General features: G+C 73.4%; 52 protein-coding genes (1 of these 52 only partly in view). 18 read left to right on the top strand and 34 right to left on the bottom strand.

Features of this window, described 5'->3' with window-relative positions; translation table 11 throughout:
* Both cbiE and PV342_RS05790 read right to left on the bottom strand, forming a co-directional pair.
* On the bottom strand, positions 1 to 564 hold the start of the coding sequence (cbiE, locus tag PV342_RS05795) for a precorrin-6y C5,15-methyltransferase (decarboxylating) subunit CbiE (RefSeq protein WP_018564260.1). Its footprint begins 657 nt before the window's first position; the window shows 564 of its 1221 coding nt (coding positions 1-564); its start codon is at positions 562 to 564; its stop codon lies beyond the left edge, outside the window.
* A gap of 99 nt (positions 565 to 663) precedes the next feature.
* On the bottom strand, positions 664 to 1308 hold the full coding sequence (locus tag PV342_RS05790) for a GNAT family N-acetyltransferase (protein ID WP_361012953.1): 645 nt from the start codon (positions 1306 to 1308) through the stop codon (positions 664 to 666).
* Between the two features lie 212 nt (positions 1309 to 1520).
* On the opposite strand from PV342_RS05790, the gene PV342_RS05785 reads away from it, so the two are divergent.
* Both PV342_RS05785 and PV342_RS05780 read left to right on the top strand, forming a co-directional pair.
* Complete coding sequence (locus PV342_RS05785) at positions 1521 to 2288, top strand: class I SAM-dependent methyltransferase (RefSeq protein WP_400800628.1); 768 nt, start codon at positions 1521 to 1523, stop codon at positions 2286 to 2288.
* A 43-nt stretch (positions 2289 to 2331) separates the two neighbouring features.
* Complete coding sequence (locus PV342_RS05780) at positions 2332 to 2718, top strand: MmcQ/YjbR family DNA-binding protein (RefSeq protein ID WP_018564263.1); 387 nt, start codon at positions 2332 to 2334, stop codon at positions 2716 to 2718.
* Positions 2719 to 2751: 33 nt separating this feature from the next.
* Here the strand turns inward: PV342_RS05780 and PV342_RS05775 are convergent, their stop codons facing one another.
* From PV342_RS05775 to PV342_RS05765, 3 genes are read right to left on the bottom strand one after another with little or no spacing between them, the layout of a single operon-like run.
* Positions 2752 to 3582, bottom strand: coding sequence for a MetQ/NlpA family ABC transporter substrate-binding protein (locus PV342_RS05775; RefSeq protein ID WP_386990313.1), 831 nt, complete (start codon positions 3580 to 3582; stop codon positions 2752 to 2754).
* Positions 3583 to 3619: 37 nt separating this feature from the next.
* Positions 3620 to 4339: a methionine ABC transporter permease gene (locus PV342_RS05770; protein ID WP_400800633.1), complete on the bottom strand. Its 720-nt coding sequence runs from the start codon at positions 4337 to 4339 to the stop codon at positions 3620 to 3622.
* The gene (locus PV342_RS05765) at positions 4336 to 5373 is read right to left on the bottom strand and encodes a methionine ABC transporter ATP-binding protein (protein ID WP_329188883.1); all 1038 of its coding nucleotides are present in this window, start codon (positions 5371 to 5373) and stop codon (positions 4336 to 4338) included. The genes PV342_RS05770 and PV342_RS05765 overlap by 4 nt, the downstream gene beginning before the upstream one ends.
* A 451-nt stretch (positions 5374 to 5824) precedes the next feature.
* On the opposite strand from PV342_RS05765, the gene PV342_RS05760 reads away from it, so the two are divergent.
* Both PV342_RS05760 and PV342_RS05755 read left to right on the top strand, forming a co-directional pair.
* Positions 5825 to 6193: a hypothetical protein gene (locus PV342_RS05760; protein WP_018564267.1), complete on the top strand. Its 369-nt coding sequence runs from the start codon at positions 5825 to 5827 to the stop codon at positions 6191 to 6193.
* The gene (locus PV342_RS05755) at positions 6186 to 6635 is read left to right on the top strand and encodes a hypothetical protein (protein ID WP_329188882.1); all 450 of its coding nucleotides are present in this window, start codon (positions 6186 to 6188) and stop codon (positions 6633 to 6635) included. The genes PV342_RS05760 and PV342_RS05755 overlap by 8 nt, the downstream gene beginning before the upstream one ends.
* A 7-nt stretch (positions 6636 to 6642) precedes the next feature.
* Here the strand turns inward: PV342_RS05755 and PV342_RS05750 are convergent, their stop codons facing one another.
* The 3 genes from PV342_RS05750 to PV342_RS05740 form a co-directional block, all read right to left on the bottom strand.
* A complete protein-coding gene (locus tag PV342_RS05750; RefSeq protein WP_018564269.1) occupies positions 6643 to 7152 on the bottom strand; it encodes a GNAT family N-acetyltransferase in 510 nt (169 codons plus the stop codon).
* 124 nt (positions 7153 to 7276) lie between these two features.
* Positions 7277 to 7801 (bottom strand): sigma-70 RNA polymerase sigma factor region 4 domain-containing protein, encoded by a 525-nt coding sequence (locus PV342_RS05745; RefSeq protein WP_500316030.1) that lies wholly within the window; start codon positions 7799 to 7801, stop codon positions 7277 to 7279.
* 89 nt (positions 7802 to 7890) lie between these two features.
* Positions 7891 to 9072, bottom strand: a complete 1182-nt coding sequence (locus PV342_RS05740; protein WP_386990310.1) for a glycerophosphodiester phosphodiesterase — start codon at positions 9070 to 9072, stop codon at positions 7891 to 7893.
* 300 nt (positions 9073 to 9372) lie between these two features.
* Between PV342_RS05740 and PV342_RS05735 the strand changes: the two genes are divergently transcribed.
* Positions 9373 to 10029, top strand: a complete 657-nt coding sequence (locus tag PV342_RS05735; RefSeq protein WP_086020787.1) for a lysophospholipid acyltransferase family protein — start codon at positions 9373 to 9375, stop codon at positions 10027 to 10029.
* A 24-nt stretch (positions 10030 to 10053) separates the two neighbouring features.
* On the opposite strand, the gene PV342_RS05730 is transcribed toward PV342_RS05735, so the two are convergent.
* On the bottom strand, positions 10054 to 14472 hold the full coding sequence (locus PV342_RS05730; RefSeq protein ID WP_500316028.1) for a tetratricopeptide repeat protein: 4419 nt from the start codon (positions 14470 to 14472) through the stop codon (positions 10054 to 10056).
* 156 nt (positions 14473 to 14628) lie between these two features.
* Here PV342_RS05730 and PV342_RS05725 point away from each other — a divergent pair, with 156 nt between their 5' ends.
* The gene (locus PV342_RS05725) at positions 14629 to 15339 is read left to right on the top strand and encodes a hypothetical protein (RefSeq protein ID WP_500316027.1); all 711 of its coding nucleotides are present in this window, start codon (positions 14629 to 14631) and stop codon (positions 15337 to 15339) included.
* A 100-nt stretch (positions 15340 to 15439) separates the two neighbouring features.
* On the opposite strand, the gene PV342_RS05720 is transcribed toward PV342_RS05725, so the two are convergent.
* From PV342_RS05720 to PV342_RS05705, 4 genes are all read right to left on the bottom strand, one after another.
* Positions 15440 to 16888, bottom strand: coding sequence for an MFS transporter (locus PV342_RS05720; protein WP_500316025.1), 1449 nt, complete (start codon positions 16886 to 16888; stop codon positions 15440 to 15442).
* Positions 16885 to 17442 carry a TetR/AcrR family transcriptional regulator gene (locus tag PV342_RS05715; protein ID WP_400800648.1) on the bottom strand — a complete coding sequence of 186 codons (558 nt, stop codon included), beginning with the start codon at positions 17440 to 17442 and terminating at the stop codon, positions 16885 to 16887. The genes PV342_RS05720 and PV342_RS05715 overlap by 4 nt, the downstream gene beginning before the upstream one ends.
* Before the next feature lie 99 nt (positions 17443 to 17541).
* Positions 17542 to 18969 (bottom strand): argininosuccinate lyase, encoded by a 1428-nt coding sequence (gene argH / locus PV342_RS05710; RefSeq protein WP_018564277.1) that lies wholly within the window; start codon positions 18967 to 18969, stop codon positions 17542 to 17544.
* 159 nt (positions 18970 to 19128) lie between these two features.
* On the bottom strand, positions 19129 to 20322 hold the full coding sequence (locus tag PV342_RS05705) for an argininosuccinate synthase (RefSeq protein WP_018564278.1): 1194 nt from the start codon (positions 20320 to 20322) through the stop codon (positions 19129 to 19131).
* A 280-nt stretch (positions 20323 to 20602) separates the two neighbouring features.
* On the opposite strand from PV342_RS05705, the gene PV342_RS05700 reads away from it, so the two are divergent.
* From PV342_RS05700 to PV342_RS05685, 4 genes are read left to right on the top strand one after another with little or no spacing between them, the layout of a single operon-like run.
* Positions 20603 to 21988 (top strand): ferredoxin reductase family protein, encoded by a 1386-nt coding sequence (locus tag PV342_RS05700; RefSeq protein ID WP_037733385.1) that lies wholly within the window; start codon positions 20603 to 20605, stop codon positions 21986 to 21988.
* A 7-nt stretch (positions 21989 to 21995) separates the two neighbouring features.
* On the top strand, positions 21996 to 22547 hold the full coding sequence (locus tag PV342_RS05695) for an FMN-binding protein (protein ID WP_386990299.1): 552 nt from the start codon (positions 21996 to 21998) through the stop codon (positions 22545 to 22547).
* A gap of 2 nt (positions 22548 to 22549) precedes the next feature.
* Positions 22550 to 23326, top strand: a complete 777-nt coding sequence (locus tag PV342_RS05690) for an FAD:protein FMN transferase (protein WP_386990296.1) — start codon at positions 22550 to 22552, stop codon at positions 23324 to 23326.
* A 34-nt stretch (positions 23327 to 23360) separates the two neighbouring features.
* Positions 23361 to 24140 carry an SDR family oxidoreductase gene (locus PV342_RS05685; RefSeq protein WP_361002719.1) on the top strand — a complete coding sequence of 260 codons (780 nt, stop codon included), beginning with the start codon at positions 23361 to 23363 and terminating at the stop codon, positions 24138 to 24140.
* A 55-nt stretch (positions 24141 to 24195) separates the two neighbouring features.
* On the opposite strand, the gene PV342_RS05680 is transcribed toward PV342_RS05685, so the two are convergent.
* Genes PV342_RS05680 through argC form a run of 6 tightly spaced genes read right to left on the bottom strand, consistent with a single transcriptional unit; the run spans position 24196 to position 29256 of the window.
* Positions 24196 to 24732 carry an arginine repressor gene (locus PV342_RS05680; RefSeq protein ID WP_018564284.1) on the bottom strand — a complete coding sequence of 179 codons (537 nt, stop codon included), beginning with the start codon at positions 24730 to 24732 and terminating at the stop codon, positions 24196 to 24198.
* A 7-nt stretch (positions 24733 to 24739) separates the two neighbouring features.
* Positions 24740 to 25957, bottom strand: a complete 1218-nt coding sequence (locus PV342_RS05675; RefSeq protein ID WP_361002716.1) for an acetylornithine transaminase — start codon at positions 25955 to 25957, stop codon at positions 24740 to 24742.
* Positions 25954 to 26898 (bottom strand): acetylglutamate kinase, encoded by a 945-nt coding sequence (gene argB, locus PV342_RS05670; protein WP_400800656.1) that lies wholly within the window; start codon positions 26896 to 26898, stop codon positions 25954 to 25956. Before argB ends, PV342_RS05675 begins: the two co-directional genes overlap by 4 nt.
* The gene (gene argJ, locus PV342_RS05665) at positions 26895 to 28046 is read right to left on the bottom strand and encodes a bifunctional glutamate N-acetyltransferase/amino-acid acetyltransferase ArgJ (protein WP_361002712.1); all 1152 of its coding nucleotides are present in this window, start codon (positions 28044 to 28046) and stop codon (positions 26895 to 26897) included. The genes argB and argJ overlap by 4 nt, the downstream gene beginning before the upstream one ends.
* Positions 28043 to 28231: a hypothetical protein gene (locus tag PV342_RS05660; protein ID WP_361002710.1), complete on the bottom strand. Its 189-nt coding sequence runs from the start codon at positions 28229 to 28231 to the stop codon at positions 28043 to 28045. The genes argJ and PV342_RS05660 overlap by 4 nt, the downstream gene beginning before the upstream one ends.
* Complete coding sequence (gene argC, locus PV342_RS05655; RefSeq protein WP_329188861.1) at positions 28228 to 29256, bottom strand: N-acetyl-gamma-glutamyl-phosphate reductase; 1029 nt, start codon at positions 29254 to 29256, stop codon at positions 28228 to 28230. The genes PV342_RS05660 and argC overlap by 4 nt, the downstream gene beginning before the upstream one ends.
* 458 nt (positions 29257 to 29714) lie before the next feature.
* On the opposite strand from argC, the gene PV342_RS05650 reads away from it, so the two are divergent.
* Positions 29715 to 31382, top strand: coding sequence for an FG-GAP repeat domain-containing protein (locus PV342_RS05650; RefSeq protein WP_500316189.1), 1668 nt, complete (start codon positions 29715 to 29717; stop codon positions 31380 to 31382).
* Positions 31383 to 31496: 114 nt separating this feature from the next.
* Here the strand turns inward: PV342_RS05650 and PV342_RS05645 are convergent, their stop codons facing one another.
* A complete protein-coding gene (locus tag PV342_RS05645; RefSeq protein WP_400800665.1) occupies positions 31497 to 32249 on the bottom strand; it encodes a LysR family substrate-binding domain-containing protein in 753 nt (250 codons plus the stop codon).
* Positions 32250 to 32308: 59 nt separating this feature from the next.
* On the opposite strand from PV342_RS05645, the gene PV342_RS05640 reads away from it, so the two are divergent.
* From PV342_RS05640 to PV342_RS05625, 4 genes are all read left to right on the top strand, one after another.
* The gene (locus PV342_RS05640) at positions 32309 to 32704 is read left to right on the top strand and encodes a DUF5997 family protein (RefSeq protein ID WP_018564292.1); all 396 of its coding nucleotides are present in this window, start codon (positions 32309 to 32311) and stop codon (positions 32702 to 32704) included.
* A 629-nt stretch (positions 32705 to 33333) separates the two neighbouring features.
* Complete coding sequence (locus PV342_RS05635; protein ID WP_500316021.1) at positions 33334 to 34794, top strand: aldehyde dehydrogenase family protein; 1461 nt, start codon at positions 33334 to 33336, stop codon at positions 34792 to 34794.
* Positions 34795 to 34823: 29 nt separating this feature from the next.
* The gene (locus tag PV342_RS05630) at positions 34824 to 35567 is read left to right on the top strand and encodes a nucleotidyltransferase domain-containing protein (protein WP_361002696.1); all 744 of its coding nucleotides are present in this window, start codon (positions 34824 to 34826) and stop codon (positions 35565 to 35567) included.
* 94 nt (positions 35568 to 35661) lie between these two features.
* On the top strand, positions 35662 to 35865 hold the full coding sequence (locus tag PV342_RS05625) for a DUF1918 domain-containing protein (RefSeq protein ID WP_018564295.1): 204 nt from the start codon (positions 35662 to 35664) through the stop codon (positions 35863 to 35865).
* A 67-nt stretch (positions 35866 to 35932) separates the two neighbouring features.
* On the opposite strand, the gene PV342_RS05620 is transcribed toward PV342_RS05625, so the two are convergent.
* A complete protein-coding gene (locus PV342_RS05620; RefSeq protein ID WP_500316018.1) occupies positions 35933 to 37243 on the bottom strand; it encodes a glycoside hydrolase family 10-like protein in 1311 nt (436 codons plus the stop codon).
* A gap of 315 nt (positions 37244 to 37558) precedes the next feature.
* Between PV342_RS05620 and PV342_RS05615 the strand changes: the two genes are divergently transcribed.
* A complete protein-coding gene (locus PV342_RS05615; RefSeq protein ID WP_037733364.1) occupies positions 37559 to 38422 on the top strand; it encodes a 3-hydroxybutyryl-CoA dehydrogenase in 864 nt (287 codons plus the stop codon).
* Here the strand turns inward: PV342_RS05615 and PV342_RS05610 are convergent.
* The 10 genes from PV342_RS05610 to infC form a co-directional block, all read right to left on the bottom strand.
* Positions 38413 to 41004, bottom strand: a complete 2592-nt coding sequence (locus PV342_RS05610; RefSeq protein WP_500316015.1) for an AAA family ATPase — start codon at positions 41002 to 41004, stop codon at positions 38413 to 38415. The two genes, PV342_RS05615 and PV342_RS05610, sit on opposite strands and share 10 nt — an antisense overlap.
* A gap of 1237 nt (positions 41005 to 42241) precedes the next feature.
* Entirely contained in the window at positions 42242 to 42535 is a 294-nt protein-coding gene (locus tag PV342_RS05605) for a hypothetical protein (RefSeq protein ID WP_018564299.1), read from the bottom strand.
* Positions 42536 to 42623: 88 nt separating this feature from the next.
* On the bottom strand, positions 42624 to 43799 hold the full coding sequence (locus PV342_RS05600) for a PP2C family protein-serine/threonine phosphatase (RefSeq protein ID WP_400800686.1): 1176 nt from the start codon (positions 43797 to 43799) through the stop codon (positions 42624 to 42626).
* A 218-nt stretch (positions 43800 to 44017) separates the two neighbouring features.
* Positions 44018 to 46522, bottom strand: coding sequence for a phenylalanine--tRNA ligase subunit beta (pheT, locus tag PV342_RS05595; RefSeq protein WP_396348854.1), 2505 nt, complete (start codon positions 46520 to 46522; stop codon positions 44018 to 44020).
* Positions 46522 to 47655 carry a phenylalanine--tRNA ligase subunit alpha gene (gene pheS, locus PV342_RS05590; RefSeq protein WP_400800692.1) on the bottom strand — a complete coding sequence of 378 codons (1134 nt, stop codon included), beginning with the start codon at positions 47653 to 47655 and terminating at the stop codon, positions 46522 to 46524. The genes pheT and pheS overlap by 1 nt, the downstream gene beginning before the upstream one ends.
* A 135-nt stretch (positions 47656 to 47790) precedes the next feature.
* Entirely contained in the window at positions 47791 to 48903 is a 1113-nt protein-coding gene (locus tag PV342_RS05585) for a sensor histidine kinase (protein ID WP_086020788.1), read from the bottom strand.
* 56 nt (positions 48904 to 48959) lie between these two features.
* Positions 48960 to 49793: a TrmH family RNA methyltransferase gene (locus PV342_RS05580; protein WP_018564304.1), complete on the bottom strand. Its 834-nt coding sequence runs from the start codon at positions 49791 to 49793 to the stop codon at positions 48960 to 48962.
* A gap of 113 nt (positions 49794 to 49906) precedes the next feature.
* Entirely contained in the window at positions 49907 to 50290 is a 384-nt protein-coding gene (gene rplT, locus PV342_RS05575; RefSeq protein WP_018564305.1) for a 50S ribosomal protein L20, read from the bottom strand.
* A gap of 100 nt (positions 50291 to 50390) precedes the next feature.
* Positions 50391 to 50585, bottom strand: coding sequence for a 50S ribosomal protein L35 (rpmI, locus tag PV342_RS05570; protein WP_018564306.1), 195 nt, complete (start codon positions 50583 to 50585; stop codon positions 50391 to 50393).
* Between the two features lie 118 nt (positions 50586 to 50703).
* Positions 50704 to 51384, bottom strand: coding sequence for a translation initiation factor IF-3 (gene infC / locus PV342_RS05565; protein ID WP_400800813.1), 681 nt, complete (start codon positions 51382 to 51384; stop codon positions 50704 to 50706).
* Positions 51385 to 51722: 338 nt separating this feature from the next.
* Between infC and PV342_RS05560 the strand changes: the two genes are divergently transcribed.
* Positions 51723 to 52100, top strand: a complete 378-nt coding sequence (locus tag PV342_RS05560; RefSeq protein ID WP_018564308.1) for a DUF1844 domain-containing protein — start codon at positions 51723 to 51725, stop codon at positions 52098 to 52100.
* A gap of 54 nt (positions 52101 to 52154) precedes the next feature.
* On the opposite strand, the gene PV342_RS05555 is transcribed toward PV342_RS05560, so the two are convergent.
* Positions 52155 to 52889 carry an SseB family protein gene (locus PV342_RS05555; RefSeq protein WP_500316011.1) on the bottom strand — a complete coding sequence of 245 codons (735 nt, stop codon included), beginning with the start codon at positions 52887 to 52889 and terminating at the stop codon, positions 52155 to 52157.
* 162 nt (positions 52890 to 53051) lie between these two features.
* Between PV342_RS05555 and PV342_RS05550 the strand changes: the two genes are divergently transcribed.
* Positions 53052 to 53936 carry a serine hydrolase gene (locus PV342_RS05550; protein WP_400800702.1) on the top strand — a complete coding sequence of 295 codons (885 nt, stop codon included), beginning with the start codon at positions 53052 to 53054 and terminating at the stop codon, positions 53934 to 53936.
* On the opposite strand, the gene mycP is transcribed toward PV342_RS05550, so the two are convergent.
* Both mycP and PV342_RS05540 read right to left on the bottom strand, forming a co-directional pair.
* Entirely contained in the window at positions 53902 to 55095 is a 1194-nt protein-coding gene (gene mycP / locus PV342_RS05545) for a type VII secretion-associated serine protease mycosin (protein ID WP_400800705.1), read from the bottom strand. The two genes, PV342_RS05550 and mycP, sit on opposite strands and share 35 nt — an antisense overlap.
* Positions 55092 to 56079 (bottom strand): hypothetical protein (locus tag PV342_RS05540; RefSeq protein ID WP_500316008.1); only part of this gene is annotated, 988 nt, incomplete at its 5' end. The genes PV342_RS05540 and mycP, both read right to left, overlap by 4 nt.

Below are 56079 nucleotides of genomic sequence, written 5' to 3'. Positions count from 1 at the left end.
GGTGTGGTCGGCCACCTTGTCGGAGGTGAGGACGGTGACCTGCTCGTGCTCGGTGCCGAGGGCCTCGCAGATCACGAAGGTGCGGTGCTCGTCGCCGAGCAGCAGGGCGAGTTCGGCCGGACCGGCGCCTGGCGCGGTCAGCACGGCGACCTTGGGGTGGGCACGGCAGACGTTGACGGCCCGCCGCAGGGTGCGGGTGTGCGCGACGACCACCCGGGCGTCGTCCCAGGGCATGCCGGCCCGCGCGAAGGCCTGGGCGACCGAGGTGACGCCGGGGACGACCTCGACCTCCAGTCCGTACTCGGGGGTGCGCAGGGCGCGGACGACTCCGAAGAATCCGGGGTCGCCGTCGGCGAGGACCACCGCGGTGCCGCGGTGCCGCGCGATGCGGCGGGCGGCCAGGTCGATGCTGCCCAGAACGATCCGCTCGGCGTCCTCCGGCACGAAGGGCAGTGCCAGGTGGTGCCGGGTCCCGGCCACCAGCGTGGCGGCCGACAGCGCGGAACGCGCCGCCTCGCCGGGTGGTGAGCCGTCCCACCCGATCACCGTGACACGGTCGGCCATCGTCGTCCTGCCTCCTGGGCGCGTCGCGGTGTGGTGCCCGGGTGAGGTGATCCCGGGGTGTGCACAGTACCCCGGCCAGGATCTTGCGCTAGGGGGTGCTCACTGCCAGTCGGCGTACGCCGCGTAGTCGGAGCCGTCGGCGGACTCCTCCGCGAGGCCGTCGAGGTCCTCCGGGAGCAGGCTCCACACGATGAGATCGGTGCGGATCTCCTCCCAGCGGCCGTCGGTCTCGCCTTCGGGCCGGATGCGGACCAGGCCCGCGCCTCGCAGCACGCCCTCGCTGATGCAGCCGATCTTCTGCGCGACCTGTTGCGAGGCGGCGTTGTCGGCGGCGGTGCGCAGTTCCAGGCGCTCGAACTTCTGGTCGTCGAAGAGCCACTGGGCGGTGGCCTGCACGGCCTCGGCGGCGTAGCCCTCGCCGCGTGCCCAGGGGGCGATCATGTAGCCGGCCTCGCTGCTGCGGATGCGCCAGTCGGTGCGCTGCAGGTGGACGGTGCCGACCAGCCGCTGGGTGAGGAACTCGGTGACGGCGAGCACGATGCCGCGGCCCTCCGCGCGCTCGGCGGGGGCGAAATCGGCGACGAAGGAGCGGGCGTCCGCCTCGGTGTAGGGATACGGCACGGAGGTCCAGGCGATCACGGACTCGTCGTTCATCATCTCCACCATGGCGGGGATGTCGGACTCCTCGTACGGACGCAGCACCAGCCGCTCCGTACTGATGGAGATCTCCGGGAAGCTGGTCATTCGACGCTCCGTAGCCAGGGCATGTGTGAAGTGCACAGCATGCAGCATCCACCGGTTCACCCGCAGGACCGGGTCGCCGCGGGGCCTGCGCGGCCGTCGCTCCAGGGTACGTCCAACCATCCGCGCGACGGGAGCAGTTGGTGTGCTGTTCCCCGGCTTTTCCGCAGGTCCGCTACGCCCGTGGTCACAGGGTCCTGCTACCGTCTGCCCGCGTGACGGTGCACCACGCAGCAGGAGTCGGATATCAGCGGGCCGCGGGTGTGTACGAGCGGTCGCGGCCCTCGTACCCCATGGCGGCCCTGGCCGAGTTGGCGGACGCGCTGCCCCTGGAGGCCGGCCGCACGGTGGTCGACCTGGGCGCCGGCACCGGCAAGTTCACCCGCCTGCTGGCCCTGACGGGCGCGGAGGTGATCGCGGTCGAGCCGGTGACGGAGATGCGGGAGCGGCTCGCGGAGCTGCTGCCGGGGGTTCGGGTGACGGCCGGGACGGCCGAGGCCACCGGCCTGCCGGACGGGTGCGCGGACGCGGTGGTGGCGGCGCAGTCCTGGCACTGGTTCCAGGAGGAGGAGGCCCTGGCGGAGGTCGAGCGGCTGCTGCGGCCGGGCGGTTCGCTGGCGCTGGTGTGGAACACCTACGACACCTCGGTCCCGTGGGTGCGGGACTACCAGGACATCGTCTTCCGCCTGGCGCCGCGTGACCTGCCGAGCCCGCTGGACGACCGCTGGCGCAAGGCCTTCACCGACCGCGCCGGCTGGTCGCGGGTGCACGAGCGGCACTGGCCGAACCTGCACTCGACGACGGTCTCCGACGTGGTGGAGCGGATGACGTCCTCGAGCCACATCGCGGTGATGGACCCCGCGGAGCAGGAGCGGGTGCGGGCCGAGGTGGAGGCGGTGCTGGCCGGGCACGACGCCACGCGCGGCAACGCCGCGGTGGAGATGCCGTACACCACGGACGTGTACTGGGTGCGGCGCCGCTGAGCGGTCACCCCCCGCTGTCGGTGGGGCCCTGTTGAATGGGCGCATGGACGCGGACCGGCTCGGGGACCTCTGCCTCGGTTTCAACGGCGCTGTGGCGGAGAACCCCTTCCCGCGTGACCGGGAGGTGACCGTCTTCAAAGTCGGCGGGAAAATCTTCGCCATCAGCGCGCTGGGGGGCGAGCCGCTGAAGGTGAGCCTGAAGTGCGAACCCGACCTCGCGGTGCGGCTGCGGGCGGAGCACCCGGCGATCGTGCCGGGGTGGCACCTGAACAAGCGCCACTGGAACACGGTGACGCTGGACGGTTCGCTGCCCGACGCGATGGTGCGGGAGCTGGTGGAGGACTCGTACGACCTGGTGGTGGCGCGGCTGCCGCGCGCGGAGCGGCTGCGGCTGGACTGGCCGGGTGAGGCGGGGGACGGGGCGCGGTGAGCGCGCTGCCCGGCCCCCGCCGGGGCCCGTGGGTCAGAAGGAGGGGATGACGGAACCGGCGTACGTGTCCTCGATGAACTTCTTCACCTCGGGCGTGGTGAGCAGCTTCTTCAGCTTCAGCACGCGCGGGTCCTTCTCGTTGCCCTCCTTGACGGCGAGGAAGTTGCCGTAGGGGTTGTCGTCGGCGGACTCCAGCACCAGGGCGTCGTCGGCGGGCTTGAGCCCCGCGGAGATGGCGTAGTTGCCGTTGATGACGGCCGCGTCGACGTCCTGCAGGGAGCGCGGCAGCTGGGCGGCCTCGAGCTCCTTGAACTTCAGGTTCTTGGGGTTGCCGGTGATGTCGGCGGGGGTGGCCTCGTTGCCGACGCCGTCCTTGAGGGTGATCAGGCCGTTGGCGGCGAGCAGCTTGAGGCCGCGGGCCTCGTTCACCGCGTCGTTGGCGACGGCTATCGTCGCACCGTTCTTGATCGCGTCGGCCGACTTCAGCTTGTCGGAGTACAGGCCCAGCGGCTCCAGGTGCACCGTGACGACGGGCACGATGTGGGTGCCCTTCTTCTTGTTGAAGTCGTCCAGGTAGGGCTGGTTCTGGAAGTAGTTGGCGTCGACGGAGCCGTCCTCGGTGGCGGTGTTCGGCGTCACGTAGTCGCTGAACTCCTTCACCTCGAGCTTGAGCCCGGCCTTGGCCGCCAGGTTGTCCTTGACGAAGTTCAGGATCTCCGCGTGCGGGACGGGGCTCGCGGCGACGACGAGCGGGTCGCTCGCGCTGTCCTTCTTGGTGCCGGAGTCCCCGCCGCAGGCGGTCAGGCCGAGGGTGAGGCCGGCGGCGGCGAGGACGGCGGTCGTGATCTTGATGCTGGTACGCACGAAAAGTGCCTTTCTGGAACGGTGTTGCCTTGCGGTGTCAGGAGGCTTCGGTGGCCGCGGCCGGGCGCAGCAGGCGCAGCCGGGGCGTGGTGGAGGTGCGGCCGCGGTGCGAGGCGCTGCGGGCGGCGAGGTCGCCGGCGAGCTGGACGACGGTCACGATGACGATCAGGACGCCGATCGTGACGAGCATCAGCGAGGTCTCGAAACGCTGGTAGCCGTAGCGGATGGCGAGGTCGCCGAGGCCGCCGCCGCCAATGGTGCCGGCCATGGCGGAGTAGCCGATGAGCGCGATCACCGTGGTGGTGAGTCCGGCGATCAGGGAGGGCAGCGACTCGGGCAGCAGGGCCTTGCGGACGACGGTCCAGGTGCTGCCGCCCATGGCCTGGACGGCCTCGACGAGTCCGCCGTCGACCTCGCGGACGGCGGTCTCGACCAGCCGCGCGAGGAACGGGATGGCGCCGACGGACAGCGGTACGACCATGGCCTCGGCGCCGATGGTGGTGCCGATCACCCAGCGGGTGAAGGGCAGCACCGAGATCATCAGAATGAGGAAGGGAAGTGAGCGGCCGAGGTTCACGACCACGCCGACGGCCTTGTTGACCGTGGCGTTGCGCAGCAGTCCGCCGCGGTCGGTCAGTACCAGCAGGACGCCCAGCGGGAGTCCTCCGGCGACCGCGATCAGGGTGGACCAGCCGACCATGATCAGGGTTTCCCAACAGGCCTGCGACAGCAGCGGCTGCATCTGCGACCAGCTCACTTCGCGCCCTCCTTGACCGGCTCGTCGGCGCCGACCGGGGCGACGTCGACCTGCAGGCCCTTTTCGCGGAGGAAGCCGATCGGCACCACGTTGTCCTCGAAGGCGCCGGGCAGCTCGATGCGCATCCGGCCGACCTGGCGGCCGCCGATGGTCTCCAGCGCGGCGCCGAGCACGGAGATGTCGATGTTGTAGGTGCGGGAGAGCTGGGAGATGACGGGCTCGGTGGCGGCCTCGCCGTGGAAGGTCAGGTCGACCACGGTGCGGCCCTCGCCGGACGGCTCGCCGCCGACCGGGAAGAGTTCGTGGGCGAGTTCGGAGCCGGGCGTGGCGAGCAGGTCGGTGACCTTGCCGGATTCCACGATGCGGCCTCCCTTCATCAGAGCGGCGGAGTCGCAGATGGCCTTGACCACGTCCATCTCGTGGGTGATGAGCAGGATGGTCAGGCCGAGCTGCTGGTTGAGGTCGCGCAGCAGTTGCAGGATCGAGCGCGTGGTCTCGGGGTCGAGTGCCGAGGTGGCCTCGTCGGAGAGCAGCACCTTGGGGTCGCCGGCCAGGGAGCGGGCGATGCCGACCCGCTGCTTCTGGCCGCCGGACAGCTGCGCCGGGTAGGCGCGGGCCTTGTCGGCCAGGCCGACCAGGTCGAGCAGTTCGAGGGCCTTGCGGCGGCGCTCGCGTCCGGAGACGCCGAGGATCTCCAGGGGCAGTTCGACGTTGTCCCGGACGGTGCGCGAGGACAGCAGGTTGAAGTGCTGGAAGACCATGCCGATGCCGGTGCGGGCGGTCCGCAGGGCGGAGCCCGCGCGGTCGGAGCGTCCGGCGAGCGCGGTCAGGTCGCGGCCGGCCACCTCGACGGTGCCGGAGGTGGGTCGTTCCAGCAGGTTCACGCAGCGGATGAGCGTGCTCTTGCCCGCGCCGCTGCGTCCGACGACGCCGTACACCTCACCCTCGCGGACGTGCAGGTCGACGCCGTCGAGGGCCACCGTCTCCCGGTCGCGGGATCGGTAGACCTTGGTCAGGCCCGTTGTGGTGATCACTGGGTTTCCGTCACTGTCGAGTGCGCGGCGGACGAAAGCCGCACACGGGGTGTATGGACCGCGGGCAGGGCATGGCTGCGCCCCTCGGGGAGCGCGGGGGAAGGTCAGCAGTAGGTGCCGGGCGGCTGGGGGTCGTGCGCCAGCCGGCAGCGGCGGAAGGTCTGCTGCGGTTCCGTGTGCATGGGGTGTGCGATCCGTTGCAGGAGGGGTGGGTCTCGCTTCGGGGCGCGAGACTCAGATGGCGTGGGCCCTCAGCGTGCGCACATTCGACACATACGACGAACACCGGGCGTCATCGCCTCGGTCGCGCGGCAGCGGCGGTTCGTCGTGGTCATGTGCCCCAGTAAAGCAGACCCCCGCTCGGCGTTCCAATATCCGGTCTTCGAGTCCGGAATGTGGACAGGCCGGGGGGCCGGGAACCGGCGATTCCCGGCCGTAATAGAGTCGCGCCATGCTCGACGCGCTCACGATCGCGGTCTCGGCCACGGCGCTGCTCCTGGCGTCCTGGTGCGGTTTCGCGGCTTTCCGCGACCAGCCCACCAAGGACTGGCACTTCATCGGCATGGCCCTGGTGGCGGTGCTGGCGCTCGTCCAGCTGGTGACAGGTGTGGTCAAGCTCACCGGCGGCGAGAAGCCGGTGGACGGTACGACGATCTTCGTGGCGTACCTGATCGGCGCGGCCTGCACCGTCCCGGCGGCGGGCTTCATGTCGCTGACCGAGCGCACCCGCTGGGGCTCGGCGATCGTGGCCGCGGGCGGGGTGATCCTGGCCGTGCTGGAGGTGCGGCTCCACGACATCTGGGGAGGCGTCAGTGCCTGAGACCGCGAAGGACGCCGCCGCGCCGAACGCCGCCGGGCCCGGGATCGGCCGCGGGCCGGGCCGGCTGCTGCTCTCGCTCTACGGCGTCTTCACCGTCGCCGCGCTCTCCCGCGCGATCGTGCAGATCAGCATGCAGTTCGACCAGGCGCCGCTGGCGTACCTGCTCTCCCTGCTGGCGGGCATCGTCTACGCGGTGATCACGGTGGCCCTGTGGCGGGGCGGGGAGGGCGCGCGGAAGGTGGCGCTGGTCAGCTGCGCGCTGGAACTGGCCGGCGTGCTGACGGTGGGCACGCTGACGCTGGTCGACTCCGGGGCGTTCCCCGACCAGACCGTGTGGTCCGACTACGGCATGGGCTATCTGTTCCTGCCCGTCGTCGTGCCGGTGACCGGCCTGCTGTGGCTGCGCCGGCCGGCGCGGCCACAGCAGGACTCCGGATCCTGACGCGGGCTCAGGCGCTCGCGGCGTACGTCTCGGGCCGGGCGGCCGGCTTCTCCATGTGCACCAGGCTCAGGTGGCGCGTGACCGGCTCGACGTTGCCGATCTGCGCGTAGCCCAGCTTGCGGTACAGCTGCAGGTTGACCTCGCTGCGGTGCCCGGTGAAGAGCCGGTAGCGCTTGGCCTCGCTCTCCGCGGCGAGGCGCTCCTCGATGGCCCGCAGCAGCCGGCCGCCGAGTCCGTGCCGCTGCATGCGGGGGTGGACGATCAGCTTGGCGAGCCGCGCGGTGCCGTCCTCGTCCACGGAGCCGCGGACCGAACCCACCACCTCCTCGCCCAGCCGGGCCACCACCACGATCCCGCCCGCGAGTTCGGCGCGCAGCGCCTCGAGGGTCTGGGTCAGCGGTTCTATGCCGTAGTCCCCGTACAGTGCGGCTTCGTCCTGGTAGCAGAGGTACTGCAATTTGAGGATCTTCTCGGCGTCGTCGCCGGTAGCCGCAGAGATGGTCACGCTCATGCCCATGTGCGCTGGCCTCTCCTTCGAGTCCGCCCGGGCCGCGGGGGGTGAGGGTGCGGCGCGGGACGTTGCCCTGAATCGTTTCCGGAAGGCGGCGCGGCCCGTGCACAAGCGTCCGTACGCCGACTGTTTACGGTGCATTACCCCGTCGTACGGGTGATGCAACCCCGGTTGCGAGGATCGTACGCAGGCAACTCAGGCACCGGGAACGCATCGGTCCGAGGCTGCCCTGTGAGATTCCCAACTCCCGGGAGATTTCACGGTAAGAGGGATCGGAACGGGAGATCAGGGCGGATACCAGCTCCGGGCAGCGCCCGGGCAGCCGGCGCGCGGCGGTCAGCAGGGTGCGGCGCTGCTCGGCGGCGAGCACCTGCTGTTCGGTGCTCGGCAGGGCCTCGGCGGCGGGATGGCGGCCCGGGCCGTACGGCGTCTCCCGGCGGGCCCGGCGCACGGCGAGGCGCACCTCGGCCCGCACCGCCCGGCGCAGCCAGCGGGCGGGGTCGGGGGGCGGTTCGGGAAGCTCCAGCAACCGCAGCCACACGGACTGTTCGAGGTCCGCCGCCTCGACGCAGGCGGGGACGGACTCGGCGGCCGCCTCGGCCGCGAGCAGCGGGCGGATGGCGGTCAGCTCTTGGTGTCGCACGCGCGGGGTCATGCCCGCCGGGACATCCCCGGCGCGCCGGGTGGTTGCCCCTTGGCGGGGGAACCACCCGTGCGCGGGAGGGGATCACCTCGTGTTGACGATCACTTCCGGCCGACGAAGTCCGCGCGGGCCAGGAGCGCGGTGTCGCAGTTGTCCGAGAAGATGCCGTCGATGCCCTGCTCGAAGTAGACCTTGAAGGCGCCGAAGGCGTCGCCGTAGGCGTTGGGGTCCGTGCCGACCCGGAAGTCGGCGGGCAGGAAGCTGTTCTCGTTGCGCATCGTGTACGGGTGCAGGATCAGCCCGGCCTTGTGGGCGTCGCGCACCAGCGTGGTGGGCGTGCCGAGCTTGCCGGCCGCGTCGCGCGGGATGATCAGGTTCAGGGTGGGGCCGATGCCCTGCGCGAAACCGGCGATCCACTTCAGCCCGGCCGGGGTGACCAGGTCGGCGACGGTGCGCGGGTCACCGGCGGCGACGAAGTCGTACGGGCGGGTGGTCGCCGCGTCCAGCAGGACGACCTTGGGGTTGCGCAGGCCGAGAGCGCCGAGCCGCTGGATGCTGCCGGGCTCGAAGGACTGCAGGAACAGGGGCGAGTCGCGCTTGTCGCGGCCGTAGCGGCGCAGCAGCTTGGCGAGCCGCTCCTCCAGGCCGAGGCCGATGCCGCGGAAGTAGGTGGGGTGCTTGGTCTCGACGTGCAGCCACACCGCCTTGCCGCGGCGGCGGCCCTGCTCGTCGGCCCAGCGCAGCACCTCCTCGAAGGTGGGCACCTCCCAGTGGCCGTTGTAGACGGTGTTGTGCTGCCGCTGGGCGGGCAGCCGCTCGACCGCGCGCAGGGTCTTCAGCTCGGCGAGGGTGAAGTCCTCGGTGAACCAGCCGGTGGTGGCGACCCCGTCGAGGGTCTTGGTGGTCCGGCGGTTGGCGAACTCGGGGTGGTCGGCGACGTCCGTGGTGCCGCCGATCTCCGGCTCGTGGCGGCAGACGAGGTGCCCGTCCTTGGTGGGGACGACGTCCTGCTCTATGACGTCGGCGCCGAGGTCCAGGGCGAGCTGGTAGGAGCCCAGGGTGTGCTCGGGACGGTAGCCGCTCGCGCCGCGGTGGCCGACGACGGTCGGGACGGGCAGGGGGTGGACGGGCACGGAGCCGTGCGAGGAGCCCCGCTCGGCGGCCGCGGCGGTGCCCGCGCCGCCGAGCACGGTGACGCCGGCGCCGAGCGCGGCGGCCCCGATCAGTGCCCGGCGCCCGGGCCCCCTGCCCTGCTCCCGGCCGCCCTGCTGCTCGTGCGTCATGTGCGCTCCCTCGTGTCGGCCGAACGTCCGTCCGGCTCCTGCCAAGCGACGCGCGCATCGTAGGCGGGCCCGAGTTTCCTTCGAGCTGCGATCGACGGAACGTGGCGGAAACGCACGTCAACAATGCGTACCGGTCGTGTGAACCCGGTGTGCGTGTCGCGCCGTGGCGGAAGTATCGTCCTCGGCGGGAGAGGCGCACACTGGTGGGCGAACCCCGCGGGAGTCCGGCCGGACTCCCGCCGACCACGACCGGAGGACCCGTTGTTCCGCATCATCCTCAAGGCACTGCTCGGAGTACTGATGCGCGTCCTGTTCCGCCCCCGGGTCGAGGGCGCGGAGCACATCCCGGGCGACGGCCCCGTGATCCTCGCCGGCAACCACGTCACCTTCATCGACTCGATGTTCCTGTCACTGGTCGTGAAGCGTCAGGTCTTCTTCATCGGCAAGGACGAGTACGTCACCACCCCCGGGGTCAAGGGCCGGCTGATGGCGGCCTTCTTCACCTCCGTCGGCATGATCCCGGTGGACCGCGACGGCGGGCACGGCGGCGTCGCCGCCCTCATGACCGGTCGTCGCATCCTCGACGAGGGCCGGGTCTTCGGCATCTACCCCGAGGGCACCCGCTCCCCCGACGGCCGCCTGTACCGCGGCCGCACCGGCGTGTCGCGGCTGGCGCTGATGACCGGCGCACCGGTCGTCCCGTTCGCGATGGTCGACACCGACCGGATCCAGCCGGGCGGCGCCGGCGTCCCGCGGGTGCACCGCTTCACCGTCCGCTTCGGCAAGCCGCTGGAGTTCTCCCGCTACGAGGGCATGGACCGCGACCGCTATGTGCTGCGCGCCGTCACCGACGAGGTGATGAGCCATGTGATGCGGCTGTCCGGCCAGGAGTACGTCGACATCTACGCCACCAAGGCGAAGGCGTCCAAGGCCACGGACCACGCGACGGCGGCGTAGCCCCTCCCCCGCGGCGTCTCACCCTCACAGGCGCGGCATCCGGCCGACCGGCCCGTTGCCCGCGGGCGTCCGCGCCGGGGTGAGCGCGACCTCGCCGCGCGGGCCGCGGGAGATCTGGCCGATGCTCGCCGACAGGTCGGCCTCCATCCCCCCGGGCAGTTTGAGGCGGATCAGCACCGGCAGCAGGAACCCCACCGCGATGAGCCCGGCCAGCACCGGGGTGAGCGTCGTGAGCATCACGGCGGTGACATGGTGCTTCCACAGGAAGTCCACCCAGGCCGCGCCGAGCACGGCGGTGGCCACCAGCACCAGGACCGCGCTGCTCAGTCGGCTCCCGCGGGCGGCGCGTGCGTCCTCCTCCAGCAGCCGCAGCGCCCGCTCCGCGTCCTGGTGCGCCGGGTCGAGGCGGCGGCAGCGGGTGAGGAAGCGCTGGGCGCGTCGCCGGTGGAGCAGTTTCAGCCGGACGTCGACGGTCTGCGTGCCCAGCCGCTGCTCCACCACCCCTGCCACGAAGTGCGGTTCGGCCTCGCGCTCGGCCAGCCGGATCGCGGCCCGCGCCTCCTGGCCCGCGTCGCGGTGGCGGTCGGCGTTCTGCTCGGCGTCGCCGGCCTGCACCAGCAGGCGCGCGAGCGCGAGCCGCAACTGCCACTCCGGCTGGTCCCGCATCCCGCGCCGGCCCAGCACGCGGCGCAGTTCCTCCTCGGCGGCGCCGAGGTCCCCCGCGCCCTCCGCCAGCGCCACCGCGAGCCCGAGGGCCGCGCTGCCGCTGTCCGGGTCCACGGCGACCGCCCGGCGGAACTCGCCGGCCGCCTCCGCCGTCATGACGTCGCCCCCGCCCTCCCGGGCCCGGTGCAGCGCGAGGCTGCCCAGTTCGACGTGGGCCTGTACGTCGTACCAGTCCAGCTCGACGGCCCGGCGCAGCACGGCCTCGGCCTCCGTGTAGCGGCCGAGCTGCACATAGAGCGCGCCCAGTTCGGTGTGGGAGCGGCCGTACGGGTCCAGTTCCACGGCGCGGGCGAAGTGCCGCTCGGCGGCGGCGGGCTCCCCGCGCCGGTGCGCGATCAGCCCGAGGCAGGTGTGGGCGGCTGCGTTGCGCGGGTCCTCGCGGCCGACGGCCCGGCAGTGGGCGGCCGCCTCCGCGAGACGTCCGTCCGACTGCGGGCCGCCGGGGCCGAGGTCCGCGAGGCGCACCAGCGACCAGGCGCGGCCGAGCCGGAAGTCGTGGTCGTGCGGCCGGCCCCGCAGGACCTCCGCGAAGGCGTCCGCCGCGTCCAGCGGGCGCTGGTCCATCAGCGCGACCCAGCCGGTCGCGGCACGGGCCTCCGCGCGTCCGAGGGGTCCGGGCGCGGATTCCAGCAGTTCCTCCAGGACCTGCGCGGCCGGGATGTGGTCGCCGCGCTCCGCGTGCACCGCGGCCAGCTGGAAGCGGAGCGATGTCAGGTGCGGGCGGACGCGGGTGAACTCCTCGACGCGGCGCTCGGCCTCGTCCAGGCTGCCGCATTCGCGCAGCGTGGTGACCAGCTGGTCGTGGGCGGTCACGCTGTACGGGGCGTCGGCCACGGCGCGTTCGCACTGGGCCAGGGCCTCGTCGTACCGGTGCCGCTCGCGGAGCACGGCGGCGAGGCGGCAGCGCACCGACACCGCGTCCGGGACCCTGCCGAGCAGCGCCTCCGCGGCCTGCTCAGCCTCCTCGCAGCGGCCCAGTCCGGCGAGGGTGTCGATCAGCAGCCGGCACGCCCACTCGTGCTCCGGGTCGAGTTGCAGGGCCCGCCGCAGATGCGGCAGCGCCTCCTCCCGGCGGTAGGTGTCGGCGAGCACCTGCGCGGTCGCGACGTGCGCGGCGGCGATCCCGGGGTGGCCGCCGCGCGCCCGGCGGGCGACCGCCTCCGCCTCGTTCCACCGCCGCAGCGAGCACAGCACCTCCACCTTGAAGGTCAGGGTGCGGACCCGGTCCGGACGCAGGGTGAGGGCGCGGTCGACGCTCTCCAGGCACTCCGTGTCCTTGTCCTGGTCCCAGAGGCAGTAGGCCAGGTCCATGTGGGCGTCCGGCGCCGTGGGACGGCGCTCGGCGCCGCGCCGCAGCACCTGTTCGGCCTCGTCCCATTGCCGTGAGCGCCGCAGGAGCCAGCCGAGCAGGTCCACGGCGCCGGAGGCGTCGTCGGTGAGTTCCGCGGCGCGCCGGGCGAACGGCAGGCCATCGCCGGGGCGTTCCATCGCGGAGTACAGCCAGCCGACGGCGGTCAGCACCTCGGGGTCGTCGGACCGGAGACCCGCGGCGTCCTCGGCGGCCCGCTCGGCCTCGTCCCAGCGTCCGAGCCTGCGCAGGACGGCGAGCCTGCCGAGCAGCGCGTCGCGGTGGTCCGGTTCGCGCCGCAGCGCCTCCTCGTACGCCTCACACTCCTCGGTCCGGCGCTCCTGCTCGCCGAAGCACGCGGCGAGCAGACAGGGGCCCGCGGCCGAGCGCGGCGATGCGGCGGCGGCCCGGCGGGCGGCCGACTCGGCCGCCGGCAGGTCCCCGCGGCCGAGGTGCGCCGTGGCGAGCAGTTCCAGCGCCTCCAGGTCGTCCGGGCGCAGGCGCAGGCACTCCTCGGCCGCGGCGCGGGCCCTGTCGTGGTCGTCCCGCCCCAGGGCCGTCCTGGCCCGCTGGGCGGCCACGACGTCGGCGGGTACGCCCCGGTGCACGGCCTCCTCCAGGGCGGCCTCGGCCTCGCTCCACCGCTCCGCCGCACGCAGACCGTCGAGCCTGGCGACGTGTGCGTCCGCCGAGCGGGCGTCGAGGCGCAGGGCGCGGTCCACGGCCGCCAGCGCCTCCTCGGTGCGCTCCGCGGCGAACAGGACCGTCGCCAGGAGGGCATGGGCCTCGGGGTCGTCGGCGGCGGTCTCGGCGCCCTGCCGGGCGGCGGCCTCGGCGTCGGCGAGACGGCCCAGGCCGTACAGGGACCGCACGCGCAGGCGGGCCGCGAAGCCGCGTTCCGGTTCCGCGCGGAGTGCGGCCTCGCACTCCTCGACCGCCCGCGCGTACCTCTGCCGCGCGAAGGACAGGCAGGCCTGCTCCTCCAGGAGCAGGCCCTCCAGACGTCCGGTGCGGTCCGCCTCGCGCAGCGAGGCGATCATCTCCGCCGTGTCGTCCCAGCGGCGGGCGCCGCGCAGCAGGGCCAGCGAACGCTCCATCAGATAGGTGTCAGCGGGTGCGAGTTCCCTGGCGCGCGTCACGGCGGCGAGTGCCTCGTCGTACCGGCCGGCCGCGCCCAGGGCCCCGGACAGGCGCAGCAGTGCCTCCGGATCGGCGGGCCGCAGCGCGGCCGCGTGCCGGACGGCCTCGGTCGCCCCGTCGACGTCGCCGCCGCGTCTCAGCAGGTCGGCCCGGACGCCGAGCGCCCAGTCCGAGCACGGGTCCAGCGCCAGGGCCTCCTCGGTACGGGCCAGGGCGCGGTCGAGTGCTCCGCAGGCCAGTTCGGCGGCGGCGAGTTCCAGCCTGACACCGGGCGCGTACGGGCACTCCCGGGCGGCCCGCCGTCCCGTGGCGAGTGCCTCCGCCGGGTCGCCGCCGCGTCGTTGCGCCTCGGCCTTGCACTCCCAGGCGAGATCGCAGTGCGGTTCCAGCGCGAGCGCCCGGTCGCAGGCCGCGACCGCCTCGTCCGTACGTCCGAGGTCGATGAGGCAGCGGGCGTGTTCGACGTGCGCCTCGGGGCGCCGCCCGTAGCGCGCGGCGAGGCGCTCGGCCGCCTCCAGCGCGGCCCGGCCGTCCCCGCGGCGGCTCTCGTACCGGACCTCGGCGGTCAGCACGGCGACGTCGTCCCGGTCCAGGGAGCGGGCGGAGAGCAGTTTGGCGTGGGCCGGTTCGCCGCCGCCCCGGCTCGCCGCGATGCGTACGGCCGCGCAGCGGACCTCGACGGGGTCGGCGAGCGCGTGCTCGGCGTCCTCCAGGCCCCTCAGCGCGGCGGCGGTGTCACCGAGTTCGACGCGGGTCCACGCGGCCCCGATCCAGCCCTCCGCGTGGCGCGGTCCGACGGAGGTGGCCTGTTCGAAGGCCGCCAGCGCCTCGTCCCAGCGGCACGAGCCGTGGTGCAGCCAGCCCAGCGCCGTGTGGACGTCCGCGGACCGCGGGTGCCGCGCCGCGGCCGCCGTTCCCTCGGCCAGGGCCTCGTCGAGGCGGCCCATGCGGTCGAGGGCCGCCACGCGCCACCCCGCGGCGGGGCCGCATTCCGGGTCGTGGCGCAGGGCTGCGGCGAACTCCTCCAGGGCGGCCCGGTGTTCGTACTGCCGCAACCGCAACCGGCCGCGTGCGACGTGCAGTCGGGCCGTCCGCTCGGGATCGCCCTCCGCGCGGGCGAGCTCCGCGCCGATGAGGGCCTCGGTCTCCTCGTAGCGGCAGTCGAGGGTGTACTCCCTCAGGACAGCCAGGACGTCGGTGTCCTGACCGGGCTGTGCGTCCGTGCTCATGGCGCTCCCTCCCCCGCGGCGGGTACCGGCAGCATACGGAGTGCGATCCGGCCCCGTGCGGGCGGAGTCGGCGGCCGGCGGCCGGCGGCCGCCGCAACCCGCGGACCCGTACGGCGCGTCCCTTCCGGTGACGGATCCACCGGGGCGGGGGGACCTGTGCAGTACATAGAGGTGACGGAGCTGGCGGGGGTGCGGTCGGCGGTCGTCCGCTTCCGCAGCCGCGGGACGGCGCTGGCCTTCGAGCTGTACCCGATGATCCATCTGGCGGAGCCGGCCTTCTACGAGGAGGTGACGGCCCGTCTGCGCGCCTCCTGCGACCTGGTGATCGCCGAGGGCGTCCGGGGCAGTACGGCGACGCGGGCGCTCACCCGGTCGTACCGCAGCCTCGCGGGCCACCAGCGGCTGGGGCTCGTCGTCCAGGACATCGACTTCGCCACGCTGGGCGTGCCGGTGATGTGCCCGGACATGAGCGGTGCGGAGTTCGACGGCCGGTGGCGGCGGCTGCCGCTCAGGGAACGGGCGGCGCTGGCCGCGCTCGTCCCCGCCTACGTCGCGGGCATGCGGCTGCTCGGCACGCGCCGCTTCCTCGCCCGGCACATGCAGCTCGAGGACCTGCCGGATGACGACGAGGAGACGGAGCTCTGGACGGACGACCTGGTACTGCACCAGCGCGACCGCCTGCTGATCGACGCGCTGAGGCATCTGCACCACGCCCGGGCCGGCCGTACCGAGCCGTTCACGGCCGGGATCCTGTACGGCGCGGCACACATGCGCGCGGTGACGACGGCGCTGATGGACCTGGGTTACCGGCCGGCCGGCTCGCAGTGGCTCACGGTCTTCTCCCTCGACGACCCCGGCGCCGCCTGACCCGGTGCGGGGACGGAGACGAGGCCGGCGGCGGCGCGTCCCACCCGGAGCCGCCGAACGCCCGGGTGCGGCACGGCACTTCGCCTTGCGGCCGCAGTCCTCAGTGGCCCACCGCGGAGACCCGGCCCTCCGCGAGACGCCCGCCGCGCAGCAGGCGCCAGGCGGCGGTGGCGGCCAGCAGGAGGACGGCGCCGCCGGCGCCGGACGCGGCGCGCAGGCCGTCCGTGAAGGCGGCGGGGTCGGCCGAGGCGGGGCCGCCGGAGATCCCGGTGACGACGGAGCCCAGCAGGGCGATGCCGAGGGCGGCGCCGAGTTCGTACGCGGTCTCGGAGACGCCGGAGGCGGCACCGGCCTGCCGAGGGGGGACGCTGGAGAGGATGACGTCGGCGGTGACGGTGAACGACAGCCCGGCTCCGGCCCCGACGACCAGCAGGGCGGCGCCGAGGAAGAGATAGCCCGTGTCCGGGCGCAGGGCCAGCAGCGCGAGCAGGGCGAGTCCGGTGGCGCCGAGCCCGCCCGCGACGGCGACGCGGACCGACCAGCGGCGCGCGACGGCGCCGGCGGCGAGTCCGGTGGCGGCGGCGCCGAGGGTCGCGGGGAGTTCGCACAGGCCGGCCTGGAGCGGGGAGCGGCCCTGGACGAGCTGGAGGAACTGGGAGAGGAAGAAGACGCTCCCGGCGAGCCCGAGCACGGTGAGCAGGTCCGCCAGCACGGCGCCGGAGAAGCCCCGGTGCCGGAAGAGCCGCATGTCCAGCAGTGGCTTGGGCAGGGCGAGCTGCCTGCGGACGAAGGTGTGCAGGCAGGCCGCGCCGAGGAGGCCCGCACCGGCCGCGCCGGCGCCGGGGCCGTGCACGGCGAGCTGCTTGACGGCGTAGACGACGCCGAACATGCCGAACAGCGAGAGCAGGACGCTCAACGGGTCCCAGGGGCCGGGCTCGGGGTCGCGGGACTCGGGCAGCAGCCGGGCGCCGACGACCAGCAGCAGTGCCATGACGGGCAGGTTGATGAGGAAGACCGAGCCCCACCAGAAGTGCTCGAGGAGTATCCCTCCGGCGACCGGGCCGAGGGCCGCGCCCGCGGTCGAGACGGCGCCCCAGACGCCGATGGCGAAGCTCCGCTCGCGCGGATCGGGTGAGAGGGTGCGGATCAGCGCGAGTGTGGAGGGCATGAGGGTGGCGCCCGCGACGCCCATGAGGGCGCGGGCGGTGATGAGCATGCCGGGGCTCGTGGCGTACGCGGCGAGCACGGAGAGCGCGCCGAAGGCGGCGGTGCCGGTGAGCAGCAGCCGCTTGCGGCCGACGCGGTCGCCGAGACCGCCCATGGAGACGAGCAGGCCCGCGATGACGAAGGAGTAGACGTCGCCGATCCACAGCAGCTGGGTGGAGGTGGGCCGCAGGTCCGCGCTGAGGAAGGGCACGGCGAGGCCGAGCACGGTGGCGTCGACGGCGATGAGCAGCAGCGCGAGGGTGAGGACGCCGAGGGCGAGCCAGCGGGCGGGGTGGCCGCGGTCGTCGTGGCGGGGGGTCGTGACGGGTGCGGCGGTGGTCATGACCCGCCCCGGGGGGCGCGCAGCATGCCGCCGAGCAGCAGGTCCGTGACCATGCGGGCGGAGTCGAGGCGGGCCATGCGGCCGTCCTGGACGGACCAGGCCGAGGCGGCGATGAGCGCGTACAGCGCCTCGACGAGCCAGGCGGGGGTCAGGTCGTAGCGGAAGGCGCCGGTTTCCTGGCCGCGCCGGAAGAGCGCGGCGACCCGGGTGTCGATGCGCGCCCAGCCGTCGTTGATCTCGGCGAAGTCGTAGATCTGGTTCTCGCCGTAGAGGAAGGCCAGGAAGCCGGAGACGGGCACGGCCTCGTCGATGAGCCGGCGGACGGCCTCGACGGGGTCGCCCTCCTCGATGCGCGCCGCGTCCAGGCGCTCCTCGGTCTGCTCGATGCCGAGCACGCCGAGCGCCCGCACCAGCGCGTCCCTGCCGGGGAAGTGCCGGTGGAGCGTGGCGCGGCTGACGCCGGCGGCCTTGGCGATCTCCTCCATGGAGGCCGTGGCGCGCCGCGACAGCAGATCGGCCGCGTCCCGCAGGACCTGCTCACGATCGAAGCTCATGAGACAAGGCTAATGCATACGAGACGTTGATGTCTCAAACGCGAGGACGAAGAAGCCCGGCCGGGTGGACGGACCCGGCCGGGCTCCCCGCTCTCGGGATCAGCTCTTGGCCTGCGCCCACGCCAGTTGGACCGCGAGGTCCCGCTTGACCTCGGCGAGCTGGACGACCACCGCCGACGGCGCGGTCCCGCCGCGACCGTCACGGGCGGCCAGCGCGCCGTGGACGTCGAGCACGGTGCGCACCTGCGCGGTGAGGTGGGGCGAGATCTTCGTGAACTGCTCGTCGGTCAGCTGGTCCAGCTCGATGCCCTCGGCCTCGCAGACCTTGACGCACTCCCCCGCGACCTCGTGTGCGACGCGGAAGGGCACCCCCTGCTTCACCAGCCACTCGGCGATGTCCGTGGCGAGCGAGAAGCCGGCCGGGGCCAGCTCCTCCATGCGCTCCCGGTTGACGGTGAGCGTGGCCATCATGCCCGTGAAGGCGGGCAGCAGGACCTCGAGGGTGTCGCAGGAGTCGAAGACCGGCTCCTTGTCCTCCTGCAGGTCCCGGTTGTACGCCAGGGGCAGCGCCTTCAGCGTGGCCAGGAGGCCGGTCAGGTTGCCGATGAGCCGCCCGGACTTGCCGCGGGCGAGTTCGGCGATGTCCGGGTTCTTCTTCTGCGGCATGATCGACGAACCGGTGGAGAAGGCGTCGTGGAGGGTGACGAAGGAGAACTCCTTCGTGTTCCAGATGATGACCTCCTCCGCGATCCGCGAGAGGTCGACGCCGATCATGGCGGTGACGAAGGCGAACTCGGCGACGAAGTCGCGCGAGGCCGTGCCGTCGATGGAGTTGGCCACCGAGCCGTGCTCGAAGCCGAGGTCCCGGGCGACCGCCTCCGGGTCCAGCCCCAGCGAGGAACCGGCCAGCGCGCCGGAGCCGTACGGGGAGACGGCGGTGCGCACGTCCCACTGCCGCAGCCGCTCGGCGTCCCGGGACAGCGCCTGGACGTGGGCGAGCACATGGTGGGCGAAGAGCACCGGCTGCGCGTGCTGCAGATGGGTGCGGCCGGGCATGGCGACGTCGATGTGCGTCTCGGCGAGCCGGACCAGGGCGTGCTGCAGCTCGGCGATCAGGCCGCCGATGATCCGGGCGTGGTCGCGCAGGTACATCCGGAAGAGTGTGGCGACCTGGTCGTTGCGGGACCGGCCGGCGCGCAGCTTGCCGCCGAGGTCGGGACCGAGCCGCTCCAGCAGGCCGCGCTCCAGGGCGGTGTGGACGTCCTCGTCGGCGATGGTCCCGGTGAAGGAGCCGTCGGCGACGTCGGATTCCAGCTGGTCGAGCCCGGCGAGCATGCGGGTCAGCTCGACGTCGCTGAGCAGCCCCGCCTTGTGCAGCACGCGCGCGTGGGCGCGGGAGCCCGCGATGTCGTACGGCGCGAGCCGCCAGTCGAAGTGGACGGACGCGGAGAGTTTGGCAAGCGCCTCCGCGGGACCGTCGGCGAAACGCCCGCCCCAGAGCCGGACGTCGCCGCTGTTGGTGCTCACTGCTCTGCTCGCTTCCCTCGGGGGTGGATGTGCGCCCGCCTCCCCGCCCGGACGGGCGAGGAGGCGGGCTGCCGTGGTCGAGGCTACTGACCGGGCGCTGTCGTCAAAGTACCGCCGGCCGCCCGGAGGGCGTGGCAGGCGGGACCTTGACGACAGCGCCTAGGCCAGGTCGCGCTTGGCGGCGATCTTCGACGACATGCCGAAGATCTCGATGAAGCCCTTGGAGAGGGACTGGTCGAACGTGTCGCCGGTGTCGTACGTCGCCAGGTTGAAGTCGTACAGGGACTCGGCGGACTTGCGGCCGGTGACGACGGCGCGGCCGCCGTGCAGGGTCATCCGGATGTCGCCGGTGACGTGCTGGTTGGCCTCCTCGATGAAGCCGTCCAGGGCCCGCTTGAGCGGGGAGAACCACAGGCCGTCGTAGACCAGCTCGCCCCAGCGCTGCTCGACCTGCCGCTTGTAGCGGGCCAGTTCGCGCTCGACGGTGACGTTCTCCAGCTCCTGATGGGCGGTGATCAGGGCGATCGCGCCCGGAGCCTCGTACACCTCGCGGGACTTGATGCCGACCAGGCGGTCCTCGACCATGTCGATCCGGCCGACGCCCTGTGCCCCCGCGCGCTCGTTGAGCTGCTGGATGGCCTGCAGGACCGTGACCGGCTTGCCGTCGACGGCGACCGGGACGCCCTGCTCGAAGGTGATGATCACCTCGTCGGCCTCGCGGGCCGCGGCGGGGTTCTGGGTGTACTCGTAGACGTCCTCGATCGGGGCGTTCCAGATGTCCTCGAGGAATCCGGTCTCGACGGCGCGGCCGAAGACGTTCTGGTCGATCGAGTACGGGGACTTCTTGGTGGTGGCGATCGGGAGGTTCTTCTCCTCGCAGAACGCGATCGCCTTGTCCCGGGTCATCGCGTAGTCGCGGACCGGCGCGATGCAGGTCAGCTCGGGCGCGAGGGAGGAGATGCCGGCCTCGAAGCGGACCTGGTCGTTGCCCTTGCCGGTGCAGCCGTGGGCGACGATCGAGGCGCCGTGCTTCTTGGCGGCGGCCACGAGGTGCTTGACGATGGTCGGCCGGGAGAGCGCGGAGACCAGCGGGTAGCGGTCCATGTAGAGGGCGTTGGCCTTGATCGCCGGGAGGCAGTACTCGTCGGCGAACTCGTCCCTGGCGTCGGCGACCTCGGCCTCCACCGCGCCGCAGGCCAGCGCCCGCTTGCGGATGACGTCCAGGTCCTCGCCGCCCTGGCCGACGTCCACGGCCACGGCGATGACCTCGGCGCCGGTCTCCTCGGCGATCCATCCGATGGCGACGGAGGTGTCCAGTCCGCCCGAGTAGGCGAGTACGACGCGCTCGGTCACGGGTCTCTCCTTTGGTGCGCGAGGTCGAGTGCGTATGGCGGCGGTGATGATGCATACGCTGTTGGGTATAAGTATGCACTCCTCTGCATGCTTCGTCAATCGGCCGTGTCGGCGCAGGTCACAGGCGTGTCGGCGGCTCGCCGCGCCACCCGAGCCGAGGGCGCTCCGGCCGCCCCGCACGGCTGCTCCCCGCTCCGCGCGGCCATACCACAACGCCTCACGCCACGTAGCGAGAAACCGGGCTTTGAGCAGCGGCGCGAGCGCGCGCGTATCCATGGGCATGGCGGCCACGACCACGATGATCCACAACAGCAGGGCGGGCAGGCGGCAGGCCATGCGCCGGATCCGGCCCCGCCGTTCCCCCGCGATCCCGCTGCTCCTCCTGGCCTGGGCGGGCGCCGCCGGGGTCGTGTGGCTGTGGTGGGGCAACACCCCCTACGTCCAGCCCACCACGGCCGGCCGGCTGACCGCCGCGGGCCGGATCACCGGCCTGCTCGGCGGCTACGCCATCGCCCTGGTCGTCCTGCAGATGGCCCGTGTCCCCGCGCTGGAGCGGCGCGTGGGCAGCGACCGGGTGGCGCGCTGGCACGCGATGAGCGGCCGCTACGCCGTCTCCCTCGTCGTCGCGCACGTCGCGCTGATCCTGTGGGGCTACTCCGAGCAGTCCGGGCAGCCGGTGGTGCAGCAGTCGGTCGCCGTGGTCATGGACTACCCGCGGATGATCGAGGCGACCGCGGGCACCGTGCTGCTGCTGGTCGTCGGCTTCGTCTCGGCGGGCGTGCTGCGCCGACGGCTGCGCTACGAGACCTGGTACTACATCCACCTGCTGACCTACGCCGCGGTCTACCTGACCTTCTGGCACCAGCTCGCCACCGGCGCCGAGTTCGCGGGCAGCGCCACCGCGCGCGGCGTCTGGTACGCGCTGTACGGGTCGGTGACGGCGCTGGTGCTCTGGTACCGGGTGCTGGTGCCCGTCCGGCTGAACATGCGGCACCGCATGCGGGTCGCGGAGACCGTGGAGGAGGCGCCGGGCGTGGTCTCGGTGCTGATCACGGGACGCAGGCTGCACCGCCTCGGCGCCGAGCCCGGCCAGTTCTTCCGCTGGCGCTTCCTCGCCGAGGGGATGCGCTGGAGCGCCAACCCCTACTCCCTGTCCGCGCCGCCGCGGCCCGACCTGCTGCGGATCACCGTCAAGGCGGTGGGCGGCCACAGCTCCGCGCTGGCCACGCTCGAGCCCGGCACGCGGGTGTGGGCCGAGGGCCCGTACGGCGCCATGACGGCCTCCCGCCGCCGCGGCGGCAAGGTGCTGCTGCTGGCCGGCGGCGCGGGGATCACCCCGCTGCGCGCGCTGTTCGAGACGCTGCCGGCCGCGCCGGGCGACCTCACCCTGCTCTACCGGGCCCGCAGCAGGCAGGACCTCGCGCTGTGGGCCGAGCTGGAGGAGATCGCGGCCGAGCGCGGCGCGCGCCTGGTGTACGCGGTGAACGGACCCGACGGCGCCCGCCCGGAGATCACCGCGCAGGGACTGCGGCGGATGCTGCCGGACATCGACCGGCACGACGTGTACCTGTGCGGCCCCCCGGGGCTGGCCGAGGAGTCGTACTCCGCGCTGCGCGAGGCCGGAGTGCCGGAACGACGTATCCACCACGAGTCCTTCGAGATGTGAGGTCCGAGTGAAGAAGAAGCACCCGCTGCGCCGGATCCTCCTGAGCAGCGTGACGACCGTCTCCGGGGTCGTGCTGCTGCTCGCCCTGAAGCCGACGACGGCGCCGTTCACCTCGCAGGCCGGGGGCCCGGCACAGCAGGTGCCGCCGGCCTCCGCGGCCGCCTCGCCCGCGGCCCCCTCGCCCGCGGGCCCCGACCCCTCGGTGCCGGTGTCCTCGAACCCCGCGGACGGCGGCGGGTCCGGCGGTACGCGGGATTCCGGCGGGCAGGGCGGCGCACCCGCGCGGAAGACCGTCACCGGGGACGCCGCGCAGACCAGCTACGGCCCCGTCCAGGTCAAGATCACGGTCGAGGACGGGCGGATCGTCTCGGCGGCCGCCGTACAGGCCCCCGCCGGCACCCCCACCAGCGACCGGCTCACCGCCACCGCCGTCCCGGAGCTCAACCGGGCGGCGGTCACCGCGCAGAGCGCGCAGATCGACACCGTCTCCGGCGCCTCCTTCACCAGCGAGGGCTACCGGACGTCGCTGCAGAGCGCCCTGGACAAGGCCGGTGCCTGACGATGTCCGAGAACCCGCCGCGCCTGCGGCACGTGGAGCACTGCATGGGGACGGTGTTCTCCTTCGACGTGCGCGGCGCCCGCGACCCCCGTGTCCGGGACGCCCTGGACGAGGCGGTGGCGGGCCTGCACGAGGTCGACGCGGTGTTCTCCACCTTCCGCGCCGACAGTGAGATCAGCCGGCTGGGCCGCGGTGAACTCGCCCTCGCGGAGTGCTCACCCGAGGTGCGGGAGGTCCTCGGGCTGTGCGAGGACGCCGAGCGCCGCACCGACGGCTGGTTCACGCCGCGCTACGCGGGCCCCGGCACCGCGCTCGACCCCACCGGCCTGGTCAAGGGGTGGGCGGTGGAGCGGGCCGTCCGCACGATCGCGGCGGCGGGCGCCGGCAAGGTCTGCCTCAACGGCGGCGGCGACGTCCAGCTGACCGGCGGCCCCTGGCGGGTCGGCATCGCCGACCCGCTGCGGCCCGGAGGACTCGCCACCGTCGTCGAGGCCGACGGCGAACTGGCCGTCGCCACCTCCGGTCCCGCCGAGCGCGGCTGTCACATCCTCGACCCCCGCACGGGCGCCCCGCCCGCCGGGGGCGCCGCGTCGCTCACCGTGGTGTGCGCCTCCCTCACCGAGGCGGACACCTGGGCGACGGCCGGCTACGCCATGGGCGGCCGGGCCCGCGAGTGGCTGGAAGCACTCCCCGACGTGGAGGCCTTCGGCGTCGCCGCCGACGGCACGACCTGGCACACCAAGGGATTCGGGCGTTTCGTCGCCAAGTTGAGCGCTTGACGATCAGCTGTTGCAGGTGGCAAGAATGCGTCACATGGATCTGCAACTGAACGGCAAGGTCGTGCTGGTCACCGGAGGGTCCGACGGACTCGGCGCGGCCCTTGTCCGGCGGCTGGCCGCCGAGGGCGCCCGGGTGGCGCTGTGCGGACGTGACTCCGAGCGCATCGAGCACGTGGTGAAGGAGCTGGGCGCCACCGGTGCCGACGTGCTGGGCGTGCCCGCCGACGTCACCCGTCCCGAGGACCTCGAGCGCTTCGTCGCCGCCGCCGACGGGCGATGGGGACGGATCGACGCCGTGGTGAACAACGCCGGCCGCAGCGCGGCCGGGTTCTTCGAGCGCCAGGACGACTCGGTGTGGGAGGAGGACCTGCAGTTGAAGCTGCACGCCGCGGTACGGCTGACCCGGCTGGCCCTCCCCCACCTGCGCGCCGCGGGGGGCGGCGGCGTCGTCAACACCCTCGCCGTGTCGGCCAAGGCCGCCGGCGCGGGCAGCACCCCGACCTCGGTCTCCCGTGCGGCCGGCCTGGCCCTGACCAAGGCGCTGTCCAAGGAACTCGGGCCCGACAACATCCGGGTCAACGCCGTCCTCGTCGGCCTGGTCGAGAGCGGCCAGTGGACCCGGCAGGCCGAGCAGCGCGGGATCGCCGTCGAGGAGCTGTACGCCACGATGGGCCGCGACTCCGGCATCCCGCTGGGCCGGGTGGGCCGCGCCGAGGAGTTCGCGGACCTGGTGGCGTTCCTGCTGTCCGCCCGGGCCGGCTACGTGACCGGCACCGGCATCAACTTCGACGGCGGCCTGAGCCCCGTCGTCTGACGGGGACGGGGAAAGCAGAGGCAGAGGGGCCCGGGCTCGGCCCGGGCCCTCCGCTCTAGCCGCCCGCGGCCAGGCGCAGCAGGTGCTCGGCGACCGCCTGCCCGCCGGCCGGGTCGCGGCTGATCAGCATGACCGTGTCGTCGCCCGCGATCGTGCCGAGGATGTCGTACACCTCGGCCTGGTCGATCGCGGACGCGAAGAACTGCGCCGCGCCCGGCGGGGTGCGGACGACGACGAGGTTGGCCGAGGCCTCCGCCGAGATCAGCAGCTCACTGGCGAGGCGGCGCATCCGCTCCTCCTTCACCGACTCCCCGAGCGGTGCCATGGGGGTGCGGAAACCGCCCTCGCTGGGCACGGCGTAGATGAGTTCGCCGTTGTTGGTGCGGATCTTCACCGCGCCCAGTTCGTCGAGGTCGCGGGAGAGCGTCGCCTGGGTGACGCTCAGCCCGTCGTCGGAGAGCAGCTTGGCGAGCTGGCTCTGGGAACGCACCGGCAGCCGGTTCAGGATGTCCACGATCCGCCGGTGGCGTGCCATCCGGGTCTGCGGTACGGCCGCGGCTCCCCCGCCGGCCTGCTGCTGCGCCTCGCTCATCGTCGACTCATTCCCCGGATCGCGGTCCCTCTGCGGCGTGTACGGCGTCGAGGACGCCCGGCAGCGCCCCCAGGAAGGCGTCCACCTCGGCGTCACCGAGGATCAGCGGCGGGGCGAGCCGCACCGTGTCGGGTACGGCGGCGTTCACCAGGAGTCCGGCGTCCTGAGCCGCCTTCTGCACCTGCGCGGAGAGCGGCTCGGTGAGCACGATACCCAGCAGGAGGCCCGCACCGCGCACATGATCGACCAGAGGGTGGCCCAGCGCCTCGACGCCCTGGCGCAGCTTCTCGCCCTGGCGCTTGACGTTCTCCAGCACGCCCTCCTGGGCGATGGTGTCCAGAACGGCGAGCGCCGCCGCGCAGGCCACCGGGTTGCCTCCGAAGGTGGTGCCGTGCTGACCGGGGGTCAGCAGGTCGGCCGCGGGGCCGAAAGCGAGCGTGGCGCCGATGGGCAGTCCGCCGCCGAGCGCCTTGGCCAGGGTGACGACGTCCGGCTCGACGCCCTGCGCCTGGTGCTCGAACCAGTGGCCGGTGCGGCCGATGCCGGTCTGCACCTCGTCCATGACGAGCAGGGTGCCGGTGGCACGGGTGATCTCCCGTGCGGCGGCCAGGTAGCCGGCCGGAGGCACGACGACGCCGTTCTCGCCCTGGACGGGCTCGAGCATCACCAGCGCGGTCTCCTCGGTGACCACGGCGCGCAACGCGTCGGCGTCGCCGTACGGCACATGGGTGACGTCACCGGGCAGCGGGCGGAAGGACTCCTGCTTCTTGGGCTGCCCGGTGAGCGCGAGCGCGCCCATGGTGCGGCCGTGGAAGCCGCCGTCGGTGGCCACCATGTGCGTACGGCCCGTCAGCCGGCCGATCTTGAAGGCGGCTTCGTTGGCCTCGGCGCCGGAGTTGCAGAACAGCACGCGGCCGGGGCGGCCGGACAGCTGGAGCAGCCGCTCGGCGAGGGCGACCGTGGGCTCGGCGATGAAGAAGTTGGAGACGTGGCCGAGGGTCGCGATCTGCTCGGAGACGGCGCGGACGACCGCGGGGTGGGCGGTGCCGAGGGCGTTGACGGCGATGCCGCCGAGGAAGTCCAGGTACTCCTTGCCGTCGGCGTCCCAGTACCGCGCGCCCTCGCCGCGGACCAGGGGCAGCCGCGGGGTGCCGTAGTTGTCCATCAGGGAGCCCTGCCAGCGCCGTGTGAGCGCCTCGTTCCCCTGGCCGCCGGTCCCGGTCATGCCCGTCCCCCTTCGTTCTCCGATGTGCCGCCGCCCGCCGCGTCGACGGGGTCGGGCACCACCATCGTGCCGATTCCCTCGTCGGTGAAGATCTCCAGCAGGATCGAGTGCTGGACCCGCCCGTCGATGACCCGGGCGGTGCGGACGCCGTTGCGCACGGCGTACAGGCACCCCTCCATCTTGGGCACCATGCCGCTGGACAGCTCGGGCAGCAGCTTCTCCAGCTCGCTCGCCGTGAGCCGGCTGATGACCTCGTCGCTGCGCGGCCAGTCCTCGTACAGGCCCTCGACGTCGGTGAGGACCATCAGGGTCTCGGCACCGAGCGCGGCCGCGAGCGCCGCGGCGGCGGTGTCGGCGTTGACGTTGTAGACCCCTGTTCCGTCCGCGGTGTCGGCGCTGCGGGCGATGGAGGAGACGACCGGAATGCGGCCGTCGTCCAGCAGGGCCCGGATGGCTCCCGTGTCGATCTCGGTGATCTGCCCGACCCGGCCGATGTCGACGGCCTCACCGTCGATCACCGGGCGGTGCCGGGTCGCGCTGATGGTGTGGGCGTCCTCGCCCGTCAGGCCGACGGCGAGCGGCCCGTGCTGGTTGAGCAGGTTGACCAGCTCGCGCTGCACCTGCCCGGCGAGCACCATGCGGACGACGTCCATGGCCTCCGGGGTGGTGACCCGCAGCCCCGCCTTGAACTCGCTGACCAGCCCGTGCTTGTCGAGCTGCGCGCTGATCTGCGGGCCGCCGCCGTGCACGACGACCGGCTTGAGGCCGGCGTGCCGCAGGAAGACGACGTCCTGGGCGAAGGCCGCCTTCAGCTCCTCGTCGACCATGGCGTTGCCGCCGAACTTGACGACGACCGTCCTGCCGTGGTGCCGGGTCAGCCAGGGCAGCGCCTCGATCAGGGTCTGCGCCTTCGGCAGGGCGGTGTGCTTGCGGGCGCTCATGAGCTGTAGGCGCTGTTCTCGTGGACGTACTCGGCGGTGAGGTCGTTCGTCCAGATGGTGGCGGTCTCGGTGCCCGCGGCGAGGTCGGCGGTGATGTGGACCTCGCGGTAGCGCATGTCGACCAGTTCGCGGTCCTCGCCGACGGAGCCGGACTTGCACACCCACACGCCGTTGATCGCCACGTTGAGACGGTCCGGCTCGAAGGCCGCGGAGGTGGTGCCGATCGCCGAGAGCACCCGGCCCCAGTTGGGGTCCTCGCCGTGGATCGCGCACTTGAGGAGGTTGTTGCGGGCGATGGAGCGGCCCACCTCGACGGCGTCGTCCTCGGTCGCGGCGTTGATCACCTCGATCTTGATGTCCTTGGAGGCGCCCTCGGCGTCCCGGATCAACTGCCGGGCGAGGTCGGCGCAGACCTCCTCGACGGCGGCGGCGAAGGACTCCGCCGCGGGGGTGACGCCCGACGCGCCGGAGGCGAGCAGCAGCACCGTGTCGTTGGTCGACATGCAGCCGTCGGAGTCGGCCCGGTCGAAGGTGGTGCGGGTGGCGCCGCGCAGCGCCTCGTCGAGGGCGGCGGAGTCCAGGTCGGCGTCGGTGGTCAGGACGACCAGCATGGTGGCCAGGCCCGGGGCGAGCATGCCCGCGCCCTTGGCCATCCCGCCGACGGTCCAGCCCTCGCCCTCGTGCACGGCGGTCTTGTGGACGGTGTCGGTGGTCTTGATCGCGATGGCGGCCTTCTCGCCGCCGTGCGCGGAGAGTTCGGCCGCCGCCTTGGCGACGCCCGGCAGCAGCTTGTCCATCGGAAGCCGGACTCCGATCAGCCCGGTGGAGCAGACGGCGACCTCCCCCGCGCTCTGCCCGAGGGCGCCGGCGACCGCCTCGGCGGTGGCGTGGGTGTCCTGGAAGCCCGCGGGACCCGTACAGGCGTTGGCGCCACCGGAGTTGAGGACGACGGCGGAGACCCGGCCGCCCCGCAGTACCTGCTCCGACCACAGGACGGGCGCGGCCTTGACGCGGTTGGAGGTGAAGACGCCGGCCGCGGCGAGCCGCGGACCCTCGTTCACCACGAGGGCGAGGTCCGGGTTGCCGTTCTCCTTGATCCCGGCGGCGATGCCCGCCGCCGTGAACCCTTGTGCTGCCGTGACGCTCACTGTGTCGTCTCCTTGTCCGCTTCTGGGCCGACGCACCGCAGGGGCGCGGCCTTCGCCGTGATGTCGGTGTGCGGCCCGGTCACCGCGGCCGGGTCGTGCGCGTCGACGCCCGCGTCGCAGGGCGCCGCCCGGGTGAGCAGTACCGCCACCGCACGGCGGGCGCGGGCGGCGGGGCGGGGGGTCATGGCGCGACCCCCGCGGTGCTCAGACCCAGCCCCTCGGGCAGGCCGAGCGCGATGTTCATGCTCTGCACGGCGCCGCCGGCGGTCCCCTTGGTGAGGTTGTCGATGGCGCTGACGACGACGACCCGGCCGGCGGCCTCGTCGTACGCCACCTGGATCAGCGCGGCGTTCGAGCCGTACACGGCGGCGGTGGCGGGCCACCGGCCCTCCGGCAGCAGGTGCGCGAACGGCTCGTCGGCCAGCGCCTTCTCGTAGGCGGCCCGTACGGCCTCGGCGGTGGTGCCGGGCCTGGCCTTGGCGCTGCAGGTGGCGAGGATGCCGCGGGGCATCGGCGCCAGCGTCGGGGTGAAGGAGACGCAGACCCGCTCCCCGGCCACGGCCGACAGGTTCTGGATCATCTCGGGGGTGTGCCGGTGCGTGCCGCCGACCCCGTACGGGGTCATGCTGCCCATGACCTCGCTGCCCAGCAGGTGCGGTTTGGCCGCCTTGCCCGCGCCGGAGGTGCCGGACGCGGCGACGACGACGGCCTCGGGCTCCACCAGGCCCGCCGCGTACGCGGGGAAGAGCGCGAGCGAGACCGCGGTGGGGTAGCAGCCGGGCACCGCGATGCGCTTGGACCCCTCCAGCGCGGCACGCGCACCCGGCAGTTCCGGGAGGCCGTACGGCCAGGTGCCGGCGTGCGGGGAGCCGTAGAACCGCTCCCAGTCGGCGGCGTCCTCCAGCCGGAAGTCGGCACCGCAGTCCACGACGAGCGCGGCGTCCCCGAGTTGCTCGGCGACGGCGGCCGACTGCCCGTGCGGCAGGGCGAGGAAGACGACGTCGTGCCCGGCCAGCGCCTGCGCGCTCGTGGCCTCCAGCACGCGGTCCGCCAGCGGCAGCAGGTGCGGCTGCAGGCCGCCGAGGCGCTGCCCGGCGTTGGTGTTCCCGGTGAGCGCGCCGATCTCGATCTCGGGATGGTTCAGCAGCAGGCGCAGGATCTCCCCGCCCGCGTACCCGCTCGCTCCCGCCACCGCTGCCCGGAATGCCATGGACCCTCCTCGTCGATGGCATGACTATACGGCGCTCGGAACTTTTATGCAAAGCTTTCCGACCCTCCGCGACGGAGGCGCCGCCACCGGACACCCGGACGACCGGCCCGCCAAGGACGCCGCACCGGCGACGGACCCCGGGAGTGCGGGTGCCACGGCAGTCGCGTCCGCGACTTCTGCGGCCTTCGTCCCGCTCCCTGCTGGTCCGAGCAGCAGAAACTCACACGTCGATCATCGTTAAACCACTTCAGTCTCACGCGTCGCAGCTGTAGAGTCTGTGCCCGTCCCGGGAACGGTTCACCATGCATGTAAAGCGTCTGTGAACTCGTTCGACCCGGCTCTATCCTTTTACCCCTGGGGGGGCTTTGTCTCCTGTGGAACCCGCCCGGTCCATATTCGTGCGCCCGAAACGAGCGCGCCGGATCGCGGCCTGCACCGCTCTCGCTCTCTCGGCCGGCATGCTGCTGGCCGCCCCGGCTTCGGCCGACAACGCACCCGTACCGCACGACCCGGCCGTCGAGCGGCCCGCGCAGCCCCGGCTCGACCGGCTGCCGACGCTCACGCTGCCGAAGCGCACCACCTCGAAGGCCCCGTCCTCGCGCGTCGCCGGCGCGGCCGCCGCGGACATCCCGGCGAAGCCGCGTCAGGACGTGGACGGCGACGGCTACACCGACCTGATGTACCGCGCCATCGACGGACAGGTCTACGTCGAACCGACGGGCGGCACGGACGGTCACGTCTACACGATCAACGGCGACTACGAAGAGCAGTACAAGGACATCATCGCGCCGGGCGACCTCGACGGCGGCGGTGGTCCGGAGTTCTTCACCCTGTCGGCGACCGGCAAGCTCTCGCTCTTCCAGAGCTGGGGCGCGGACAGCACCGGCTACGCCACCTGGTCCGGCAACGGCTGGCAGATCTACAACAAGGTCTTCGCACCCGGCGACCTGAACGGCGACGGCCGGGGCGACATCCTGGCCCGTACGCCCGCGGGCGAGCTGTACCTCTACACGTCCAACGGCGCGGTCGACAGCAACCCGCTCTCCGCGCGGACCAAGGTCGGCACCGGCTGGGGCGTGTACGACCAGCTCGTCGGCGCGAACGACATGAACGGCGACGGCATCGGCGACCTGGTCGCCCGCACGACCGCCGGCGACCTGTACTTCTACGCCGGCACCGGCAACGCCGCGGCCCCGTTCGCGGGCCGGGTCAAGGTCGGCAGCGGCTGGAACGCGTACAACCAGCTCGTCGGTGTCGACGACCAGACCGGCGACGGCCTGGCCGACCTCCTCGCGCGCACCGAGGACGGCACGACCTACTTCTTCGCGTCGACCGGGCAGGGCACCTTCCTCGACCGCACTGGTGGCGGCACGGGCTGGAACGCCGTGTCGCTGTTCCTCGGAGCGGGCGGGAACCCCGACTTCGGCAAGAACGAGCTGATGGGACTGGACACCAAGAACAACCTGTACTGGTACTACTCGAAGAACAACGGGCTGCTCAGCCCCCGCGAGTTCATCGAAGAGCTCTGGTCGGGCGTCAACCTCACGCTGGTCTCGTCCCTCGACAAGGACGGCCAGGCGGACCTGCCGATCATCTACGACGGCACGCTGTACAACGGCGAGTACGAGATCGGCAGTGGCTGGGGCATCTACAACAGCCTCGTCGGTCCCGGCGACCTGAGCGGCGACGGCAAGGGCGACCTGCTGGCGCGTGACAAGTCCGGCGTCCTCTACCTGTACCGGGGCAACGGCACGGGCAGCGCGTTCGCCAAGCGGACCAAGGTCGGCTCCGGCTGGGGCGCCTACAACAAGCTCCTCGGCGCGGGCGACTACACCGGCGACGGCCGCACGGACCTCCTGGCCCGCACCACCGGCGGCACCCTCTACCTGTACGCGGGCACGGGCGACGCCTCCGCCCCGTTCAAGTCGCGGGTCTCCATCGGCGGCGGCTGGAACACCTACAGCAAGCTCGCCGCACCCGGCGACATCAACGGTGACGGCAAGGGCGACATCGTCGGCGTCAACTCCGCCGGCGACCTCTACCGCTACACCTCCACCGGCACCGGGAAGTTCTCGGCGAAGGTCCGGATCGGCCCCGGCTGGAACACCTACCGCAACCTGTACTGAGCAACACCGCACCACACAGAGCGCCCTGCCGCCGGTCCTCCGGCGGCAGGGCGTTCCTGCGTACCGGCGCCGGGAGGCGTACGCCTCTATGCCCGGGTGGGGCCGGACCGCCTGCTACGAACGGCGGCGGGGCTTGCCGCGCTTCGCGGTGGGGCGGGGCGTCTTCGCGGACGCGCGGCCGGACGATCCGGCGGCGGGCTTGCGCCGCGCCGCCCCCTCGTCCGAGCGCTGCTTCTTCGGCTGCGCCTGGGGCTGGGTACGGCCGCGGGTGCTGTTGACCGTGCGGCCGCGCACGATGCCGATGAAGTCCTCGACCCGGTCCGTCGTGGTGTCCTCGCGCCACGACAGGGCCACCCGCGACTGCGGGGCGTCGACGACCGTGCGGTAGGTGAGGTCCTTGCGGTGGTGCAGACGCGCCAGCGACTGCGGGACGACCAGCAGACCCACGCCCGCCGCGACGAGTTCGACGGCGTCCGCGGTCGTGGCCGGGCGCTCGATCGCGGGCCGCCCGGGGAGCTCCTCCCAGTCCAGGGTGTCGTCGAGGGGGTGGAACACCACGTCGTCGGCGAGATCCGCGACCGACACCTCCTCGGCGGCCGCCATCAGGTGGTCCTTGGGGACGACGACGACGGTGGTCTCCGTGTAGAGCGGGATGGCGCTGAGGTCGGTCCGGTCGATCGGCAGCCGTACGAAGCCCGCGTCGGCGTCCAGGCCGCGGAGCATCCCGGGGGCGTCGGCGGCCGTGGCCATGACGAGTTCCAGCGGGATGTCGGGCAGCCGCTCCTGCCAGATCCGCACCCACTTGGCGGGGATCACACCTGGGACATAGGCGAGGCGGAACGAGGAGGGAGCTTCCGAGCCGGTCATCCGGCCAGGCTACCCCGGCGCCGGTCGGGGGCCGCGCCCGCGATCGATATCCTGGGGGCATGACGTCGCACCATTCCACCCAGACCATGAAGCCCGCCACCGCGGCGAAGAAGCTGGGTGTGTACCTCGAGGCCACCCCCGCCGAGTTCCGGGAAGGCGTCGTGTCGCGCGACGAGCTGAACGCGCTCCAGTCCGACCCGCCCGAGTGGCTCCAGGAGCTCCGCCGCAACGGTCCGCACCCGCGCCCGGTCGTGGCGTCGAAGCTCGGCGTCTCCATCTCCGGCCTCGCCCGCGGCGGAGTCACCGAGGCGCTCACCACGGAGCAGATCGAGGCGCTGAAGCAGGACGCGCCCGAGTGGCTGCAGAAGGAGCGCGCCACCCAGGCCGAGGTCCGCAAGGAAACCGCCCGCCTCAAGGAACGCGACGCCGAGCGCGCCCGCCGCGCCGACGCCTGACGCCCTCGCGACGCCCGGGCCCCCGCGAGGGCGGCCCGGACGTCGCGGAACACTCCCGTGGACGTGAGGCGCCCGCGCCACGGCGTCCCGACGCCGACCGGCCCTCTCGCGGTGGCAGGCCGAAGTCCCGCTCCGGACGGCCCCTGCTCCCGTCACCGCAGCCGCGGCCGCAGCCACAGCCGCCGGACGGACCCGCTACAGGAGCGGTGGCCTCCGCCCCGCGGGCACAGAACCCCGACCGGTTCATGTCCCGCCCTCTCCGCCGTACCGCCCTCCGGCCCGGTGCACCGCTCGCCGGGCCTCGGGCCCGCCGCCGCGGGTGGCGGCCCGGCTTTCCGCGGACCTGACCAGCAGCGCCTCGCCGCGCTCGCCCGGCTCGTCCGTGCGGGCGAGGCCCGCCTCCGCGTACTCCCGCCGCGCCCCTGGGCGAAGGCCTCCTCCGCGGCCCGTCGCCGCCGCAGGCGCCCCCGTTGCCGTCGTGCCCCGCCGCCGTCCCACCCCGCCCGCACAGCGCGTCCCGGTCCGTTGACAGCGCGGGGGGCGCGTCGCAGACTCAGTGCCCGAAACGGTCGATGAACGATAGTTCACTGTGCGAACGACTACGTTCGCGCGCCAGAACAGGGGCTGCCATGACCATCTCTCGCGAACTGCTGATCGGCGGCAAGGACGTCCCGGCCGTCTCCGGACGCACGGCCGAGGACGTCAGCCCCTTCACCGGCGAGGTGTACGCCACCGTCGCCGCCGGGAGCGCCGAGGACGTCACCCGGGCGGTGGACGCCGCCGAGGCCGCGTTCCCGCAGTGGGCGGCGCTCAGCCCGTTCGCGCGGCGCAGGATCTTCCTGACGGCGGCCGACCTGCTGGAGGCCCGCACGGAGCAGGTCGCGGAGATCATGGCGCGGGAGGCCGGCGCGACACACCCCTGGGCGTACTTCAACGTCGGGCTGGCCGCCAACATCCTGCGCGAGGTGGCCGCCGCCATCACCGCGCCGCGCGGCGAGGTGCTGAGCGCCCAGGAGGAGGGCGTCCTCGGCATGGCGGTGCGCGAGCCGGTCGGCGTCGTGGGCGCCTTCGCGCCGTGGAACGCCCCGGTCATCCTCGGCGTACGCGCCGTCGCCGCGCCGCTGGCGGCCGGGAACACGGTCGTGGTGAAGCCCAGCGAGGACGCCCCGGTGGCCTGCGGCCTGTTCGTCGCCGACGTGCTGCGCGAGGCCGGGCTGCCGGACGGCGTGCTGAACGTGGTGACCAACGCCCGTGAGGACGCCGCGGAGGTCGCGGAGGCGCTGATCGCCGACCCGAGGGTCCGCATGGTGAACTTCACCGGGTCGACGGAGGTCGGGCGGATCATCGGCACGCACGCCGCGCGCCACCTCAAGCCCGCCGTGCTGGAGCTCGGCGGCAAGAACGCGATCCTCGTGCTGGACGACGCGGACGTGGACTACGCCGTCGACGCCGCCGTCTTCGGCGTCTTCCTCAACTCCGGGCAGATCTGCATGTCCGGTGACCGGGTCCTCGTCCACGAGAGCCTCGCCGAGGAGTTCACGGCCAAGTTCGCCGCCAAGGTCGGCACGCTGCCCTCGGGCGACCCCTCGCACCCGCACACCGTCATCGGGCCGCTGGTGAGCGAGGCCTCCGCACAGCGCGTCGCCGCGCTCGTGCGGGACGCGGTCGCCAAGGGCGCCACCGTGCTGGCCGGGGGCGGCGAGCCGGACGGTGCGGTGCATCCGGCCACCGTGCTGCACGGCGTGCCCAAGGACGCGGAGATCTACTACGGCGAGGCCTTCGGCCCCGTCGTCACCGTGGCCGCCTTCGCCGACGACGACGAGGCCGTGGCCCTGGCCAACGACACCGAACACGGCCTGACCGCGGGCGTCATCACCGAGAACGGCACCCACGGGCTCGCCGTGGCCCGCCGGCTGCGCACCGGCATCGTGCACGTCAACGACCAGTCGGTGGCCGACGAACCGCAGGCGCCCTTCGGCGGCTTCAAGGCCTCCGGTTACGGCCGCTTCGGCGGGCGCTGGGGCCTGGAGGCGTTCTCCAACACCCGCTGGGTCACCCTGGCCACTCAGCAGGCGCACTACCCGTTCTGAACCCGCGGCGAAGGGCGTAGGGTCCGCGCATGGAAGATCCACTCGGCGCGGCCCGCGCCCTTCTCGCCGAACGCTTCCCCGACGCCCTCGCCGGCTTCCTGGGCGGGTCCACCGCCCGCGGGGAGGGGACGGCGACGTCCGACCTGGACGTGGTCGTCGTCCTCGATCCGCCCGCCGGATGCCACGCGGAATCGCTGACCTGGGGCTCCTGGCCGGTCGAGCTCTTCGTGCACACCCCCGAGTCGGCGCGGGCCTTCATGGGCTGGGACCGGGACCGCGGCAGCGGCACGATGGCGTTCATGTGCGCGCGGGGCGTCGTCCTGCTCGACCGCGACGGGACCGCCGCCCGGCTGCGCGACACCGCGGAGCGGATCCTCGCCGCCGGGCCGCCCGCGGCCACGGACGCGGCCCGCGACCACCGGCGCTACTGCGTCACCGACCTGCGCGACGACCTGCTCGGCGCGCGGGACGAAGAGGAACTCCTCGCCGTGGCCGCCGCCCTGCTGGAGGGCGCCGCGGAACTCCTGCTCGCCACCCGCGGCCACTGGCGCGGTGGCGGCAAGTGGCTGCCGCGCCGGCTGCGCGAGGCCGACCCCGAACTCGCGGGGCTCCTGCTCGGCGGTTACCGCGCCCTCGTCCGCGGCGGCCCGCGCGAGGCGTTCGCCTCCGCGGTGGACGCAGTGCTGCACGCCTGCGGCGGCCCGCTGTGGGCGGGCTACCGGCGCACCCCGGACCCTCGCATGCTGGCGGAACTCGGTCTGCGGCCGGGCTGAGCCCCGGGCCGGTTCCCGGGGGTGCGGAGCGGACGCCCGAACCTAGACTGGAGGGGCAAGGCTGCGGACCGCCGAGTTCACAGGAGGTCTACCGATGCACGCGAACAAGGGTGACCGGGTCAGGCAGCACGGGCGGGTCGTCGGCCAGCACGACAAGGTGGCCGAGATCGTCGAGGTCATGGGGCAGGGCGGCGAGCCGCCGTACCGCGTCCGGTACGACGACGGGCACGAGTGCATCCTGTCCCCCGGACCGGACTCAACGGTGGAGCACGGGCGGGGCGCGACCCCCACCCGCTGAGCCGTCCGCACCGCATCGTGCCGGACCGCGGCCGTCGCACCACGCGGCCGCGGTTCCGATGGCGCGCCTATGCCCCGGGGCCGGTGCGGGGCGTACGCACGCGCGTGGGGTAGTGGTCCGCGACGACCCGGGACATCGCGCCGATGGGGTCGGCCGCGACCTCCTTGGCGGAGAAGAAGACGTTGCCGAGCACCTGGGGATGGTTGCGGGCCAGGTCGAGGTGGCGGGAGAGTTCGGCCGGGTCCTGCCAGGCCGCCGCCTCGCCGGCCGCGCCCGCGCGGTACAGCGCCTCGCCGATGTAGAGCTGGACGCCCGTGCCGTCGACGACGTCGGCCCACCAGGGCACGAGCGCGGCGTAGTCGGCGACGCCGAAGCCGATGTTCCAGTACACCTGCGGCACGATGTAGTCGATCCAGCCCTTGAGGACCCAGCCGCGCGTGTCGGCGTAGAGGTCGTCGTACGTCTGGACCCCGCCGCGGGTGGCGGAGCCGCGCGGGTCCGTACCGCGGTTGCGCCAGACCGCGAAGGGGCTGACGCCGAAACGGGTGGCCGGGCGCAGTGCCCGGACGCGGGCGGCGGTCTCGCTGACGAGCAGGTCGATGTTGTCGCGCCGCCAGGAGGCGCGGTCCTCGAAGCCCTCCCCGTATCGGGCGAAGGCGTCGTCGTCGGCGAAGTACCGGCCGGCGACCGGATAGGGGTAGAAGTAGTCGTCCCAGTGCACCCCGTCGACGGGGTAGCGGCGGACCGCGTCGAGCATGGCGTCCTGGACGAAACCGCGGACCTGCGGCAGCCCGGGGTTGTAGTAGAGCTTGCCGCCGTACGCGACGGTCCAGTCGGGGTTGACGCGGGCCGGGTGGTCCGGGGAGAGCCGTCCCGGGTCGTCGTGGGTGGCGACGCGGAACGGGTTGAACCAGGCGTGCAGTTCCAGCCCCCTCGCGTGGGCCTCCGCCACGGCCGTGCCGAGCGGGTCCCAGCCCGGGTCCCGCCCCTGGACCCCGGTCAGATACGCCGACCAGGGCTCGTAGGGGGACGGCCACAGGGCGTCGGCCGTCGGCCGGACCTGCATGACGACCGCGTTGAGGCGACGCTCGACGGCCACGTCGAGGTAGCCGAGGAGTTCGTCGTGCTGCTGACGGGCCGACAGTCCGGGGGCGGAGGGCCAGTCGCGGTTGGCCACCGTCGCCAGCCACATGCCGCGGAACTGCCCCCGCTCGCCGGGGCCGTCCGCCGCCCCGGACGGCGCCTTTGCCCCCGCGGGAACGACCCCGGCCGCGCCGCCCGCCCCGTCCGCCGCCCTCGCGGCCCCGCCCGCGGCGAGGACGCCGCCGAGCGCCCCGGCGGCGCCCACGGCGAAGGTCCTGCGTGAGAGTCGGCGCATGACTGTCCCCTGATTCCCCGTCATATTCATATTGCGCCGATACTGGGCTGAATCGCTCCGTCCGGCAACCTACCGGGAGCCGGACGGGTCCGGTGTGCCCCCGGCGCCCCGGCCGTCCCGTACGACGCCCCCGTCACCCGCGGCGCGGGAGTGCCGCCGACGGCGTCAAGCCCGGTCACCGGGGCTCCCGGGCCCGGCGGAAGAGCCCTAGCGGGGACCCGGACCGGTACGCCGGCCGGGTGTAATGTCGAGCGGGCTGGTCCGGACCTCACGACGGTCCGGGTCTCCATCTCGCGATCAGGGAGAGGCTGGGCGTTGAACGACGACATCCGTTTTGTCGGTGTGGTGGGCTGTGGCCAGATGGGCGCGGGTATCGCCGAGGTGTGCGCCCGGGCCGGACTGGACGTCCGGGTGGCGGAGACCACCGGCGAGGCCCTGGAACTGGGCCGTACCCGGCTGACGAACTCGCTCCGCAAGGCGGCGGAGCGCGGCAAGATCACCGCGGAGGAGCGCGACGCGACGCTGGAGCGCCTCACCTTCACCACCGACCTGGGCGACTTCGCCGACCGCGACCTCGTCATCGAGGCCGTCGTCGAGAACGAGCAGGTCAAGACCGAGATCTTCCAGGTGCTCGACCAGGTGGTCACCCGCCGGGACGCGATCCTGGCCTCGAACACCTCCTCCATCCCGCTGGTGAAGCTCGCCGTGGCGACCTCCCGCCCGGAGCAGGTGATCGGCATCCACTTCTTCAACCCGGCGCCGGTGCAGAAGCTCGTCGAGCTGATCCCCGCCCTCACCACGGACGGCCAGACGCTGGTGCGCGCCGAGAAGCTCGTCACCGACGTGCTGGGCAAGCACCCGATCCGGGCCCAGGACCGCGCGGGCTTCGTGGTCAACGCGCTGCTCATCCCGTATCTGCTGTCCTCGATCCGGATGTTCGAGACCGGCATCGCCAGCCGTGAGGACATCGACAACGGCATGGAGATGGGCTGCGCCCACCCGATGGGCCCGCTCAAGCTCTCCGACCTGATCGGGCTGGACACCGTGGCCTCGGTCGCCGAGTCGATGTACGACGAGTTCAAGGAGCCGCTGTACGCGGCTCCCCCGCTGCTCCAGCGCATGGTCGACGCGGGCCGGCTGGGCCGCAAGAGCGGCCACGGCTTCTACGACTACGTGTAGTTCGGCGTCCGCGCCGTCGTCTCCCGCCGCGCGTCGAGCCGGGCCAGTTCCATCCTGGCCCGGGCCTCGACCGGGGCGGCGCCGACGGCGGAGCTGATCTCCAGGGCCTCGACCAGTGCGTCGCGGGCCGCCGACGCCCGCCGCGGACGGCGCTCGGCGGCCCCCAGCACGATCAGCGTGCGGGCGAGGTCGATGGGGAGCGAACGGCCGCGCAGCCGGTCCGCGGCGGCCTGGATGCGGGTGACGCCCCGCTTGGAACGGCCCAGCGCACAGTCCCGCAGCCCCTCCGCACGGTCCAGCGCGGACTGCACGCTGGCGGACGGCCGCGCCCCGGCGCGGCGACGGGCCGCGCGCAGGATCTCGGCGGCGGAGTCCGTGTCGCCGAGGATGACGGTCGCCTCGGCGAGGTCCCCGTACCAGCGCAGCATCACCGGGTCGGCGAGGCCCATCGTCTCCCCCATCCTGCGCACCTGCCGCAGGGTCTCGACGGCCGCCGCGGTGTTCTCCCGTCCCCCGGCCAGCAGTTGGGCCCGGCCGCGGACGCCCAGCGCACGCAGCAGGAAGAGCTGGTCCCCGTCGGTCATGCAGGCCCGGATCGTGCGGTCGGTGAGCTCCAGGGCGCGCTCCAGGCGTCCCCCGGCGGTCTCGGCGAGCGCGGCGGCGTACAGCACGGGCGGCGAGTCGTTGCCGGTCCGGACGGGCAGCACCGCGCAGCGGGCGACGTTGTCCAGGGCCTCGCGGCACCGTCCGGACCGCACCTGTATGCGGATCAGCGCCACCAGCGTCGCGGCGGTCTCCTCGACGGAGGCGTACTCGCCGGTCCTGCCGAGGAGGCCGGACATCTCGTGTTCCGCCTCGGTGACGCGGTCGGCGTCGGCGGCGAGGATCGCGCGGGTGCGCACCAGTTCGCGGGCGCCGGGCCCGTCGGGTGGCACGGGGAGACCGAACGCCTCACCGAGCGCGGCCTCGGCGGACTCCGCCTCTCCGTGCAGCGCGTGCAGCCGCGCGAGCAGCGCCAGGGCGGCCACGCGGGTGTCGACGGCGTCCGCCTGGACCGCCATGTCGGCGGCGCGGCGGGCATGGGCGGAGGCCTGGGCGGGCCGTCCGCCGATGAGGTGCCGCAGGGCGGCCCACTGGTGCAACCGGGCCTCGAGCTCCGGATGTCCTTCGGCCTCCACCAGGCCGTCCGCGATGAGACGGCCCGTGGCGCCCAGCGCCTGCCCCGCGTTGCCGAGCATGATCAGCCGGGCCAGTACGCGCTGCCGCGCGGAGGAGGCCTCGGCGAGCACGGTCTCCGCGGCCCGGCCGGCGTCGCCCCGCAGCCCCGCGTCGCTGGCGTACTCGGCGGCGGCCAGCAGCCGGTCGGCACGCTCTTCGGGACGGTCCTCGGGGGTACGGCGGGCGGCCAGGGCGGCCAGTTCGGCGGCGGTGGCGGGGGCGCCGCGACGGCGCGCGGACTCGGCGGCGGCCGTCAGCGTGGCCGCGGTGGTCTCGTCGGCGTGCGGGTGGGCCAGGGCCAGGTGCCGGGCCTGCTCCACGGGCTCGGGCACCACACGGGACAGCAGTTTGTGCGCGGTGCGCCGGCCGTGCTCCGGGGCGTCGGTGTAGACCGCGGCACGGATCAGCGGGTGCTGGAAGCGAATCGTTCCCTCGGCGTCCGCCGCGGCGACCCCCAGGGTCTCCGCGGTGGCCAGGTCGCCCTCCGGGTCCGGGATGCCCGCGCCGGCGAGCAGCGGCAGCGTGGGGCGGGCCGCGGCGCTCGCGACGAGCAGCGTCTGCCGGGCGGAGGCGGGCAGCAGCCGCACCCGGTCCAGCAACAGGTCGCGCAGCCGCGGCGGTACGGAGAGCACGTCCCCGGCCTCGAAGGGCGCGCCGTCCCGCAGCAGGACGCGCCCGAGCTCCAGGGCGTACAGCGGATTGCCCGCGGCCGCGTCCTGCACGGCGCGCACGGCGGGTTCCGGCAGCTCCGCCCCGGTGTCGTCCAGCAGCAGTTCCGCCACGTCGCCGTCCGACAGCGGCGGCACGAGCAGCGCCGTGGTGCCCGGCGGGCAGCACCGCATCCCGAGCGGCTCCTCGCCCTCCACGACGCGCTCCGCGGCCAGGAACCGCACGTCCTCGCCCGGGGGGAGCCGGCGCAGCGCGAGCGAGAGAACCTCCGCGCTCGGCGTGTCGAGCCACTGGAGGTCGTCGACGACGATCAGCACGGGCCCGGCCGCCGCGAGCGCCCGCAGCAGTTCGACGGCCGCGTCGCGAACGGCCAGCCGGCTCTGCGTCGCCACCGGCTCGTGCCCCCGCAGCAGCGCCGCCCGCAGGGCGGCCCGGGGGCCCGCGCTCAGCCCGTCGACGTACTCCTCGGGCACCCGCGCGAAGAGGTCCATCAACGCCACGAAGGGCAGCTTGGCGTCCTCCTCGACGGGGACGGCCCGCAGCACGAAGCCGTCCGGCGGGGCGTCGTCGGTCAGCACCGCGAGCAGGGCGGACTTGCCGATCCCGGCCGCTCCGTGGAGCAGTACGCCCGGACCGGCGGTCAGCTGTGTCCGGGCATGGTCGAGGATCTCCCGACGCCCGATCAGGGACGGCATATGCTCATGACAACGTTTGCCCAACTGCCTTGTCAATGACCGCAGTCACGTCGGCGTGTCTGGGCGGGTGGGGGTGCGGGGGTCGGTTGTTGCGGCCGGTTGCTCGTGTGCGGGTTGTTTTGCGCCTGCGGCGGGCTGTCCCCCGCCCTCCCTCCCGATTGCCCGGGATGGTTGGTGCGGGCCTCGCGCGTGCGTGGTGGGCCGGGGGCGGGGCCTCCGGGGCTGGGCATTCTGTACCGCATATTTATGTGCATGGCGGGCACCTGCTCTTGCCGCCCCGGATGCCGCACAACACATACACGTCAGCGTCCAGAACGCCCACCCTCCCCCAGCCTTCGGCCGGGGGTGCCCCCAACTCCCCCGCCCCCTCCGTATCGTGGGGCGACCAACGCCCGGTGGGGGGTGAAGGTGTACGCCCCCTCCCCGCACCGCAGGAAACTGCCCCCAGCAGGGGTCCCCCCGCCTCAGGCCGAGCAAAAGTGCCCGCAGTGGTGGCCAGGGGCACCTCCCCCGCAGGGGTTGCCTGCGTCCCGGCGAGCGCGAAGGGTGGGGCGCACCCCTGCCTTCGGCGAGCAGCCAAACCGGCGTCCGCTCACCTTTCCGCCGGCAACGAGGCGGATGGTGTGGGCGGTCAGCAAGGCATGTGCGGCAACCCCGACCGCCTTTTGACCACCCTCCGGCCGTCAGCCGCCCGATGATACGGAGGGGGCGGGGGAGGTGGGGGCACCCCCGGCCGAAGGCTGGGGGAGGGTGGATGTTCTGGACGCTGCGGGATATTTGTGTGCGGCACAGACGGCACCGATCCGGACCGCCCGCCATGCACGTACATAACCCAGTCCAGGACGTGCAGCCCCGGAGGCCCCGCACCCGGCCCACCACGCACGCGCGCAGGCCCGCACCGATCACGCCGGATGGGGGTCCCCCCGGCCGAAGGCTGGGGGAGGGAGGGCGGGCGGGGGACAGCCCGCCGCAGGCGCAACGGACCCGCACACAACCACCGGCCGCAAGGGGCACCCACCAGGCAGCCCGGCGCAGCCGCCCGCAGGCGCAACGGACCCGCACACAACCACCGGCCGCAAGGGGCACCCACCAGGCAGCCCGGCGCAGCCGCCCGCAGGCGCAACGGACCCGCACACAACCACCGGCCGCAAGGGGCACCCACCAGGCAGCCCGGCGCAGCCGCCCGCAGGCGCAACGGACCCGCACACGACAACAGGCCGCAAGGGGCGACGCGCGGTTACGCGACCCCGTCGGGATCGGGCAGCAGCACCACCCGGTGCGCCCCCGCATCGACCGCCACCACGCTGTCGCACGCCGCGACAACCGTGATCCCCGCCGCCGCCACCCGCCGGAGCTCGCTCCACGCGCCGCGGCTGATGACGGTCGTCGTGACGGAGGGACCCCGGCTCCAGGGTGCGTCGTTGAGGGCGAGCTGCAGCGCGGACCGCTGCGGCCCGGGCGGGCCGACCACGGCGATCAGTTCTCCCGTGGGCGTGGACAGATCGGCTCCGGTGACGGTGGGGGTTGCCATGCCTGCCCCTCTCCTCGTTCTGGCCGGTATGCGGGCAATGGGTGTTTTGCTCGCGGATCGACCCAGGTTTACCAAGGATTGGGCGGGATCAAGGGCGCGGCACTCCGGGAACCCCGGTTGCGGTACGGGCGGAACCGGCGTGCACGGGCACCCGTGGGGCGTCCCGGTGGAGCACCAGCAGTGCCATGTCGTCGGTGAGCCGCCCCCGCGCGTGCCGCAGGAACGAGGTCCGCACCGCGTCGACCAGGGCCGGTGCGGACAACGCGCCGCCGTGGGCGGCCGTCTGGGCGGCGCCTTCCAGGACCGGCAGCAGGGGGAAGAACTCCCCGGCGGCGTCCCGGGCGTCCGTCACGCCGTCGGTGTGCAGGAAGAGCGCCTGGCCGGGCAGGAGTTCCCCGCAGGGGACCCCCTTCGGGTCGGGGCCGGGGTCGAACAGGCCGAGCGGCGGGAACGGTTCGCCGGTCTCCAGCGGGCGGGCGCTCGGCTGCCCGGGATGGCCGGGGCAGAGCCGGTACGGCTGCGGATGGCCGCAGTTGATGACCTGGACGCCGCAGTCCTCGCCCAGTTCGAGCAGCATCAGGGTCACGAACTCCTCGGCGGCGTGCGCACGCCCCCGCAGGTGCCGGTGGAGCGCGCGGTCCAGGCGGTGGAGCACGCCGCCGAGTTCGGGCTCGTCGTGCGCGGCCTCGCGGAAGCTGCCGAGCAGCGCCGCGACGGTTCCGATGGCCTCGAGGCCGTGGCCGCGCACGTCGCCGATGACCGCGCGCACCCCGTAGGGCGTGGCGAGCACCTCGTACAGGTCGCCGCCGACGCGGGCGCCACGGCTGGCCGAGAGGTGGTCCCCGGCCACCGCGAGGCCGCCCACGCGTTGCGGCAGCGGCGGCAGCAGCACCTGCTGGGCGGCGACGGCGACCTCCCGGGTGCGGTCGAGTTCGGCGGCGAGCCGGGCCCTGCGGTCGGCGAGCCGGAAGCAGACGGCCAGGACGGCGAGGACGGCGACCTCGGTACCCAGCAGTTGTCCGGTGTCCGGCAGCGCGACGGCCGCCACGGCGAGCCCGCCGCTGACCAGGACGCAGCGACGGCGTCCGGTGCCGGCGCAGGCGATCACCGGGGCCGCGACCGCGGCGGGCGCCCACTGGACCCCGCCGGGCACCGCGTACACCAGGCCCAGCACCGCGGCCACCCACAGACCGGGAAGCGAGAGGATCACCAGCCCACGCGCCCTGCCGCCGCTCCGGCGGTTCACCGCCCTGGGTCGGATCATGCCTCGGGGCTCCCCCTGAAGCCGTTGACGCGGCAGGCGACGACACAGCCCCCGCGTCGTGTGGGCCCTGGTTCCGAACGATTGTGGCGACTCGGTGCGACGAACCGGATACCGAGGGGAGTCATTTCACCCGATCGGGCTACGTGACCGGCGGGAACGCCGGTGGGGCGCTCCCCGGCGGACCGGGGGCGCCCCACTGGAACGCGACGTCGCAGGCGTCAGGCTCCGCGCAGGGCCGCTCCCGTGCGCTCCGCCGCGGCGGCGACGGCCGCGTCGCGGGCCGCGGAGGCCTCCTCCGCGGTGAGCGTGCGGTCCGGGGCGCGGAAGCGCAGGCTGTAGGCCAGCGACTTCTTGCCCGCCCCGATCTGCTCACCGGTGAAGATGTCGAACAGCCGCAGCGATTCGAGCAGTTCGCCGGCGCCGGAGCGCAGGGCGCCCTCCACCTCGGCGGCCGGGACGGAGCCGTCCACGACCAGGGCGACGTCCTGGGTGGCCACCGGGAAGGTGGACACCCGGGGCGCGACGACGGGGCCGCCGGAGGCGCGCTCCAGACGGTCGAGGTCAACCTCCATGGCGGAGGTGCGCTCCGGCAGGTGGAGTGCCTTGATCACCCGGGGGTGCAGCTCACCGGCGTTGCCGACCAGCACCTCCTCGCCGTCGACGACCGCGAGGAGCGCGGCGCAGCGACCGGGGTGGAAGGGGGCCTGCTGGTCCTGGCGGACGATCAGCTCGACCCCGGCCTCGGCGGCGACGATCCGCCCCGCCTCGATGGCGTCGGCCCACTGCGTGGGACGGCCCTGACCCCACCAGCCGGCCTGCTCACGGGCACCGGCCAGGACCACCGCGACGCGCCTCGGCTGGCGCGGGAGGGCGGCGTCGAGCGCGGCGATCTCGGCGTCCGTCGGGCGCCGGTCGACGGGCAGCCGCGGCGGCGCGGGCTCCTCGCCGCTCGGGCGGAAGACCAGCCCGGTCTCGAAGAGCGCGAGGTCGTGCGCGCCGCGCCCCACGTTGCGGCGCAGGGCGTGGAGCAGGCCCGGGAGCATGGTCGTGCGGAGCGCGGGCTCCTCGTCCGACAGCGGGTTGGCCAGCTTGACGGTGATGCGGCGCGGGTCGTCCGCGTCGAGGCCGAGCTGGTCGAAGACGGGCTCGCCGAGGAACGGGTAGTTCTGCACCTCGGTGTAGCCGGCCCCGGCGAGCGCCCGGCCGACCCGGCGGCGCAGCTTCTGCGACTCGGTCAGACCGCGGCCGGAGGGCAGGTTCGGCAGGGTGGAGGGCAGGTTCTCGTAGCCCTCCAGCCGGATGACCTCCTCGGCGAGGTCGTTGGGGTCGCGCAGGTCGGGCCGCCACGACGGCACGGTGACGATCAGCTCGTCGGCGCCGTAGACGTCGCAGCCGACCTGCTGGAGGCGGCGCACCACGGTCTCGCGGCCGTACGCCATGCCCGCCACCTTGTCCGGGTGGTCGGCGGGGATGGTGATGGTGTGCGGCGCGGAGGGCGCGATGACCTCGGTGACGCCGGCCTCGGCGGTGCCGCCCGCGAGCAGCACCAGCAGGTCGACGGTGCGCTGGGCGGCGGCGGCCGCGGCCTGCGGGTCGACACCGCGCTCGAAGCGCTTGGACGCCTCGGAGGACAGCTTGTGGCGGCGCGCGGTACGGGCGATGGCGACCGGGTCGAAGTGCGCGGCCTCGATGACGACGTCGGTCGTCGAGGCGCCCGCGTCGTCGATCTCGGTGTCGGCGCCGCCCATGACACCGGCCAGGCCGATCGGCCCGCGGTTGTCGGTGATCACCAGGTCCTCGGGGTCGAGGACCCGGACCTGGCCGTCGAGCGTGGTCAGCTTCTCGCCCGGCTGCGCCCGGCGGACGCCGATGACGCCCTCGACGCGGGTCCGGTCGTAGGCGTGCAGGGGCTGACCGAGCTCCAGCATCACGTAGTTGGTGACGTCCACGGCGAGCGAGATCGGGCGCATGCCGGCCTTCTGCAGCCTGCGCTGCAGCCAGATCGGCGAGCCGGCCTCCGGGTCCAGGCCGGTGACGGTGCGCGCGGTGAAGCGGTCGCAGCCGACCGGGTCGGAGACCTTCACCTCGTAGCCGTAGGAGTTCGGGCCGGGCACGTCGAGCAGCGCCGGGTCGCGCAGCGGCAGACCGTAGGCGATGGCGGCCTCGCGAGCGACGCCGCGCATGGACAGGCAGTAGCCGCGGTCGGGGGTGACCGCGATGTCCAGCACCTCGTCGACGAGCTCCAGCAGCTCGATCGCGTCGGTGCCGGCCTCGTGCTCCGGCGGCAGGACGATGATGCCGTGCGAGCCGTCGTCGCCCATGCCCAGCTCGGCGCCCGAGCAGATCATGCCGTGCGAGGTGCGCCCGTAGGTCTTGCGCGCGGAGATCTCGAAGTTCCCGGGCAGCACGCCGCCGGGGAGGATGACGACGACCTTGTCGCCGACGGCGAAGTTGCTCGCGCCGCAGACGATCTCCTGCGGCTCACCGGTGCCGTTGGCGGTGCCGACGTCGACGGTGCAGAAGCGGATCGGCTTCTTGAAGCCGCTCAGCTCCTCGATGGTGAGCACCTTGCCGACCACCAGCGGGCCCTTGAGGCCGGTGCCGAGCCGCTCGACGGTCTCGACCTCGAGACCGGCGGAAATGAGCTTGGCCTGGACGTCGCGGCCGGACTCGCCGGCGGGCAGGTCGACGTACTCCCGCAGCCAAGAAAGCGGGACCCGCATCAGATCTCCATCCCGAACGGAAGGGTGAAGCGCACGTCACCCTCGACGATGTCTCGCATGTCCTCGACGTTGTGACGGAACATCAGCATGCGCTCGATGCCGAAGCCGAAGGCGAACCCGCTGTACTTCTCCGGGTCGACGCCGCAGGCGGTGAGCACCCGGGGGTTGACCATGCCGCAGCCGCCGAGCTCGATCCAGCCCTCGCTGCCGCAGGTGCGGCAGGGACGGTCCGGGTTGCCGACGGACTCGCCGCGGCAGACGTAGCAGACCATGTCCATCTCGGCGGACGGCTCGGTGAAGGGGAAGTAGTTCGGGCGGAGCCGGGTCGTGATGTCCGCGCCGAAGAGCGACTGGACCATGTGGTCCAGGGTGCCCTTGAGGTCGGCCATGGTCAGGCCCTCGTCCACGGCGAGCAGCTCGACCTGGTTGAACACCGGGGTGTGCGTGGCGTCCAGCTCGTCCGAGCGGTAGACCCGGCCGGGGCAGATCACGTAGACCGGCGGCTCGCGGTCGAGCAGGGAGCGGATCTGCACCGGGGAGGTGTGCGTGCGCAGCACGACGCCGCTCTCCTCGGGACCGGTCCCGGCGGGCTTGTCGCCCTCGACGAAGAACGTGTCCTGCATGGTGCGGGCCGGGTGGTCCGCCCAGATGTTCAGGGCGTCGAAGTTGAACCACTCGGCCTCGACCTCGGGGCCCTCGGCCACCTCGTAGCCCATGGCCACGAAGATGTCCTCGATGCGCTCGGAGAGCGTGGTCAGCGGGTGCCGGGCGCCGCGCGGGACGCGGTCGTACGGCAGGGTGACGTCCACGGCCTCCTCGACCAGCACGCGCTCGTCGCGCTCACTCTCCAGCACCTCCTGCCGGGCCTTGAGCGCCTGGGTGACCGCGCCGCGGGCCTGGCCGACGCGCTTGCCCGCGTCCGCCTTGGCGTGCGGCGGCAGTGCGCCGATCTCACGGTTGGCGAGGGCGAGCGGCGAGCGGTCCCCGGTGTGGGCCACCTTGACCTCGCGCAGCGCGTCGAGGTCGGCGGCCTCGGCGATGGCGGCGAGCGCCTCGTCGCGCCGGCGCTCGATCTCTTCCGGTTTCAGTGCCTCGACCTCGACAGGGTCGTACGACTTGTTCGGTGCCGACATTTCTTCCCGTTCCGATGTGGGTGATGGCGTGGCCGACCTGCTCGCCCGACCGCTGAATGCCAAGGGTCGAGTCTATCGGGGCCACGGGGAAAGGCTGGTCACGCCCGTCGGGGCCGGTGGATCACCACGCGATGCTCAGACCGTGAAGGCCGGCGCCCCGACGGGCAGGGTAAATCGGAACTGGGCGCCCTTGCCGGGCGCGCGGCCCACCGTGATCGAACCGCCGTGGGCCTCGACGATGCCCTTGACGATGTACAGCCCCAGGCCCGTGCCGCCGCGTTTGCTGCCCCGCCAGAAGCGGGTGAAGACGCGGTTCATGGACTCCTCCGGGATGCCGGGTCCCTCGTCGCTCACGGTCACCGCCGTTCCGGACCATCCGCGCTCGCGCGGCGACGACGAGGGTGCTACGTCAATGGTGACAGTTCCCTCGCCGTGGCGCACGGCGTTTTCCAGCAGGTTCCCCAGGATCTGGTCGACCTTGTCGGGGTCGGCCCACAGCGAGGGCAGCGACCGCGCGACCCGTACGGCGAAGCGGTCCGCGGGCTGTCCGGCGGCGACGAGGGCGTCCACGTGGCGCCGCACCGCCGCGGCGATGTCGACCGGCTGCCGGCGCACCTCCAGACGGCCGGAGTCGATGCGGGAGATGTCGAGCAGCTCGGCGATGAGCCGGGTGACGCGGTTGGCGTCGGCGTGCACGGTCTCCAGCATGAGCTTCTTCTGGTCCTCGGTGAAGCGTTCCCACTTCGCCAGCAGGGTGGCGGTGAAGCCTTTGACCGAGGTGAGCGGGGAGCGCAGTTCGTGCGCCACGGTGGCGATCAACTCGGCGTGGCTGCGCTCGGTCCGCCGCCGCGCCTCGGTGCCGCGGAGCGCGACGACCAGCCGGCGCACCGGTCCTGTGGGGTGGTCGCGGACGTACCGGGCGGAGACCAGCACCTCCCGGCCGCCGGGGAGCAGCAGGTTGCGCTCGGGCTGCCCGGTGCGGGTGGCCAGGCCCGTGTACGGGTCGGTGAGCTGCCACCAGCGGCGTCCGTCCAGGTCCTCCAGGGGCAGCGCCTGCTCGATCGGGCGGCCGAGGACGTCGGCGGGGTCGAGCGCGGTGATCCGGGCGGCGGCGGCGTTGAAGCAGAGCACGACTCCGCGCTCGTCGGCGACGACGAGGCCGTCCGGGAGCTCGTCGGCTGTGACGCCGAGTTCGGTCAGGACAGCCGGCCAGCCCTCCGGCGCGCTCCGCGGCGTGCCGCCGTTCATCCTGACGTCCATCCCCGTAACCCCCTCTCCAGGGCGGTCCCCGGGGCGTCACACTACTAGCTCATCGTTACGGAGCGGCACCCTCCGGGAGCACGCTGCGCGCGGGCGGAGGCGTAGAGGCACACGGCGGCGGCCGTGGCGAGGTTGAGGCTCTCGGCGCGGCCGTGGATGGGGACGCGCACCACCTCGTCCGCGAGTGCGCGGGTCTCCTCCGGCAGGCCCCAGGCCTCGTTGCCGAAGATCCAGGCGGTGGGGCCGCCCATCGTGCCCTCGTCCAGTTCGGCGTCGAGGTCGCGTTCCCCCGCGCCGTCGGCGGCGAGCAGCCGCACCCCGGCCCCGCGCAGGCCGTCCACGACGGTCTCCATGGGGACGCCGACGGCGACGGGAAGGTGGAAGAGGCTGCCGACGGAGGCGCGGACTGCCTTGGGGTTGTACAGGTCGACGGAGGCGTCGGTGAGGACGACCGCCTCCGCGCCCGCGGCGTCCGCGCAGCGCAGCACGGTGCCGGCGTTGCCGGGGTCGCGCACATGGGCCAGGACGGCGACGAGCTTGGGCCGGGCGCGCAGCACCTCCTCGAACGGGGTGTCCAGGAAGCGGCACAGGCCGATGATCCCCTGCGGGGTGACGGTGTCCGACATCTCGGCGACGACCTCGTCCGTCGCCGTGAGCACGGGCACCCCGGCGGCGCGGGCCGCGGCGACGATCCCGTCGTGCCGGACGGCGGCCTCGGGGGTGACATAGACCTCGACCAGGTGGGCCATGGCCTCGCGCACGGCCTGCGGTCCCTCGGCGAGGAAGCGCCGTTCCTTGCCGCGGAAGCTGCGCTTGGCGAGGCGCCGCGCGGCGACGACACGGGGGGATCGCAGGGAGGTCAGCTCGGGGCCGGGCATGGGCGGTGCACTCACTTCGGTCGTCGGTGTCCGGCCGGAAGCGCGGGGCGCGGCGCTCCGGAACGCAGCACGGACCCGCAGGCGCAGGGCCTGCGGGTCCGGAAGAGCGTGGGTCAGGCCGCCTTGGGGGCGTTGACGTCGCTCGGGAGGGCCTTCTGGGCCACCTCGACCAGCGCGGCGAACGCGTTGGCGTCGTTCACGGCCAGCTCGGCGAGGATCTTGCGGTCCACCTCGACGTTGGCGGCCTTCAGACCCTGGATGAAGCGGTTGTAGGTGATGCCGTTGGCGCGGGCAGCGGCGTTGATGCGCTGGATCCACAGCTGACGGAAGTCGCCCTTGCGCTTCTTGCGGTCGTTGTAGTTGTAGACGAGGGAGTGGGTGACCTGCTCCTTCGCCTTGCGGTACAGGCGGGACCGCTGGCCGCGGTAACCGCTGGCCTGCTCGAGGATCGCCCGGCGCTTCTTCTGGGCGTTGACTGCCCGCTTGACGCGTGCCACTAGATAACTCCTTCTAAGGGACCGTGGGGGTGCTCACACGGCCCGAAAACGAATGGGTCCCGGTCCAGCATCGCGCCCCCTGATCGAAGGGGGCGTGCCGTCACTTGCCGAGAAGCTTCTTGATCTTCTTGGCGTCGGGCTTGGCCAGGACGACAGTGCCGGTGAGGGCACGGGTCTTCGTCGACGGCTTGTGCTCAAGCAGGTGGCGCTTGCCGGCGCGCTCGCGGATCACCTTGCCGGAGCCGGTGATCTTGAATCGCTTGCTCGCACCGCTGTGGGTCTTGTTCTTCGGCATGCGCCGTAGTCTCCTCGTCGCTGGCCCTCCCGTCCGCCCGGGGGCGGACGGAGAGCGTCAGTCCTTCATTGCGTTACCCGGAGCGGACTCCGGGTCCTGGCAACGCCGTCAGACGGCGTCAGCTGGCGTCGGCGGGAGCGTCCTGCTCGAGCTCCTGCTCCTGCTCCTGCTCCTGCTCGTCAGGGTCCTTCGGCAGGCGACCGGCCTTGCGGGCGGCCTGCGCCTCGCGGGCCTCGGCCATCGCCTCGGTCTTCTTCTTGTGCGGACCGAGAACCATGATCATGTTGCGGCCGTCCTGCTTCGGCGAGGACTCGACGAAGCCCAGGTCCTGGACGTCGTCGGCGAGCCGCTGCAGCAGTCGGAAGCCCAGTTCCGGGCGCGACTGCTCACGACCGCGGAACATGATCGTGATCTTGACCTTGTCGCCCTGCTTGAGGAACCGGACGACGTGACCCTTCTTGGTGTCATAGTCGTGCGGGTCGATCTTCGGCCGGAGCTTCATCTCCTTGATGACCGTGTGCGCCTGGTTCTTGCGCGCCTCACGGGCCTTCATGGCCGACTCGTACTTGAACTTGCCGTAGTCCATGAGCTTGCAGACCGGCGGGCGTGCGGTCGCCGCCACCTCGACCAGGTCGAGGTCGTACTCCTGCGCAAGCTCCAGTGCCTTGGCAAGCGGCACGATGCCGACCTGCTCGCCACTGGGACCGACGAGTCGCACCTCGGGGACGCGAATCCGGTCGTTGATGCGGGGCTCGGCGCTGATGGGGCCTCCTCGGTAGCACCACGCGACTGACTGGATTGACAGGCGCGTAACGTCTGAAAACTTGGTCCGGCCCGTGAGGAGGCGCGAAAAAACGCCCCATACGGGTCACAGGCGGATGCTCCTCACAACCGGGAGCACCGCCGCGGCATTCCCGCGGGGCGCGTCGGGCACCGCGTCCTCTTCCGGGGACACGGCACCTGACCGGTGACCCGCCGCCCTCGAGGGCCGGCAAGGTGGGAGATCGGAGCCTCCACTTGTGGGCTGGAACGCTCCGTTTCCGTGACGTCCACGGGGTGTCCAGCCGGTCAATCGTCAAGCATACCAGTGTCCGACCGCAGACCGTAATCGGCCGACGTGGGCCTATCGTGTGAGGCATGAGTGACGCCAGCCCCCAGCACCAGTCCCCCTCCGCGGACCGCCCCGACTTCGACACGATGACACGCGACATCGCGGACGTCCCGGCGGTCGAGGTGATCACCACGGTCGCGGTGCACCTGATGAGCGCGGCGGCGGTGAACCTCGGCCTCGCGGAGGACGGCGACCGGCACAAGGACCTCGACGAGGCACGCAAGCTGATCACCGCGCTGGCCGGCCTGGTCACCGCCGGCGCGACCGAGATCGGCTCCTACCACGCCGCCCCGCTGCGGGACGGCCTGAAGTCGCTGCAGCTCGCCTTCCGTGAGGAGTCCGTCGTCCCCGACGCCCCGGGCGAGGGCCCCGGCGAGAAGTTCACCGGCCCCGTCCACGGCTAGGCCGCCCCGCTCCGTACGTTCAAGACGGCGTCGCCCCCCGCCGGGGCGGCGCCGTCAGCGCGTGAAGAGCGGTTCGCCGGGCAGCCGGGTGTCCGCCGGGAGCAGCGCCAGTTCGATGCCGCGCACCAGCGCGCCGCGCAGCACCTCGTCCGCCGCGAGCGTCGCCGAGACGCGCTGCGCGACCAGCGCCACGTCGGCGCCCGCCTCCAGGACCAGCCCCAGCGTGCCGTCGGCGTCCGCCGTGGGGACGAGGTGCGCGCGGACCACTTCCGGCGCCGTCCCCGCCGCGGACCGTAGGGCCTCGCGCACCGCGGGGTCGGCCAGCGGGTCCGCTCCCGCGCGGCCCGACGCGACGGCGCGCAACGCGCCGCCGGTCAGCGCGTACGGCACGGGCCCGGCCATGTCGATCAGCAGGGTGTCGGCCTTCTCGTGCGCCAGCGCCTGCAGAGCCTGTCCCAGCGGCACGGCCACCGGCCGCGCGTCCGGCCGCCAGCGCGCCAGGGCTTCCGTGGAGGTGAACGCCGGCAGCGCCTTGCGCCCGTCGGCCGCCTGCAGGGTCGGCACCGCCATGTCGCTGGTCTTCTCCCGGCGTAGCCCTCCCGGTCCCTCCTCGACCTCCCCGAGCAGCGCCACCACCGGCACCAGGAAGCGCGCGTCCGGGAGCGCCGCCAGCACCTCGGGTTCGGCCGACGGATCGGCGTCGTACGCGGCGAGCGCCGCCGCGAGCCGGGGGTCGGCGGTGCCGTCGTCGTCGGAGAAGCCGGAGTCGGGGATGTTCTTGAGAGCCACCTCCCGAGGGTATCGGGGCTGCCCGGCCGCGATCTCTCACGCCCCCTTCATCCGCCTCTCACGGACCGCGCAGTTTCCTTCCCTGGCTTCTCCGGGCATGGCTTACGAGAACCCCGCCGTACGGACGCCCCCGGCCCTGCCCCGCGCGGCACCGTGCGCGGAGTGTCGGCGACCGCGCTGCCGGCGTGCGCCGTGCTCGGCACGGCGGCGTACGGGGCGGCGACGCCGCCGCGCACGGCGGCGGTGACCGCGACCGGTACCGGCGCGGCGGCGAACGTGGCGATCGTGAAGGTGAGCGAGGAGCCCCGGATGGTGTGGAGCGAGGTACTGGCGACGGCGCTGCGGGACGTGTCAGGGGACCCGGGGGCCCGCTACTCGGTGGCGGTGCTGGACACCGCCACGGGCGGCCGGGCGGTGCACGGGGACGGGCTGTACGACACGGCGAGCATCGTCAAGGTCGACATCCTGGCGGCGTTGCTGCTCCAGGCCCAGGACGCTGGGCGGGACCTGACGGCGCAGGAGAAGGCCTGGGCCGAGGTGATGATCGAGGACAGCGACAACGCGGCCGCCACCGCGCTGTGGCGCGCGATAGGCCGGGGCGCCGGGCTGAACGCCGCCAACCGGCGCCTCGGGCTCACCTCGACCACGGCGGGCAGCGGGCCGCTGTGGGGGCTGACCCAGACCACAGCGGCGGACCAACTCACGCTGCTGCAACGGGTCTTCGGCACCGACGGCGCCCTCGGCACGGCGTCCCGCGCGTATGTCCGGCGGCTGATGGGACGCGTCGCGGCCGCGCAGGCCTGGGGCGTGCCGACCGCGGCCGACGGCTCCTACGAGGTCAAGAACGGCTGGCTGCGGCGGAGTACGACCGGGCTGTGGGACATCAACAGCATCGGCCGGGTCAGGGCCGGCGGGCGGACGTATCTGGTCGCCGTGGTCTCCCGCGGCAGCACGACGCAGGCCGCCGGCATCACGCTGGTGGAACGGGCCGCGCGGGCGGCGGTCGGGTCCTTCAGCCGTGCCGCCGGCCGTTCCGGGAGTTCGTGAGCCGGGGCCGCAGCCACAACAGGGCCGCCGCGGCGACCAGTCCGGTGCCGGCGACCGCGAAGACCACGGCGATGCCGTCGCCCAGGGTGTCCCCGTCGGCCGCCGCTGCCGCCTTCGCCGCGTCGGGACCGGCGCCGAAGTACTTGCGCGTGTAGGGAACGGCACTCGGCACGACGGCCTCGGGCTCGACCTTGGCCGCAGCCTTCAGCGCGGCCGCCGGGTCCACCAGGCCGTGGCCGACGGCGTCGTCGCGGCCGCCTGCCGGGGAACTCCGGGCGGTGTCCTCCAGCAGCCGCTTCACCTGGGCGGGACTGAGCCGGGGGTAGGCGGAGCGGACGAGCGCGGCCGCGCCCGACACATACGCGGAGGCGGTGCTGGTGCCCCAGCCCTCGTAGTAGCGGCGGTTGGGGTCGGCAATCACGACGTCGACGCCCGGCGCGGCGACCGTCGCGTACCAGCGGCGGGTGGAGAAGGCGGCGCGGGAGCCGTAGCGGTCGACGGCGGCCACCGCGATGACGCCCGGGTACGCCGCGGGGTAGGAGGCCCGGTTGCCCTGCTCGCCGCCGTTCCCGGCGGAGGCGACGACGACCACGCCCTTGCGCAGGGCGTACTGGACCGCGTCGTCCTCCTGCGCCTCGGGGTGGGCGGTGCGGCTGTCGTCGCCCAGGGAGAGGTTGATGACGTCGGCACCGTGGTCGGCGGCCCAGCGGATGCCGTCGGCGAGGGCGCTGCCGCGCGTGGTGCGGGCCTTCTTCCGCTGCGGGTCCTTGTCCTCCAGGATCACCCGCACCGGAAGGATCCTGGCCTCCGGGGCGATGCCCAGCACGCCGTCGGAGCCGCCGGGGCCATGGCCGTGACCGGCGATGATCCCGGCCATGCCGGTGCCGTGCCGGGCCCAGGCGATGTCGCCGCGGCGGGCCCCGAAGCCGACCATGTCCTTGCCCTCGAGGACCTGGCCGGACAGGTCCGGATGGGTGCCGTCCACGCCCGTGTCGAGGACGGCGACGGTGACGCCCTTGCCCTTCGTCCGCTGCCAGGCCTCCTGCGCGTGCAGCGCGTCCAGCGCCCAGTCCGCGTCGCGTACGGCGTCGGCGTGGGCCGGGACGACGGGCAGCAGGACGAGGGCCGCTGCGGTCATCGCGGTGGCCAGTCGCCTCATCCGGAACCTCCCGTCGGGGTGGCGGTCAGCGAGCCCGCGGCCCGGCGGGCCCGGTCGGCGACGGCGTCGGCCAGCGCGTCGGCCTCGTGCCCCAGTCCGGCCTGGGCGGGCGCGGTCGTTGCGCCCGCGCTGACGGCCGAGGCGGCGGGCTGCGGGACGGCGATCTCACGGCCGTCGGCGAAGCCGCTCACCGCGTACACGACGACGGGCAGGTCGGCGGCGACCGTGACGGTCCAGCTGGCACGCTGGCGGTCGCCGAAGCCGTCCGCGACGGTGCCCGGGAAGGCGACCGGACGGGGCATCAGATCACCGCGGGAGCCGAGGCGTTCGGAGATCCAGCGGTTGTGCAGCTTGCGCATCGTGGGGGCCTCGGCCTTGGTGACGAGCAGTCCGACCGTGGTCACGGCGCTCGACGTGGCGTCGGCGTAGGTGGCCCGCAGCAGTTTCACGCAGCCGGCGGGACGCAGCACCTTCGCCAGCAGCGGGTCGAAGGCCTCCCGGCAGTCGCCTGCCGGTGCGACGCCGATCCGTTTCCAGGTGCGTTCGGCGCCGCCCGGGCCGAGGCCCTTGCCGTGCAGGGTGGCCGGGAAGAGCGTGTCGACGGGCGTGCTGTGCCACAGGCCGCGGGCGAGGGCGAAGTCGCGCCTGCTCGCCTCAGCCGCCGTGGGGGTGGGCGCGGCCGGGTCGTGGTTGATCCACACGCCGGCGCCGGCGCCGCCGAGCAGGCCGAGGCCCAGCACCAGGCACAGCGCGGCGGCGGCCGTGCGGGGCCGCGCCCGGGCGGCGTGCGTGGGGGCGTGCGGCGGCCGGGGAGGGTACGGCGGCTGCGCCGAGGGCGGTACGGGCGAGGACCAGGCCGCCGCCGGGGGGTGCGCGGGCGGCGGGGGCGGTACGGGACCGGCCGGGTAGGCGACGCCGACGGGGCCCCGCTCTCCCGCGGGTCGCGGGTACGGGGGCGCCGGCACCGGTGCCGTGCCGTACCGC

Source organism: Streptomyces sp. PA03-3a (genome assembly GCF_033792735.1).
Lineage (GTDB): Bacteria > Actinomycetota > Actinomycetes > Streptomycetales > Streptomycetaceae > Actinacidiphila.
The sequence above is the reverse complement of the archived record's forward strand: the minus strand, read 5'-3'. Positions and strand labels throughout refer to the sequence as shown.

Excerpts from the sequence above, each read along its gene's own strand:
- PV342_RS05790 (WP_361012953.1), bottom strand. The coding sequence starts at position 1,308 with ATGACCAGCTTCCCGGAGATCTCCATCAGTACGGAGCGGCTGGTGCTG.
- PV342_RS05780 (WP_018564263.1), top strand. The coding sequence starts at position 2,332 with ATGGACGCGGACCGGCTCGGGGACCTCTGCCTCGGTTTCAACGGCGCT.
- PV342_RS05760 (WP_018564267.1), top strand. The coding sequence starts at position 5,825 with ATGCTCGACGCGCTCACGATCGCGGTCTCGGCCACGGCGCTGCTCCTG.
- PV342_RS05750 (WP_018564269.1), bottom strand. The coding sequence starts at position 7,152 with ATGGGCATGAGCGTGACCATCTCTGCGGCTACCGGCGACGACGCCGAG.
- PV342_RS05745 (WP_500316030.1), bottom strand. The coding sequence starts at position 7,801 with ATGACCCCGCGCGTGCGACACCAAGAGCTGACCGCCATCCGCCCGCTG.
- PV342_RS05740 (WP_386990310.1), bottom strand. The coding sequence starts at position 9,072 with ATGACGCACGAGCAGCAGGGCGGCCGGGAGCAGGGCAGGGGGCCCGGG.
- PV342_RS05735 (WP_086020787.1), top strand. The coding sequence starts at position 9,373 with ATGCGCGTCCTGTTCCGCCCCCGGGTCGAGGGCGCGGAGCACATCCCG.
- PV342_RS05730 (WP_500316028.1), bottom strand. The coding sequence starts at position 14,472 with ATGAGCACGGACGCACAGCCCGGTCAGGACACCGACGTCCTGGCTGTC.
- PV342_RS05720 (WP_500316025.1), bottom strand. The coding sequence starts at position 16,888 with ATGACCACCGCCGCACCCGTCACGACCCCCCGCCACGACGACCGCGGC.
- PV342_RS05715 (WP_400800648.1), bottom strand. The coding sequence starts at position 17,442 with ATGAGCTTCGATCGTGAGCAGGTCCTGCGGGACGCGGCCGATCTGCTG.
- PV342_RS05700 (WP_037733385.1), top strand. The coding sequence starts at position 20,603 with ATGGCGGCCACGACCACGATGATCCACAACAGCAGGGCGGGCAGGCGG.
- PV342_RS05690 (WP_386990296.1), top strand. The coding sequence starts at position 22,550 with ATGTCCGAGAACCCGCCGCGCCTGCGGCACGTGGAGCACTGCATGGGG.
- PV342_RS05685 (WP_361002719.1), top strand. The coding sequence starts at position 23,361 with ATGGATCTGCAACTGAACGGCAAGGTCGTGCTGGTCACCGGAGGGTCC.
- PV342_RS05680 (WP_018564284.1), bottom strand. The coding sequence starts at position 24,732 with ATGAGCGAGGCGCAGCAGCAGGCCGGCGGGGGAGCCGCGGCCGTACCG.
- PV342_RS05675 (WP_361002716.1), bottom strand. The coding sequence starts at position 25,957 with ATGACCGGGACCGGCGGCCAGGGGAACGAGGCGCTCACACGGCGCTGG.
- argB (WP_400800656.1), bottom strand. The coding sequence starts at position 26,898 with ATGAGCGCCCGCAAGCACACCGCCCTGCCGAAGGCGCAGACCCTGATC.
- PV342_RS05660 (WP_361002710.1), bottom strand. The coding sequence starts at position 28,231 with ATGACCCCCCGCCCCGCCGCCCGCGCCCGCCGTGCGGTGGCGGTACTG.
- argC (WP_329188861.1), bottom strand. The coding sequence starts at position 29,256 with ATGGCATTCCGGGCAGCGGTGGCGGGAGCGAGCGGGTACGCGGGCGGG.
- PV342_RS05650 (WP_500316189.1), top strand. The coding sequence starts at position 29,715 with ATGCTGCTGGCCGCCCCGGCTTCGGCCGACAACGCACCCGTACCGCAC.
- PV342_RS05645 (WP_400800665.1), bottom strand. The coding sequence starts at position 32,249 with ATGACCGGCTCGGAAGCTCCCTCCTCGTTCCGCCTCGCCTATGTCCCA.
- PV342_RS05640 (WP_018564292.1), top strand. The coding sequence starts at position 32,309 with ATGACGTCGCACCATTCCACCCAGACCATGAAGCCCGCCACCGCGGCG.
- PV342_RS05635 (WP_500316021.1), top strand. The coding sequence starts at position 33,334 with ATGACCATCTCTCGCGAACTGCTGATCGGCGGCAAGGACGTCCCGGCC.
- PV342_RS05630 (WP_361002696.1), top strand. The coding sequence starts at position 34,824 with ATGGAAGATCCACTCGGCGCGGCCCGCGCCCTTCTCGCCGAACGCTTC.
- PV342_RS05625 (WP_018564295.1), top strand. The coding sequence starts at position 35,662 with ATGCACGCGAACAAGGGTGACCGGGTCAGGCAGCACGGGCGGGTCGTC.
- PV342_RS05620 (WP_500316018.1), bottom strand. The coding sequence starts at position 37,243 with ATGCGCCGACTCTCACGCAGGACCTTCGCCGTGGGCGCCGCCGGGGCG.
- PV342_RS05610 (WP_500316015.1), bottom strand. The coding sequence starts at position 41,004 with ATGCCGTCCCTGATCGGGCGTCGGGAGATCCTCGACCATGCCCGGACA.
- PV342_RS05605 (WP_018564299.1), bottom strand. The coding sequence starts at position 42,535 with ATGGCAACCCCCACCGTCACCGGAGCCGATCTGTCCACGCCCACGGGA.
- PV342_RS05600 (WP_400800686.1), bottom strand. The coding sequence starts at position 43,799 with ATGATCCGACCCAGGGCGGTGAACCGCCGGAGCGGCGGCAGGGCGCGT.
- pheT (WP_396348854.1), bottom strand. The coding sequence starts at position 46,522 with ATGCGGGTCCCGCTTTCTTGGCTGCGGGAGTACGTCGACCTGCCCGCC.
- pheS (WP_400800692.1), bottom strand. The coding sequence starts at position 47,655 with ATGTCGGCACCGAACAAGTCGTACGACCCTGTCGAGGTCGAGGCACTG.
- PV342_RS05585 (WP_086020788.1), bottom strand. The coding sequence starts at position 48,903 with ATGAACGGCGGCACGCCGCGGAGCGCGCCGGAGGGCTGGCCGGCTGTC.
- PV342_RS05580 (WP_018564304.1), bottom strand. The coding sequence starts at position 49,793 with ATGCCCGGCCCCGAGCTGACCTCCCTGCGATCCCCCCGTGTCGTCGCC.
- rpmI (WP_018564306.1), bottom strand. The coding sequence starts at position 50,585 with ATGCCGAAGAACAAGACCCACAGCGGTGCGAGCAAGCGATTCAAGATC.
- PV342_RS05560 (WP_018564308.1), top strand. The coding sequence starts at position 51,723 with ATGAGTGACGCCAGCCCCCAGCACCAGTCCCCCTCCGCGGACCGCCCC.
- mycP (WP_400800705.1), bottom strand. The coding sequence starts at position 55,095 with ATGAGGCGACTGGCCACCGCGATGACCGCAGCGGCCCTCGTCCTGCTG.